This is a genomic window from Kitasatospora sp. NPDC085895, from assembly GCF_040702125.1.
Classification (GTDB): Bacteria; Actinomycetota; Actinomycetes; order Streptomycetales; family Streptomycetaceae; genus Kitasatospora; species Kitasatospora arboriphila.
Genome location: NZ_JBFBJY010000072.1, coordinates 1 through 43,633, shown reverse-complemented (window position 1 = coordinate 43,633; position 43,633 = coordinate 1). Strand labels below are relative to the sequence as shown.

Sequence of the window (43,633 nt, the reverse complement as noted above, 5' to 3'; positions counted from 1 at the left end):
GCCGGACAGTCGGTGACCGCGGGCGCCAACTTCTCCTACAGCGGCAGCAACGCGGCCCCCACCTCGTTCGCGCTGAACGGCGTCGCCTGCACCGGCACCGGCCCCACCCCGTCCGGCTCGGCCAGCGCCTCGGCCTCCGCGAGCGCCTCCGCCTCCACCTCCGCCTCCGCCTCCGCCTCCGCCTCCGCCAGCAGCTCGGCCTCGCCGAGCAGTTCCTCCTCGCCCACCGGCAGCACCGGCGCCCCGGCCCTGCACGTCTCGGGCACCTCCCTGGTGAACGAGTCCGGTACGGCCGTCACCCTGCACGGCGTCAACCGCTCGGGCACCGAGTTCATGTGCGTCCAGGGCTACGGCTTCTTCGACGGACCGGTCGACGCCGCGGCCATCGCCGCGATCAAGAGCTGGCACGCCAACGCCGTCCGCGTCCCGCTCAACGAGGACTGCTGGATCGGCACCGGCAACGTCAAGCCCGAGTACGCCGGCGCCAACTACCGCTCCGCGATCAAGGGTTGGGTGGACGCACTGCGCAACGCCGGCCTCACCCCGATCGTCGAGATGCACTGGAGCCGCGGCCAGTACACCGGCAACTCCTCCGGCTGCTCGGACGTCAACGCCACCTGCCAGAAGCCGATGCCCGGCGCCAACGCGGTGCCGTTCTGGAGCTCCGTCGCGGACACCTTCAAGGACACCGACCAGGTCGTCTTCGACCTGTTCAACGAGCCCTACCCGGACCGCTCGGAATCCTCGACCGCCCAGGGCTGGCTCTGCTGGCGCGACGGCGGCAGCGCCTGCCCCGGCATCCCCTACCAGGTCAGCGGCTTCCAGACCCTGGTGGACACCGTCCGGGCGACCGGCGCCAAGAACGTCATCATGCTCGGCGGCCTGGCCTACTCCAACGACCTCGGCCAGTGGCTCACCCACAGGCCGACCGACCCGACCGGCAACCTCGCCGCGGCCTGGCACGTGTACAACTTCAACACCTGCTCCAGCACGTCCTGCTTCGACTCCACCCTCGCCCCGGTGGCGGCCGAGGTCCCGCTGGTCGCCGGAGAGATCGGCGAGAACACCTGCAGCCACGGCTTCATCGACCAGGTGATGGCCTGGCTCGACGCCCGGGAGCTCGGCTACCTCGGCTGGACCTGGAACACCTGGGACTGCGGCTCCGGCCCCTCGCTGATCAGCAACTACGACGGCACCGCGACCGACTTCGGCGCGGGCCTGCGGGACCACTTCCGCGCGATCGGCTGACGCCGGGCACCGGGTACGCCCCCGGGGGCGTGGGGAAACCGGGCTCGCCCCGAACCACCGAGGCGATCACCCCCGGACTGCGCAGTTCTCCCCCGGCCTTCGGCCGGGAGGTGCCCCCACGCGCCCCTGGGCGGCCGGCCTCCCCGCGCACCTGAAGTCACCTCAGATTCCGTACAGGTGGCGGGCGTTGGTCGATCCCAGGGCCTCGGTGATCCGCAGGACGTCCGCCGGGGTGCAGTCGCCGGTGGTGTGCCAGCCGTCCAGGACCGTGGCGAGCGCCCGGCGGAACTGTGCTGCGCCGACGGGGTACAGCTCGGGCAGTCCGTAGGCGTCGGTGGAGGCCAGGACCTTGCCGAAGGGGGCCAGTTCGAGCACTTCGCCGAGTACGGCGGCGGCCCGCGGTCCAGTGTAGGAGAGGGTCAGTCCGACGTCGGCGTACACGTGCGGGTAGGCCTGGGCGAGCCAGGCGGCCTGCCGGTGGTAGGGGTAGCCGTGCAGCAGGACGAGCGGGACGCCGTCCGGCTCGACCGCGCGGACGAAGTCCACCAGCAGGGCCGGGTCGGCCCGGTGCAGCCGCAGGTCGGGGTCGCCGAAGCCGGTGTGCAGTTGGATCGGCAGTGCGAGGCCGACGGCCGTCCACAGCAGGTGGCGCAGCAGGACGGGGTCGGTGATCCGGCCGGGCGGCCGGGCCCCCGCGGCCCGGACGACCTCGGAGCGGGCGGGCGGCCCGCCCGGGATGTCCAGGCCGGTGCGGTAGGCGAGCACCGACTTCACCGCCACGGCCCCGGCGCAGGCTTCGGCCAGTGCCTCGGCGACGGCGTCCGGCCACTGCGCCGCGGGCGCCCGGACCTCGGCGGCCACCGCCTCCAGCCGCACCACTTCGTGCAGCCGGGCTCCGGCGAGTGCGGCGAGGTCGGCGGGCGGCAGCAGCGGGCGTCCGCCGGCTTCGGTGAGGCCGGTGTCGACCAGCAGATCGGCGAGGCCCGCGCCGGCGAGCATCCGGGCGGTGGCCCCGGCGGCGCCGGTCTCCCGGCGGGCCGCCAGGTAGTCGGCGGGTTCGGCGAGGGCCGGCAGTCCGAGCAGTGGCGGGCACCAGCGGCGGACGGCGAGCCCGATCGCGCTGTCGAAGGGGGAGGCGCCGGGGGCGGGCGGCCGGTCGGACTCGGTGATCAGGGCGCCGAGGGCGGCTTCGTCGAGGTCGTCGGCGACGACGCTGTGGCAGTGGTGGTCGACCAGCACGGTCAGTACCGCCAGCGGGTGGCGGCGACCAGGTGCTGTGCGTCGAGCCCGCCGTAGCGGGCGATCTCGGCCTCCCGGACGTCGAGCACGGCGCGGTAGAGCTCCTCCCCCAGGGCGGTGCGCAGCGGGGCGCAGGCGCGGAGGGCGGAGAGTGCGGCGGCGGGGCTGTGCGGCAGTCGTTCGACGCCGGGTTCGCGGGCGGGGTCGCCGGGCACCTCGGGCGGCAGCTTCAGGCCGGCGTCGAGTCCGGCGAGTCCGGCGGCGAGGGCGCCGCCGAGGGCGAGGTAGGGGTTGGCGGCCGCGTCGAAGCACTTCACTTCGGCGTTGGCCTGGTCGGGTGCGGAGCCGGTGATCAGTCGCAGGGCGGCCTCCCGGTTCTCCAGCCCCCAGCAGCGGTAGGGGCCGGACCAGCGGCCGGGCACCAGCCGCAGGTGGCTGGTCGGGCCCGGGGCGCCGAGGACCAGGAGGGCGGGGAGTTCCTCCAGGATTCCGGCGAGGAAGGCGGCGGCCTGCTCGGTGAGGCCGTGCGGGCCGGGGCCGCCGGCGTGCAGGTTGCGGCCGTCCTGCCAGAGGCTGAGGTGGAGGTGGCAGCCGTTGCCGACGCCGTCCGGTGCGACGACGGGGGCGAAGGAGGTGCGCAGTCCGTGCCGGGCGGAGACCGCGCGGACGGTCTGCCGGACGAGCAGGGAGGTGTCGGCGGCACGGACGGGGGTGTCGGCGGCGACGGAGACCTCGAACTGGCCGGGTGTGTACTCGGGGTGGATCTGCAGCACGGCGAGCTGCTGGGCCTCCAGGGCGCGGAGCACGTCGAGCAGGTAGTCGGAGCGTTCGACCAGCCGGTCCATGCCGTAGGCGGAGCCACCCTCCGGTGCGCCGTCCCGGTCGACGACCCATTCGATCTCGAAGCCGGCCCGCACGTCGAGTCCGCGGGCGGCGAGTGCCCGTTCGGTGCGGCGGGCGAACCAGCGCTGGCAGCCGGGGTGCGCCGCGCCGTCCTGGCGGCGGCGGTCGACGGGTGCCCAGGCCCAGCCGGGCTGGGCGGCGAGCGGCACCAGTGCGTCGAGGTCGGGGACGAGGCGGAGGTCGCCGACGGGGCCGCCGCCTGGGGCCATGGAGTCGTCGGCGAGGAAGGAGTCGAAGCAGGGGGAGGCGCCGACGCCGTACCGGACGGCGTGCGGCAGCCGGGCGACCGGCACCGCCTTGGTCCTGGTGATGCCGGCGTTGTCCACCCAGCCGAGGGCGAGGGCGTCGATCCCGGCCTCGGCGAGTTCCGCGGCGGCCTCCTCGGCCCGTTCCACCGTCTCGTCCCTCGTGTGCGCGCTGCCCATGCGCCCATGCTGCCGTCCGGAGCGGCCGGGGCGGGGGATCGCCCCGCGGTGGGGGCTGCCCGGGAGGGTGAAATCGGCCAACCCGGCAGGTGTGTCGCAGGTCACGCCGGGCGGGGAATTTCCGGGGACCGACTCCCCGTTTAACCCGGTGTCCGCACAAACGGGGAACGAGTCCCCGGAAGGGAAGGGAGTCCGATGACCACGGTCAGCGCCAAGCCGGCGGGCCAGCGGCTCCGTGCGGACGCCGAACGCAACCGGGCGAGGATCATCACCGCCGCCCGCGAGGCGATCGTGGAGCACGGCGCGGAGGCGCCGCTCGACGAGATCGCCCGTCGGGCCGGGGTCGGCAACGCCACGCTCTACCGCAACTTCTCCGACCGGCGCGAGCTGCTGCACCACGTCACCCTCTCGGTGCTGACCAGGGTGCTGGAGCACGCGGAGGCCGGACTCGCCGAGCCGGACCCCTTCGAGGGCCTGTCCCGGTTCACGCACGCCGCCGCGGACGAGCGCATCGGCGCGCTCTGTCCGATGGTCTCCGACCACATCGACCACGACGACCCCGAGCTGGAGCGGGCCCTGCTGCAGCTGAAGGCCGCCGCCGCCGAGCTCATCGCCCGCGCCCACGCGAGCGGGAAGCTGCGCGCCGACATCGGAGTCGGCGACTACTTCCTCGGCGTCACCCAGCTCACCCGCCCGCTCCCGGGCACCGGATGCCTCGACCTCGACCAGTTCGTCCATCGCCACCTGCAGGTCTTCCTGGACGGCCTGCGGGCACCGGCGACCTCCGTACTTCCCGGCCGCGCCGCGTCCTTCGAGGACCTCAAGCGCGCCGACTGACCGACCCGACCGCACGCAACGCACGTTAGTTAGTGGGTACCCCCATGTCCGAATCCGGCCTCCAGGCCGACCCGCGCCGCTGGAAGGCACTCGCCTTCATCGGCCTGGCCCAGCTGATGGTCGTCCTCGACGCGACCGTCGTGAACATCGCCCTGCCCTCCGCCCAGCACGACCTCGGCATCTCCGACGGCAACCGCCAGTGGGTGATCACCGCCTACGCGCTGGCCTTCGGCGGACTGCTGCTGTTCGGTGGCCGGATCGCCGACCTGTGGGGCCGCAAGCGGACCTTCACCATCGGTCTGACCGGCTTCGCGCTGGCGTCCGCGCTCGGCGGCGCCGCCGTCAACACCCCGATGCTGCTCGGTGCCCGCGCCCTCCAGGGCGTCTTCGGCGCCCTGCTCGCCCCGGCCGCGCTCTCGCTGCTCGCGGTGATGTTCACCGAGGCCAAGGAGCGCGCCAAGGCCTTCGGCATCTACGGCGCCATCGCCGGTGGTGGCGGTGCGATCGGCCTGATCCTCGGCGGTCTGCTCACCGAGTACCTGAACTGGCGCTGGACCTTCTACGTCAACATCCCGTTCGCCGTGGTCGCGATCCTCGGCGCGGTGATGGTGATCCGCGAGCCCGTCGGCAGCCGCAACCGCAACAAGCTGGACATCCCCGGCGTGCTGCTGGTCACCTCCGGCCTGGTCTCCCTGGTGTACGCCTTCACCCGCGCCGAGTCGGACGGCTGGAGCGCCGGCATCACCGTCGGCCTGTTCGTCGCCGCCGCCGTCCTGCTGGCCGCGTTCGCCGTGGTGGAGAGCAAGGTCTCCGCGCCGCTGCTGCCGCTGCGCGTCGTCACCGAGCGCAACCGCGGCGGTGTCTACCTGTCGCTCGGCCTCGCCGTGATCGGCATGTTCGGCCTGTTCCTCTTCCTGACCTACTACCTGCAGGTGGTCCTCGGCTACAGCCCGGTCACCAGCGGCCTGGCCTTCCTGCCGATGGTGGCGGGCATGATCACCGGCTCCACCCAGATCGGCGCCCGGCTGATGACCCGCGTCCCGCCGCGCTACCTGATGGTGCCCGGCTTCCTGGTCGCCTCGCTGGGCATGCTGATCCTCACCCAGATCGACGTGAACAGCTCCTACCCCGCGCTGATCCTGCCCGGTCTGATCCTGATGGGCCTCGGCATGGGCACCGCGTTCATGCCCGCGATGAGCCTGGCCACGCACGGCGTCGAGCCGCGCGACGCCGGTGTCGCCTCGGCGATGGTCAACACCTCCCAGCAGGTCGGCGGCGCCATCGGCACCGCGCTGCTGAACACCATCGCGGCCAGCGCCACCACCGCGTACCTGACCTCGCACGCCAAGGACGGCGCGCCGCAGCAGCTGCTCCAGCTGCAGGGCATGGTGCACGGCTTCTCGACCGCGATCTGGTGGTCCTTCGGCATCCTGGTGCTCGCCGCCACGGCCGCCGCCGTCCTGATCAACACCGGCCGCCCCGACGTCCACGCGACCGCCGAGGGCGCGGCCGCGGAGGACGCCGTCCCCGTGATGGCGCACTGACGCCGCCCCTCTCCGCAGCGGCCCGCCGGGTTCTCCCGGCGGGCCGCTGCGCGTTCCCCGCTCCTCCCCGACCCGCGCGGCACTCTTCCTACTGGGCGGTAACTCCGCTACAGTGACCGGCACGCACCAGCGCCGGGCCTCGGGAGCCGCACCGGCGTGGTCGGCGCCGCGGCATTCGCGCGGACGCCCCGGTGCGTGTCTCCGGCCCTCGCGGCCGTCTTCTCCCTGCAGCAGTTCAGCGCCGTCTGTCCTTCCTCTCAGCGCGCCTGAGCACCTCGGCACACCCGCGGCACGACCGGAGCGGACCGGTCCGTGCTCCGCGGGGCCGCCCCGTCTTCCCGCACACCCGCGTCGCCACACCCTCCTCCGGCGTGCCCCGGCCGCCGCTCGCCGTCGAGCGGCCGGCCGCGCCCGAGTGCTGCGCGGGCCCATGACAAGGAGTCAGGACAATGGAGCGTCCCTTCCCCACCGTCGCCGTGGTCGGCCTCGGCACCATGGGTGCCGGCGTCGCCGTGGCCGTCGCGAAGAGCGGCCGCCGGGTGCTCGGCATCGAGGCCGATGCCGACGCGGCGGCCCGGGCCCTCGCCCGGATCGAGGAGGCCACCGCGCACGCGGTGCAGCGCGAGCGGCTCACCGCCGAGGAGCGCACCGCGCTGCTCGCCCTGATCACCGTCGGCGACCGGCTGGACGTCGCCGCCGGGGCCGACCTGGTGATCGAGGAGCTGCCCGAGCAGCTGGAGCTGAAGCGCGAGGTCTTCGCCGAGCTGGACCGGATCTGCCCGCCGGAGACGGTGCTCGCGACCGGTACCACCGCGCTGTCGGTGACCCGGATCGCCGCCGCCACCGCCCGCCCGGAGCGGGTCCTCGGCCTGCACTTCTTCAACCCGGTGCACACCATGAAGCTGGTCGAGGTGGTGCGCACCGTGCTGACCTCCCCGCAGGCCGCCGAGGACGCCGCCGCCTTCGCCCGCGACCTGGGCAAGGAGCCGGTCGCGGCCGGCGACCGGGCCGGCTTCATCGTCAACGGCCTGCTCTTCGCCTATCTCAACCAGGCCGCCGCGATGTTCGAGTCGCGGTACGCCACCCGCGAGGACATCGACGCCGCGATGCGGCTCGGCTGCGGCCTGCCGATGGGCCCGCTGGCCCTGCTCGACCTGATCGGCATCGACACCGCCCGCACCGTGCTGGAGGCGATGTACGAGCAGTCCAAGGACCGGCTGCACGCCCCGGCGCCGATCCTCGGCCAGCTCGCCTCGGCGGGCCTGCTCGGCCGCAAGTCGGGCCGCGGCTTCTACACCTACGAGGCGCCCGGCTCCTCGAAGGCGGTCGCCGAGGCCGCCGCCGCGGCCGGCACCCGGGTCGCGGGCCGGACGGTCACGAGCATCGGCGTCTGCGGCTCGGGCACCATGGCCACCGGCATCGTCGAGGTGTTCGCCAAGGCCGGCCTGCCCGTGCTGCTGGCGGCCCGCAGCCAGGAGAAGGCGGACCGCGCCAAGGCGCAGCTGGCCAAGTCGCTGGAGCGCTCGGTCTCCCGCGGCCGGCTCGCCGCCGAGGCCCGCGACGCGGCGCTGGCGCTGGTCACCCCGACCGGCAGCTACGCCGACCTGGCCGGGGTGGACCTGGTCGTCGAGGCGGTCGCCGAGGACCTGGAGGTCAAGCGCGAGCTGTTCGCCGCCCTGGACAAGGTGGTCAAGCCGGGTGCGGTGCTGGCCACCACCACCTCCAGCCTGCCGGTGATCAGCTGCGCGACCGCGACCTCGCGGCCGCAGGACGTGATCGGCATGCACTTCTTCAACCCGGCGCCGGCCATGAAGCTGGTCGAGGTGGTCTCCACGGTGCTCACCGCGCCGGACGTCACCGCCACCGTGCTGGAGCTCTGCGCCGAGGTGAAGAAGCACGCGGTGGAGTGCGGCGACCGGGCCGGCTTCATCGTCAACGCACTGCTCTTCCCGTACCTGAACGACGCGGTGCGGATGCTGCAGGAGCACTACGCGACGGTGGACGACATCGACACCGCGATGAAGCTCGGCTGCGGCTACCCGATGGGCCCGTTCGAGCTGCTGGACGTGGTCGGCCTGGACGTCTCGCTGACCATCGAGCAGGTCCTGCACCAGGAGTTCCGCGAGCCCGGCCTGGCGGCCGCCCCGCTGCTGGAGCACCTGGTCGCGGCGGGCTGCCTGGGCCGCAAGACCGGCCGCGGCTTCCGCGACCACGCCCGGCGCTGACGCACCACGGGCCGCCCCCGCCCCGCCCGTCCCCGCGGCCCCACCCGCGGACGGGCGGGGTGCGGGGCGGCCCGCACGGCACATCCACGGACCGAACGGCCGCCTCGCAGCAAGGAGTCGACATGAACACCGAGCCCGGAGGCAGACTGCCTCGGAGCAACGTCGCGCCGGCCGGACGGCCGGCCTGGAACGAGGGTGCGCTGCCGCCCCGCTGGCCGCGGCCCGCCGTGCTGCCGCCGGCGCCCCCGGTCCGCCGGGCACGGCCGACCGGAGCGGCGCCCGGGACGTGTAGCGTTCCGGGCATGGATCGGGAACAGTCATCCGCGCAGCAGCAGCCGCCCCGCGAACCGGTGGACGGCGCCCGTCCCGAGGGCGGCACCGGCGGCCGGCGGGCCGCGGCCCAGCGCCGGCAGATGCGCCAGGAGCTGGCGTCGGCGGCGATGGACCTGTTCGCCAACCAGGGGTACGAGGAGACGACGGTCGATCAGATCGCCGCCGAGGCGGGCGTGGCGCGGCGGACCTTCTTCCGCTACTTCCGCTCGAAGGAGGAGGCGATCTTCCCGGACCACGACGACACCCTGGTCCGGGTGGCCGACCTGCTGGCCAGCGCCGAGCCGGAGGAGCACCCGCTGGACGTGGTGTGCCGCGGCATCAAGGAGGTGCTGCGGATGTACGCCTCCACCCCGGGCGTCTCGGTGGCGCGCTACCAGCTGATCCGGCAGGTCCCGGCGCTGCGCGAGCGGGAGATCGCGGTGGTGGCCCGGTACGAGCGGCTGTTCACCCGCTACCTGCTGGGGCGCTTCGACGCGGCCGAGCAGATCCCGCCGGGCTGGCAGCGCGGCGGGGACGACGACTCGATGCTGGCCGAGGTGTCGGCGGCGGCCGTGGTGGCGGCCCACAACCACGTGCTGCGGCGCTGGCTGCGGGCCGGCGGCCACGGCGACGTGGAGGCGCAGCTGGACCACTCCTTCGAGGTCATCCGGGGCACCTTCTGGGCGACCTCGCCGAGCGGCGTGCGACGCCGTGGCACTCTCGTGGCACCCGGTGCCAGTGGTGACACCGGGTCGGCCCTGGAGGGCGCGGCGGTGAGCGCCCTGAGTGCGAGCCCCGGCGGTGAGGTGCTCATCACAGTGGCCCGCACCGACGCCCCGCTGGACCTCGTGCTGGACTCGATCAAGTCCGCCCTGGGCGCCGCCAAGTCGGCCTGATTCCGGGCGTTTTTGCAGTTCAGAAGGCATTTCGAAGGCTCGTCCCGGACATCCGGGGCGGGCCTTCGCGCATACCGCACCGGGGCGCCTCGAACAGCGATCCACATCACTCGAACTGATGACACCCGGTGTCTTTACGAGTGGCACAGGGTGCCACTACCTTGTTACCCACCAGTCGCGGCGCCGCGGCTCCCCACCTCGGCGCGCCGCGTCCGGCGTCCCCGCACCACGGGGGCACGTACGACCTCGGCGACACCACATCCGTCGCAGACCGTCGACCCACCCACCAACAGACCCTCAGCGAAGCCGGTGTCCGCTCCCGGCTCCCCCAGACGCCCTGTGCCCTCACACAGGTACGCCTTCGGAGGCAGCCATGAACGAAATCCTCGACGCGATCCTCAGCTCCGACAGCACCCCGGCGGACTTCGCCGCGATCAAGCTGCCGGAGTCCTACCGGGCGGTGACGCTCCACAAGGACGAGGAGCAGATGTTCGCCGGCCTCGCCAGCCGCGACAAGGACCCCCGCAAGTCCCTCCACCTGGACGAGGTCCCCCTCCCCGAGCTCGGCCCGGGCGAGGCCCTGGTCGCCGTCATGGCGAGCTCCGTCAACTACAACACCGTGTGGAGCTCGATCTTCGAGCCGGTCTCCACCTTCGGTTTCCTGGAGCGCTACGGCCGCCTGTCGCCGCTGACCAAGCGCCACGACCTGCCGTACCACATCCTCGGTTCGGACCTCGCGGGCGTCGTCCTGCGCACCGGCGCCGGCGTCAACGCCTGGAAGCCCGGCGACGAGGTCGTCGCGCACTGCCTCTCGGTCGAGCTGGAGTCCCCGGACGGCCACAACGACACGATGATGGACCCGGAGCAGCGCATCTGGGGCTTCGAGACCAACTTCGGCGGCCTCGCCGAGATCGCCCTGGTCAAGACCAACCAGCTGCTGCCCAAGCCGAAGCACCTCACCTGGGAGGAGGCCGCCTCCCCGGGCCTGGTTAACTCCACCGCCTACCGCCAGCTGGTGTCGCAGAACGGCGCCGGCATGAAGCAGGGCGACAACGTGCTGATCTGGGGCGCCAGCGGCGGCCTCGGCTCCTACGCCACCCAGTACGCCCTGGCCGGCGGCGCCACCCCGATCTGCGTGGTCTCCAGCGAGTCCAAGGCCGAGATCTGCCGCGCCATGGGCGCCGAGGCGATCATCGACCGCTCCGCCGAGGGCTTCAAGTTCTGGAAGGACGAGCACACCCAGGACCCGCGCGAGTGGAAGCGCCTGGGCAGCAAGATCCGCGAGTTCACCGGCGGCGAGGACGTGGACATCGTCTTCGAGCACCCGGGCCGCGAGACCTTCGGCGCCTCGGTCTACGTCACCCGCAAGGGCGGCACCATCGTCACCTGCGCCTCGACCTCGGGCTACATGCACCAGTACGACAACCGCTACCTGTGGATGTCGCTGAAGCGCATCGTCGGCTCGCACTTCGCCAACTACCGCGAGGCGTTCGAGGCCAACCGCCTGATCGCCAAGGGCAAGATCCACCCCACCCTCTCCAAGGTGTACTCCCTGGACGAGACCGGCCAGGCCGCCCTCGACGTGCACCACAACAAGCACCAGGGCAAGGTCGGCGTGCTCTGCCTCGCCCCCGAGGAGGGCATGGGCGTCCGCGACCACGAGCTGCGTGCCAAGCACCTGCCGGCGATCAACCGCTTCCGGAACATCTGATGGCAGACCGTGAAGGCGTTCAGCGCGACCGTCCGTGGTTGATGCGGACCTACGCCGGACACTCCACCGCGAGCGACTCCAACGCGCTCTACCGGCGGAACCTGGCGAAGGGTCAGACGGGCCTGTCCGTCGCCTTCGACCTGCCCACGCAGACGGGCTACGACTCGGACCACGTCCTCGCCCGCGGCGAGGTCGGCCGGGTCGGCGTCCCGGTGGGCCACGTCGGCGACATGCGCACGCTGTTCGACGGCATCCCGCTCGAGCAGACGAACACCTCCATGACGATCAACGCCACCGCGATGTGGCTGCTGGCGCTCTACCAGGTGGTCGCCGAGGAGCAGGGCGCGGACATCGCCAAGCTCACCGGCACCACCCAGAACGACATCGTCAAGGAGTACCTGTCGCGGGGGACGCACGTCTTCCCGCCCGGGCCGTCCGTCCGGCTGATCACCGACATGATCGCCTACACGGTCGCCAACATCCCCAAGTGGAACCCGATCAACATCTGCAGCTACCACCTGCAGGAGGCCGGGGCGACCCCCGTCCAGGAGATCGCGTACTCGATGTGCACCGCGATCGCCGTCCTCGACGCCGTCCGCGACTCCGGCCAGGTGCCGGCCGAGCGGATGGGCGAGGTCGTCGGCCGGATCTCCTTCTTCGTGAACGCGGGCGTCCGCTTCGTCGAGGAGATGTGCAAGATGCGGGCCTTCTCCCGGCTCTGGGAGAAGGTCACCCGCGAGCGCTACGGCATCGAGGACGCCAAGCAGCGCCGGTTCCGCTACGGCGTGCAGGTGAACTCGCTGGGCCTCACCGAGGCCCAGCCGGAGAACAACGTCCAGCGCATCGTGCTGGAGATGCTCGCCGTCACCCTCTCCAAGGACGCCCGCGCCCGCGCCGTCCAGCTGCCCGCGTGGAACGAGGCCCTGGGCCTCCCCCGCCCGTGGGACCAGCAGTGGTCGCTGCGCATCCAGCAGGTGCTCGCCTACGAGTCCGACCTGCTGGAGTACGGCGACATCTTCAACGGCTCCACGGTGGTCGAGGCCAAGACCGACGAGCTGCTCGCCGGCGCCGAGGCCGAGATCGCCAAGGTGCTGGAGATGGGCGGCGTGATCCCGGCCGTCGAGTCCGGCTACCTCAAGTCCAACCTGGTCGCCTCGCACGCGGCCCGCCGCGCCCGGATCGAGGCCGGCGAGGACAAGATCGTCGGGGTGAACTGCTTCGACACCACCGAGGAGAGCCCGCTCACCGCGGACCTCGACACCGCGATCATGGTGGTGGACCCGGCCTCCGAGCGCTCCGTGCTCGCCGGCCTGGAGCAGTGGCGCGCCGGGCGCGACGAGGCGGCCGCGCAGACCGCCCTTGAGCAGCTCAAGGCCACCGCGGCGACCACCGACAACCTCATGCGGGCCACCCTCGCCTGCGCCCGCGCCGGCGTGACCACCGGCGAGTGGGCCTTCGCCCTGCGCGAGGTCTTCGGCGAGTACCGCGCGCCCACCGGCGTGGGCGGCGCCCCGGTCGCCGTGGCGGCCGAGCCCGGCGGCGAACTCGCCGCCGTCCGCGAGGCGGTCGCCGCGACGGCCGCCGAGCTCGGCACCGGCAAGCTCCGCCTGCTGGTCGGCAAGCCGGGCCTCGACGGTCACTCCAACGGCGCCGAGCAGATCGCCGTCCGGGCCCGCGACGCCGGCTTCGAGGTGGTCTACCAGGGCATCCGGCTCACCCCGGAGCAGATCGTCTCGGCGGCCGTCGCCGAGGACGTCCACTGCGTCGGCCTGTCCATCCTCTCGGGTGCCCACCCCGAGCTGGTGCCGGACGTCCTGCAGCGGCTGCGCCGCACCGGGGTGGAGGATGTGCCCGTGATCGTCGGTGGCATCATCCCCGCTGCGGACGCCGAGGCCCTCAAGGCCGCCGGTGTCGCCGCGGTCTTCACCCCGAAGGACTTCGGCATCACCACCATCATCGGCCGGATCGTGGACGAGATCCGGCTGGCCAACAGGCTCCAGCCGTGGGCCGCGGCGCCGCACTCGACCGCGACCAGCTGACCGGGAAGGAATCACCACCCCCATGACCACCGTCAACCGCCTCCGGCCGCGCCGCTCCTGCCTGGCCGTGCCCGGCAGCAACCCGCGCTTCCTGGAGAAGGCCCAGGGCCTCCCGGCCGACCAGGTCTTCCTCGACCTCGAGGACGCCTGCGCCCCGCTGGTCAAGGAGAGCGCCCGGCACAACATCGTCGACGCCCTCAACAACGGCGACTGGGGCAACAAGACCAAGGTCGTCCGGGTCAACGACTGGACGACGCACTGGACGTACCGCGACGTCATCACGGTCGTCGAGGGCGCCGGCCCGAACCTCGACTGCATCATGCTGCCGAAGGTCCAGGACGCCGAGCAGGTGAAGGCGCTCGACCTGCTGCTCACCCAGATCGAGAAGACCATGGGCTTCGAGGTCGGCAAGATCGGCATCGAGGCGCAGATCGAGAACGCCAAGGGCCTGATCAACGTCGACTCGATCGCGACCGCCTCGCCCCGGCTGGAGACCATCATCTTCGGCCCGGCCGACTTCATGGCCTCGATCAACATGAAGTCGCTGGTCGTCGGCGAGCAGCCGCCCGGCTACGACGCGGACGCGTACCACTACATCCTGATGCGCATCCTGATGGCCGCCCGCGCCAACGACCTGCAGGCCATCGACGGCCCCTACCTGCAGATCCGCAACGCCGACGGCTACAAGGCGGTCGCCCGCCGCGCCGCCGCCCTCGGCTTCGACGGCAAGTGGGTCCTCCACCCGGACCAGGTCGCCGCCGCGAACGAGATCTTCTCGCCCTCGCAGGAGGACTACGACCACGCCGAGCTGATCCTCGACGCCTACGACTGGTGCACCTCCGAGGCGGGCGGCGCCAAGGGCTCCGCGATGCTCGGCGACGAGATGATCGACGAGGCCAGCCGCAAGATGGCCCTGGTCATCGCCGGCAAGGGCCGCGCCGCCGGCATGGAGCGCACCAGCAAGTTCGAGCCCCCGCAGGCCTGACCCGCCCGCCCCCTCCCCAGGCCTCCTAAGGACACCCCCATGCAGTTCGGACGCACCTACGAAGAGTTCGAGGTCGGCGCGGTCTACAAGCACTGGCCCGGCAAGACGGTCACCGAGTACGACGACCACCTCTTCTGCCTGCTCACCATGAACCACCACCCGCTCCACATGGACGTCAACTATGCGGAGAACACGACGGACTTCGGCAAGAACGTCGTCGTGGGCAACTACATCTACTCCCTGCTGCTCGGCATGTCCGTCCCGGACGTCTCCGGCAAGGCGATCGCCAACCTGGAGATCGAGTCGCTGCGCCACGTCGCCCCGACCTTCCACGGCGACACGATCTACGGCGAGACGACCGTCCTCGACAAGTGGCCGTCCAAGTCCAAGGACGACCGCGGCATCGTGTACGTCGAGACCAAGGGCTACAAGCAGGACGGCACGGTCGTCTGCATCTTCCGCCGCAAGGTGATGGTGCCGACCGCGACGTACATCAAGGAGCGCGGCGGCGAGCAGCCCGGCCGCCCGACCCCCGCTTCCTGAGACCCCGGACGGGTGGGCCGCCGTCATCGGCCTCACCCGACCCGGCCCGGGGGCCCTGCTGCCGCAGCCACGCCGGCAGGGCCCCCGACAACGACTTCCGTGCTCCGGCACGAGCCCCTCTTCCCTCCCCCCACCCTCACGCCTTCAGATAGGGAGCCGCACGATGGGACGCCTCGCACAGACCGACGGCCTCACCGAGATCCAGCGGGACATCCTCGCCACCGTGCGGGACTTCGTCGACAAGGAGATCATTCCGGTCGCGACCGAGCTGGAGCACAAGGACGAGTACCCGACCGCGATCGTCGAGGGGATGAAGCAGCTCGGCCTGTTCGGCCTGACCATCCCCGAGGAGTTCGGCGGCCTGGGCGAGTCCCTGCTGACCTACGCCCTGGTGGTCGAGGAGATCGCCCGCGGCTGGATGTCCGTCTCCGGCATCGTCAACACCCACTTCATCGTGGCGCACATGATCAACGCGCACGGCACCCAGGAGCAGAAGGAGTACTTCCTGCCGCGGATGGCGGCCGGCGAGATCCGCGGTGCCTTCTCGATGTCCGAGCCGGGCCTCGGCTCCGACGTCGCGGCGATCTCCACCAAGGGCGTCAAGGACGGCGAGTTCTACGTCCTCAACGGCCAGAAGATGTGGCTGACCAACGGCGGCACCTCCACCCTGGTCGCGGTGCTCTGCAAGACCGACGAGGGCGGCTCCACCCCGTACAAGAACATGACCACCTTCCTGATCGAGAAGGAGCCCGGTTTCGGCCCGAACCCGAAGGTTCCCGGCCTGACCGTGCCCGGCAAGATCGAGAAGATGGGCTACAAGGGCGTCGACACCACCGAGCTGGTGCTGCAGGACGTCCGCATCCCGGCCGACCGCATCCTGGGCGGCGTCCCCGGCAAGGGCTTCTACCAGATGATGGACGGCGTCGAGGTCGGCCGCGTCAACGTCGCCGCCCGCGGCTGCGGCGTCGCCCGCCGCGCCTTCGAGCTGGGCATCTCCTACGCCCAGCAGCGCACCACCTTCGGCAAGAAGATCGCCGAGCACCAGGCGATCCAGTTCAAGCTCGCCGAGATGGCCACCAAGGTCGAGGCCGCGCACCAGATGATGGTGATGGCCGCCCGCAAGAAGGACAGCGGCGAGCGCAACGACCTCGAGGCCGGCATGGCCAAGTACCTCGCCTCCGAGTACTGCAAGGAGGTCGTCGAGGACGCCTTCCGCATCCACGGCGGCTACGGCTTCTCCAAGGAGTACGAGATCGAGCGCCTCTACCGCGAGGCCCCGATGCTGCTCATCGGTGAAGGTACTGCGGAGATCCAGAAGATGATCGTCGGTCGGCGGCTGCTCGAGGAGTACCGCCTGGCCGACTGATCAGGCCCGTCCCCGACTTTCCGCATGGTCGGGCACGGGCGTGCGGGCCCGTTCCCGGCCCCCTGCCGCACCGGTACGGCCTGGTCAGCCGTGGGGGGCGGTGCGGCGGGCCCGGAGGCGGCCGCAGGGCGCATACCAGCAGGTACGCGCCCTGCGGCCGCCTCTGCACACCGTGGCGGCGCCGGCGTCCCCCGGCGTGCCGACCCTCCGCGGAGGGCGCCCGGCGTGCGATGAGAGGTGGGTCACGCGCCACGCCCGAGCCCTTGGGGAACCACCCCGCCTCGGCTACGGTCGTATACATAGCAGGCACGGTTCGGCACCATGCCCGGCATATCCACGAACAGGCGGCTTGCCCACCTACCGCCTGGTCCCGATAGCATCCACCGGGACAGCGTCCCCATGTACCCGATCCCCGCGGTGGCCCCCGTCCAGCGGCCATGATCCCCCGCGACTAAGGTCTTCGATGCCCATCAGCCCGTCCCCTCACACCTCCGTCCCGGGCGGCGACCCCTTCGCCGCACCGACGGCCGGTCGGCGTCCGCGCGTGACGATCGCGCGCGGCGCGACCCCCTGGTTCGCCCCGACCCTGGCCACCGCCGCCGTGACGACCGCCCTCACCCGGCGCTCCGGCAAGTGGGCCCTGGCGGCTGTCCCGGCCTGCGCCCTCGGTGCGGGCATGCTGTGGTTCTTCCGCGACCCGGAGCGTGAGATCGGCACCGGCAGAGTCATCTCCCCCGCGGACGGCGTGGTGCAGTCGATCGACGCCTGGCCGGACGGCCGGACCCGGGTGGCCATCTTCATGAGCCCGCTCAACGTGCACGTCAACCGGGCCCCGCTGCCCGGCACCGTGACGTCCGTCGAGCACGTCGCCGGCGGCTTCGTCCCGGCGTTCAACAAGGACAGCGACCAGAACGAGCGGGTCGTCTGGCACTTCGACACCGAACTCGGCGACATCGAGATGGTCCAGATCGCGGGGGCCGTGGCCCGCCGCATCGTGCCGTACGTGAGCGCCGGCACCAAGGTCGAGCAGGGCGAGAGGATCGGTCTGATCCGCTTCGGCTCCCGCGTCGACACGTACCTGCCGGCAGGCGTCGAGGTCGGCGTCGAGGTCGGCCAGAAGACCACCGCCGGGGTGACGCGCCTTGACCGTGACTGATCCTGAGACTCTCGTCGGCCTCGGAGACGAGGAGGAGACGGAGCTGCGGCGCCGCCGCTGGGCGCGCGACCGCGAGCTGCGGGCGCCCCGTTCGCCGCAGCACCTGTCCACCGCCGACTTCCTGACCCTGGGGAACGCCGTCTGCGGCTTCCTGGCGATCTACTCGATCACCACCGGGGTCCTGATGCCGCACCTCACCGGTGAGACCACCGCGCCGAACCGCAACAGCGCCGCCACCGCGGTCACGCTGCTGCTGATCGGCTCGATGTGCGACCTGTTCGACGGCCTGGTGGCCCGCAAGCTGCGCTCCTCGGCGCTGGGCGCGGAGCTGGACAACCTGGCCGACCTGATCAGCTTCGGCATCGCCCCGGCGTACTTCGTGGCGGTCTGGGGCATCGTGTCGCCGGACAGCAACCAGCAGCTCTCGGCGTTCATCGCGCTGACGGTCCTGCTGGCGGTGGTGCTGCGGCTCGCCCGGTTCTCGGCCGTCAAGATGCGGCCGGGGATCTTCCAGGGCATGCCGTGCCCGATGGGCGCGATGACGGTGATCGCCATCGTGCTCCTCGACCCGCCGTTCGTGCCGGGCCTTCTGATGATCTTCGGTGTGGCGTACCTGATGGTCAGCCGCATCGAGTACCCGAAGCCGCAGGGCCTGCTCGCCACCGCGACGCTCTGCTGGATCGTGGTCTCGATCGGCTGCCTGGCGGCCTGGGCGGCCGGTCTGCCCGGCGGCGACCTGCTGATGCACATCGGTGCCGTCGCCCAGATCACGCTCGCCGCGATGGCGCCGCTGCTGGTGATCCGCCGCAAGGTCGGCCAGAAGGTGGGCGACGTCCGCGCCCGCCGCGCGGAGTCCCGCGGCTGCTGAGCCGGCGGGAGGCCCGCAGACCCGACGGGAGGGGCCCGCATCCGAACCGGATGCGGGCCCCTCTCGCGTGCCCGGGAGGCGGGTGCGGGCGTTACCGGCCGGCACCGCCGTCGTGGACGCTGAAGGCGGAGCGGCGGGCCGCCCGGGCCACCGACGGGTCCGGGTGCACGCCGGAGACGGCGGTCAGCACCGAGGCCGCCCGCGGGTGGCCGGACTGCCGGGCCCGGTTGAACAGCCGCACCGGCTCGCCCGCCGAGGCGCCCTCGACGTGCGGCACCAGCAGCGCCGTGTCGCCGTGGTCGAGGACGGCCGCGGCGGTGTCCACCCACAGCCAGGCGGCGTCCTCCGCGCCCAGCACGTCGGCCGGGGACACCGGGCCGTCGTCGGAGCGCTCGGCCAGCCAGAGCAGCGCGTACGGCCGCAGGACCTGCTCGTCCACGGCGGCCCGGACGGCCTGCTCGGCGGGGCCGCCGGCGACCCGCAGGGCCTCGAAGGCGAGGCCGCGCAGCAGGGCGTCCTCGCCGCGGGCGGCGTCCAGCAGCTCGGCGACCGCACGGTCGGCCGGCCGGGCGGCGACCCAGGCCCGGTACTCGGCGCGGGCCGGCCCCGGGGTGTAGTCGGCGCAGGCGGCGAGCAGCTCCAGCGCGTCCTGCTCGATGTGGCCGGCGGCGGTCTGCGCGACGGTGCAGATCTCCTCCAGCTTGGCGCGGACCGCCCAGTGCCCGAGCGGGGAGAGCTCGGCGGCGTCGTCGCGGCGCTCCAGGGCGCCGACGGCTGCCAGGCCGTCCAGCATCCAGTCGAGGACCGCGGCGACGTCGGCCGCGGAGGTCGGGGTGTCGATCTGCGGCTCCCGGCAGGTGCCGCGGACGGCGGACATCGCGGAGGCGGCGTGCGGCACCGGCGAGGGGCCGAACGAGCCGGTGCCGGCGCCGTGCCGGCGCTCGTCCAGGCCGCGGCGCAGCAGCTCCAGCAGCTCGTTGTCCGGGACGGGCCCGTCCACCAGGTGCAGGAAGGACAGCAGGTGCGGCGCCTGGTCGACGGCCTGGCCGGCCAGCAGGGCGAAGACGCCGCGCATGGCCGCGGGCGGCACGGGCGCGAGCAGCGTCCAGGCGTCGAACAGCGCGGACCAGCCGCGGACCACCGCCTCGTCGTCGTGCTCCCAGGCGTTCAGCCGCCAGCCGGGCCCGGCGCCGCCGTCGCGCAGCTCGACCAGGCCGACCAGCAGGGCCTGGCCCCAGGCCTTGGCGGCGGCACCGACGGTCATGGCGAGGGCGCGCCCGGCGGCCCGGGCGTCGTCGGGCAGCAACTCGCCGCGCTTGTCGACCTCGCCGAGCTCGCCGGCCCAGCGGGAGATGCGCACCGCGTCGGCGAGCATCCGGCGGGCGAGCGGGGCCAGCTCGGCGGGAGCGGGGAAGCCGTCCGGCACCGGCACCCGGCCGCGGCCCGGCTTGGGTGCGGGGGTGCGGCGGCGGACCGGCCCGCCCGGAGGCGTGCTCTCGGGCCGGCGGGCCGCTCCTGGCAGACGGGTGACCGTCGCTCCGGTGCGGATCGCGGGCTGGAGCGGGGCATCACGGTCGCGCGGGTTCCGAGACGTCACGCCGAGCAGTCTTCCCCGTGTACCGGCCTTCTGTCACATCGAGTTCTACGCGCGATCGTAGGTCCGGTCCGCGGACGGGGGATGAGATCGGGCAACAGCCACCAAACCGGGTCCTCCGAGCGGGAAACCTGGCATGAGCACACCCCTCGCGGGCGGGCCCGCCGGGCTCACAGCAACGGGGTGAGCCAGCGGCGCAGCGCCTCGCCGTAGCCGTCCGGGTCGGCGTTCCACAGGGCCGCGTGCGCGCCGTCCGGGACGGGGTGCAGGCTCACCAGGTCGTCGCGCCGCCGGGCGAGGCGCTCGGCCGCCGCGAAGGGCGCCACCGCGTCCACGGGGCTGTGCAGCAGCAGGGCCGGCACGTTCAGGTCGGTGCCGTCGGCCAGCCGGGCGAAGCCGGCCAGGTCGACCTTGGTACGGCCCTCGGCGGCCAGCGCGCCGAGCTCGGCGAGCGGAGCGGGCACCCCGGCCCGGGCGGCCTCCTGGCGGACGGTCGTCGGCCAGTCCAGCACCGGCGAGTCCAGCACCAGGCCGGCGATCGACTCCCGCCAGGCCGAGCGGGCCGCGGTGTGCAGCGCCATCGTCGCGCCGAGCGACCAGCCGAAGAGCACGATCCGGCCGGCACCGTTCGCCTGCGCGAGGCGGACGGCGGCGTCGACGTCCCGCCACTCGGTCTCGCCGAAGTGCCCCAGGCCGTCCGGCGAGGGCGGGGCGCCCGCGTCGCCGCGGTGGGTGACCACCAGCACGGGCATCCGCAGCGCGTGCAGCAGCGGCAGCACCGGGAGGGCCTGCTGCCGGTCGGCGCCCGGACCGTGCACCAGGACCGCCCACAGCCCGCGGATGCCCGGCAGGTACCAGGCCGGCATCGGGCCGAGCTCGCCCTCGACGTCGCTCGGGGTGAAGTCCAGGCCGAGCGCGGAGGCCGGGTCGCCGAGGTGCACGCGGGCGGTCACCCGGACCTCCGTCCCGCTGTACAGCGAGCCGGCGCCGGTGGCGAGCAGCCGGCGGGTGACGCTCTGCGGCCCGGTGGCCAGCACGTCGCCGACCACCGCGTGCCCGCCCCCGGCCCACTCCAGGGCGTAGCGGCCGGGGCGCTCGGTCTCCACGCTGCGGGTGAGCATGACGCGGTCCGCGGCCAGCTCCTGCACCCGGATGCCCGGTCCGCCCGCCTGCCCGGCGGCCGCGAAGGCTCCCGCGAACCCGGGCCGGACGGCCCGTTCGGACACCCGGCGGCCGATCAGCAGTGCCGCGGCACCCGTCCCGACGGCGGCGGCCGCGACGATCGCGGCGGTTCCCCAACGCATGGCGCTCCCGGTGTGGCGGCACGGACATGGCGATCCCAGTCCACGCCCCGGCCCGGGAGCGGGCCACCCGGGCGGGTCCGTCCGGGCGGCCCGGACCGGGCGGCTCAGACCGGCACGTCGGTGCCCCGGCGGGCCAGCAGCTCCCAGAACCGCTCCGCGAGCGGCCGGGCCGGCGGGCGGGCGGCGTCCGGCACCGACGAGCCCCAGTGCCCGGGGACGAGGTACTCGTCCTGCAAGTCGGCCAGCACCCCGCCCAGCAGGTCGTGCGGGACGGGCACGATCCGGCCCACCTCCCGCAGCTGCGCCTGCCAGCGGCCGTCCACCACCTGGCGCAGCCGTCGGTCCAGGTCGTCCTGACGCCCGGTCACCCGGACCAGCACCCGCAGCGGCAGCCCGAGCACGTGCGCCAGCGCCAGGCCCTGCTCACCGTCCGCGTCCCAGCGTCCGGTGGCCTCGGCCCTCGCGTAGGTCTCCGCACCCACCCCGATCCGGTGCGCGGCCTGCTCCCGGGTGAGCTCCCGGGCCAGCCGGAAGTCCCGCAGGGTCGCCGGCGCGACGCCCATCAGCTGGGCGGGCGGGCACCACAGCGCCCGGGAGAGCGCGATGAACTCCTCCTCCGACGGGAGGAACTCACCGGCCTCCCAGGCCGCCACGTGCGAGGGCAGCAGCCGGACACCGTGCGCGGCCATGGCCTCGGCGACCTGCTCCGGGCTCAGGCCGAGCCCGGCGCGGTGCGCCCGCGCGGCCGGCGGGGAGAACGGCACCGGAGGCGGTGCGGACGGTCTGCGTCGCATGCGACAAGAACGTACGGGCGCCCGCGCGGCACCACCCACACGCCGAACGCACGAACCCGGCCCCGGCGGAACCGCCCGGCGCTGGAGGATCGTACGGGGCGGGCGGTGACGGAATCCGGCGACGGAGTGTGACCAAGCCCTCCGGAGGCTTTGTTGACTGGCGGTCGGAGCGCGTGATGGGATCTCGGGGCCATACGGAGGCATGCAGAGGAAGCCGGTGCGAATCCGGCGCGGTCCCGCCACTGTCACCGGGGAGCACGCTCGACCTGCACGGTCACGGCGGTCCGCCACAGGGCCGCTGGAAGGCCCGAGCGCGCGCCGGACCCGGAAGCCAGGAGACTCTCGCCGCCGGTTCGTCGATCCAGGGCGCGGACCCTGAGTGAGGACACGCACGCCATGCAGGCTGCCCAGCGGTCACCGCTGCGCCCCGACCGGGGAGCCGGGCCGTGGCCCGGCTGAGCTCCGCCCCCTACCTGCTGGGCGCCGTGGCCGGCCACCTCGCCGACACCGCCCTCGCCGACCCCCGCCGCGGCCACCCGGTCGCCCTCTTCGGCAGCGCCGCCGGACGCCTGGAGCGCCTGCTCTGGCGCGACCACCGGGGCGCCGGCACCGCCTTCACCGCGCTGAGCGTGGGCGCCGTCGCAGCCGGGGCCGCCCTCGCCGACCACGCGCTGCGGCGCCGTCCCGCGGCCCGCGCCGCGCTCGCCGCGGCCGCCGCCTGGACGGTCCTCGGCGGCACCTCGCTCACCCGGGAGGCCCGCGCGATCGGCCGCTCCCTGGAGGCCGGCGACCTCGCCGCCGCCCGCGGGCGGCTCCCCCACCTGTGCGGGCGCGACCCGAGCGCCCTGGACGAGCAGCAGATCGCCCGCGCCGTCGTCGAGTCCGTCGCCGAGAACACCGCCGACGCGGTCGTCAACGCCCTCACCTGGGGCGCGCTGGCGGGCACCCCCGGACTGCTGGCCTTCCGGGCCGTCAACACCCTGGACGCGATGGTGGGCCACCGCTCGCCCCGCCACCTGCGCTTCGGCTGGGCCTCCGCCCGGCTCGACGACGTGGCGGGCTGGCCGGGCGCCCGGCTCACCGCGCTGCTGACCGTCGCCGCGGCGGAGCACCCGCGGGCCGCCTGGAAGGTCTGGCGGCGCGACGGGTCGTCGCACCCCAGCCCCAACGCCGGACAGGCCGAGTCGGCCTTCGCCGGCGGCCTCGGCGTCCGCCTCGGCGGCACCCTGCAGTACGGCGAGCGTGTCGAGCACCGCCCCGTCCTCGGCGCCGAACTCCGCCCGGTCGCCGTCGCGGACATCGAACGCGCCTGCCGCCTCTCCCGCCGCGTCGGCGTCCTGGCCCTGGCCGTCACCACGGCCGCCCGCGGCCTCACCGGCCTGGCACGGGGACGTCAGGGGGCGGGATGCCCGCGAGCCGGGAGGGAAGCGATGACGGCGCCGCACCTTCCGTTCCGCGCAGCTCTGCCCACCGTCGCGGCCGGGACGGCCGTCCTCACCGCCGGCGCCACACGTAAGCAAGGGAGTGTCACGTGACGAAGGCTCTGCTGGTGGCAGGGACGACCTCGGACGCGGGCAAGAGCGTGGTCACGGCGGGGATCTGCCGGTGGCTGGCCCGGCAGGGGGTGCGGGTGGCGCCGTTCAAGGCGCAGAACATGTCGCTGAACTCCTTCGTCACCGCGGACGGCGCCGAGATCGGCCGCGCCCAGGCGATGCAGGCGCAGGCCGCCATGGTGGCGCCGGAGGCGGCGATGAACCCGGTGCTGCTGAAGCCGGGGGCGGACGGCCGCAGCCAGGTGGTGCTGCTCGGCCGGCCGGTCGCCGAGGTCGGGGCGCTGGACTACCGCGAGCGCAAGCCCGTCCTGCTGGAGCGGGCGCTGGAGTGCCTGGCGGACCTGCGCGGCCGGTACGAGGTGGTGGTCTGCGAGGGCGCCGGCTCGCCCGCGGAGATCAACCTGCGGGACCGGGACATCGCCAACATGGGCCTGGCCACGGCGGCGAACCTGCCGGTGGTGGTGGTCGGCGACATCGACCGCGGCGGGGTATTCGCGGCGATGTACGGCACCCTGGCGCTGCTGTCCGCGCAGGACCAGGCGCTGGTGGCGGGCTGGTTCGTGAACAAGTTCCGCGGGGACGCCCGGCTGCTGGCGCCGGGTCTGGAGATGTTGCGGGAGCTGACGGGCCGTCCGGTGCTGGGCACGCTGCCGATGCTGTCCGGTCTGTGGCTGGACGCCGAGGACTCGCTGGACCTGTCGACGGCGGTGGAGAACCGTCCGACCGCGGCCCCGCACGGCGCGGAGGTGCTGCGGGTGGCCGTGGTGCGGCTGCCGCGCCTGTCGAACTTCACCGACGTGGACGCGCTGGCCCAGGAGCCGGGCGTGCTGGTCCGCTGGGCGACCCGGCCGGAGGAGCTGGCCGACGCCGACCTGGTGGTGCTGCCCGGAACCCGGGCGACCGTGGCCGACCTGGACTGGCTGCGCGGCCGCGGACTGGACACCGCCCTGCAGGCGCGGGCGGCGGCCGGGCTGCCCGTCCTCGGCGTGTGCGGCGGCTACCAGATGCTCTCCCGGGAGATCGTCGACGCGGTGGAGTCGAAGGCGGGCGCCGTCGAGGGCCTCGGGCTGCTGCCGACCCGGGTGGAGTTCGGTGTGGAGAAGGTGCTCGGCCGGCCGGTCGGCGAGGCGTACGGGGAGCGGGTCGAGGGGTACGAGATCCACCACGGCGTGGTGGCCGTCGAGGGCGGGGAAGCCTTCTTGGACGGCTGCCGGGTCGGCGCGGTGTGGGGGACGACCTGGCACGGCGCGCTGGAGAACGACGGCTTCCGCCGGGCGCTGCTGCGCGAGGTGGCGTCGGCGGCCGGGCGGGCCTTCGTCCCGGCGCCGGACACCTCGTTCGCCGCGGCGCGCGAGGAGCGGCTGGACCGGCTGGGCGACCTGATCGAGGAGCATGCGGACACCGACGCGCTGTGGAAGCTGATCGAGGGCGGGGCACCGCAGGGGCTGCCGTTCGTGCCGCCGGGTGCGCCGTGAGCGGGGCCGTGAACATGGGAGAGCAGATGAGTGACGCCCGTTATCCGTTCACCGCGGTCGTCGGCATGGCCGACCTGCGGCTCGGGCTGCTGTTGAACGCGGTCTCGCCGGCCGTCGGCGGTGTGCTGGTGCGCGGCGAGAAGGGCACCGCCAAGTCGACCATGGTGCGCGCCCTGGCGGGGCTGCTGCCGTCGATCGGCACGGTCGCCGACTGCCGGTTCGCCTGCGACCCGGCGGCACCGGACCCGCAGTGCCCGGACGGCGCGCACGGCGGCGCGGGTTCGCTGGAGCGGCCCGCGCACCTGGTGGAGCTGCCGGTCGGCGTCTCCGAGGACCGGATCGTCGGCTCGTTGGACCTGGAGCGGGCGCTCGCCGAGGGCGTCAAGGCGTACGAGCCGGGCCTGCTGGCCAGGGCGCACCGCGGCGTGCTGTACATCGACGAGGTCAACCTGCTGCAGGACCACCTGGTCGACCTGCTGCTGGACGCGGCGGCGATGGGCCGCTCGTACGTGGAGCGGGAGGGCGTGTCGGTGCGGCACGCCGCGCGCTTCCTGCTGGTGGGCACGATGAACCCGGAGGAGGGCGAGCTGCGGCCGCAGCTGCTCGACCGGTTCGGCCTGACGGTGGAGATCGCGGCGACCCGGGACCCGCAGGAACGGGCCGAGGTGGTGCGCCGCCGGCTGGCCTACGACGCCGACCCGGCCGGCTTCGCCGCGCGGTTCGCCGAGGACGAGCGGGCGCTCGCGATGCGGATCGCCGCCGCCCGGGAGCTGCTGCCGGAGGTGGAGCTGACGGACACGGCGCTCCGTCAGATCACCGCGGTCTGCGCGGCCTTCGAGGTGGACGGCCTGCGGGCGGACATCGTGATGGCCCGCACGGCCGTGGCGCTGGCGGCCTGGGCGGGGCGCACCGAGGTGCTGGAGGAGGACGTCCGCAAGGCCGCGCAGCTGGCGCTGCCGCACCGGCGGCGCCGCAACCCCTTCGACGCGCCCGGCCTGGACGAGGAGCAGCTGGACCGCACGCTGGAGGAGCACGCGGGCGCCGAGGAGGACGGCCCGGACGACACCGACCCGGACACCGACCCCGACGGCGGCGGCCCGGACGGCCCCGGCGGCGGCCCGCAGGACGAGGGCCCGGACGGCGGCCCGGACGGCTCGGCGGCCGCCGACCCCGCCCCGGATCCGGCCGGCGCCCCCGAGCAGGCCCCGCCGCCGCCCCGCCCCGCACCCGGCGCCGGCCGCGAGAAGGCGCCGGTCGCCAGCGCCGACCCGTACCGCACCCGGCTGTTCAAGGTGCCGGGCACCGGCCGGGGCGCCCGGGGACGGCGCTCGGCCGCGGAGACCGACGGCGGGCACACCGTGCGGGCGCGCCGCCCGCAGGGCCGCCTGGCCCGGCTGCACCTGACCGCGACGCTGCAGGCCGCCGCCCCGCACCAGGCCGCCCGCGGGCGGTCCGGGCGGGCGCTGGTGCTGGCCAGGGACGATCTGCGGGAGCAGGTGCGCCGCGGCCGGGAGTCCAATCTGGTGCTGTTCGTGGTGGACGCCTCCGGTTCGATGGCGGCCCGGCAGCGGATGGGCGCCGTCAAGGGCGCGGTGCTGTCGTTGCTGACGGACGCCTACCAGCGGCGCGACAAGATCGGCATGATCACCTTCCGCGGCACCGGCGCCGAGCTGGCCCTGCCGCCGACCTCCTCGGTGGAGGTCGGGGCGGCCCGGCTGGAGCAGCTGCCGACCGGCGGCCGGACGCCGCTGGCCGCCGGACTGCTGCGCGCCCACGAGGTGCTGCGGGTCGAGCGGATGCGCGACCCGGACCGCCGTCCGCTGCTGGTCGTCGTCACCGACGGCCGGGCCACCGGCGGCCGGGACGCCCTGGCGCAGGCCGAGCGGGCCGCGGGCCTGCTGGCCGGGCAGGGCGTGGCGAGCGTGGTGCTGGACTGCGAGTCCGGCCACGTCCGCCTCGGTCTGGCCCGCACCCTGGCGGCCCGCCTCGGCGGCCCCGCCGTCACCCTGGACGAGCTGCGCGCCGAGGGCGTGGCGGCGCTCGTCCGCGACCACCGTTCCGTCTCCACCCAGCGAAAGGCGGCCTGAGCCGTGCCCAAGGGAGTGCCCGAGAGTGTCCCCGCCGACGGACTGACGACCCGTCAGCGCCGTACCCTGCCGATCACCGCGGTGCACACCGGCCCGGGCAAGGGCAAGTCGACCGCCGCGTTCGGCATGGCGCTGCGCGCCTGGAACCAGGGCTGGCCGATCGGGGTGTTCCAGTTCGTCAAGTCCGCCAAGTGGAAGGTCGGCGAGGAGAACGCGCTGCGCGTGCTCGGCGCCTCCGGCGAGGGCGGCACGGTGGCCTGGCACAAGATGGGCGAGGGCTGGTCCTGGGTGCAGCGCGGCATGGAGTCCAGCGAGGAGGCGGCCAAGGAGGGCTGGGAGCAGGTCAAGCGCGACCTCGCCGCCGAGACCTACCGCTTCTACGTGCTGGACGAGTTCACCTACCCGATGCACTGGGGCTGGGTGGACGTGGACGAGGTGGTGTCGGTGCTGAAGGACCGCCCGGGCAGCCAGCACGTGGTGATCACCGGCCGGTACGCCAAGGATCCGCTGACCGACTTCGCCGACCTGGTCACCGAGATGACCAAGGTCAAGCACCCCATGGACGCCGGCCGCAAGGGCCAGCGCGGTATCGAGTGGTAGTCCGTTGAACATCCCCCGTCTCGTCGTCGCCGCGCCCTCCTCGGGCGCGGGCAAGACCACCGTCGCCACCGGGCTGATCGCCGCGCTCGCCGCGCGGGGCCTCGCGGTCTCCCCGCACAAGGTCGGCCCGGACTACATCGACCCGGGCTACCACGCGCTGGCCGCCGGCCGCCCGGGCCGCAACCTGGACGCGTTCATGTGCGGGGAGGACCGGGTCGCGCCGCTCTTCCTGCACGGCGCGGCCGGGGCCGACGTCGCGGTGGTCGAGGGCGTGATGGGGCTGTTCGACGGGGCGGCGGGCCGCGGCGAGCTGGCCTCCACCGCACAGGTCGCCAAGCTGCTGAAGGCGCCGGTGGTGCTGGTGGTGGACGCCTCCTCGCAGTCCCGTTCGGTGGCGGCGCTGGTGCACGGCTTCGCCTCCTGGGACCCGCAGGTGCGCCTGGCCGGGGTGATCCTCAACCGGGTCGCCTCCGACCGGCACGAGCAGCTGCTGCGCGAGGCCCTGGAGGAGGGCTCCGGGGTGCCGGTGCTCGGCTGCGTGCGGCGCACCGCCTCGGTGGCGACGCCCTCGCGCCACCTGGGCCTGGTGCCGGCCGTGGAACGCTCCGCGGACGCCCTGTGGGCGGTGCGGGACATGGGCGAGCTGGTCGCCGCCTCGGTGGACCTGGACGCGCTGCTGGCGCTGGCCCGCAGCGCCCCGCCGCTGGACGCCGGGCCGTGGTCCGCCGCCGCGGAGGTCTCCCCCGTCGCGGGCCGGCCGCGGGTCGCGCTGGCGGGCGGGGCGGCGTTCTCCTTCTCGTACGCGGAGAACGCCGAACTGCTGGCCGCGGCGGGCGCCGAGGTCGTGCCGTTCGACCCGCTGCGGGACGAGCGCCTGCCCGCCGGCACCCGCGCGCTGGTGGTCGGCGGCGGCTTCCCGGAGATGTACGTGGGTGAGCTGAGCGCCAACGCGGCGCTCCGGGCGGAGATCGCCGCGCTGGCCGCGGGCGGCGCGCCGATCGCCGCGGAGTGCGCCGGTCTGCTCTACCTGGGGCGGGAGTTGGACGGCAAGGAGATGTGCGGGGTGCTGCCGCACACGGCCCGGATGACCGAGCGGCTCACGCTGGGCTACCGGGAGGCGGTCGCGCTGACGGACGGTCCGCTGGCGGTGGCGGGCACCCGGGTGCGCGGGCACGAGTTCCACCGCACGGTCTGCGAGCCGGGCGCCGGGGAGCAGCCCGCCTGGGGCTGGCGCGGCCCGGCCGGGCCGGCCGTCGAGGGGTTCGTGCAGGGCGCGGTGCACGGCTCGTACCTGCACCTGCACTGGGCGGGGGCGCCGCAGCTCGCGGAGCGCCTCGTCCGCGCGGCGCTCTGACGCCGGGGCCGCGCCGCCGTCAGTTCGGGGCGAGCCGGAAGACCGGGTAGCCGGGGGCGATCCGCAGCAGCTCGGCGTCGGAGGCGTCCGCGTCGACGCCGTCGAAGAAGACGCCGACTTCGAACTTCCAGCGCTTGAGGTAGGCGCGGAGCACCGCGGGCTTCTCGGCGTCGGGGAGTTCGACGGCGCGGAAGGCCTCGGCGCGGCGGCCGAGCCGGAGTTCGCCGGTGCCGGCGGCGCGCAGGTTGCGCACCCACTGGGTGTGGCCGCGCGGCGCGACCAGGTAGCGCTGCCCGTCGTGGGTGAGCAGGTTGACCGGGGTGGTGCGCCACTCGCCGCTCTTGCGGCCGCGCACGGCGAGGACGCGGGAGCCCCAGAGGCTGAGGCCGGCGCGGGTGAGGGCGGCGACGGTGCGGTTGGACAGGCCCAGCAGGGCGGCGCTGATCCGGCCGGTGGGCATCACGTAGCGGCTGGCGGTGTCGGACACGGGAACTCCCGGGGCAGTGAGCGGCGGACCCTTCCGAGAGCAGTGCTCTCGTTCCTGGGCACGACTCTGCCACCGCCCCGGACCACGGTCAAGAGCAGTGCTCTCGTTTCTGTGCGGCGCTCCCGCATATGGCAGGCTGTTCCCATGACCGCCGTCAGGACCGCCCGCGAACGGGCCCGCGAGGAGCTCACCCGCGAGATCAAGCAGGAGGCCCGCAGGCAGCTCGCCTCCGAGGGCGCCCAGCGCCTGTCGCTGCGCGCCGTCGCCCGCGAGCTCGGCATGGCCTCGTCCGCGATCTACCGGTACTTCCCGAGCCGCGACGAGCTGCTCACCGCGCTGATCGTCGACGCCTACACCGACCTCGCCGACACCGCCGACGCGGCCCTGGCCGCCGCGCCGGCCGCCCCCCGCGCCCGCTGGCGGGCCCTGTGCGGCGCCGTACGGGACTGGGCGCTCGCCCACCCGCACGAGTACGCGCTGGTCTACGGCACGCCCGTGCCCGGCTACCGCGCCCCGCAGGAGACGATCGAGCCGGCCGCCCGGCTCCCGATCGCGCTGATCACGGTGGTCCGGGAGGGCCGCCCGGACGCGCCCGCACCGACCGGACCGGCCGTGCCCGCGGGGCCGCTCGGCGAGCAGCTCGCCCGGCTCCGCGCGGCGATCGCCCCCGGCCTGCCGGAAGCCGTGCTGGCCCGGGCCGCGATCGCCTGGACCCAGCTCTTCGGCATGATCGGGTTCGAGCTCTTCGGGCACCTGGTCGGATCCTTCGACCCCGCGGACGCCTTCTTCGCGCACGCCGTCGAGGAGATGGCCGACCTGGTCGGCCTGCCCGCCGAGGGCTGACGCCCCGCCGGCCGCGCCCGGCGCCGGGTCAGACCCGGGCCGGGGCGGCGCCGGCCGCCGACGGACGGCCGGGGCCGCGCAGATCGGCGACCGGGGCCGGGCTCTCCGTCCGCACGCCGCCGGGCGCGCCCCCGCCGTCGCGCTTGCCGTCGCCGGTCGCCAGGCCCAGCGCGGCCCGGACGGCTGCCGGGCGCTCGAAGCCCAGCAGCCCCTCGGCCGCGTCGAGTTCGCGCTCCAGCACCTTCGGGTCGGTGGCCGCCCCGGCCGCCTGCAGGTGCGGCAGCGCCTGCTTCAGCTCGTCCTTGAGCGCGCCGACCGGAGCGGCGGCCAGCCCGCCCCAGCTGCGCCGGCCCAGGTCGTCGACCTCCCCGCCGACCGCGGTGGAGAGCTTCTTCGCCCACTCCCGGTAGGCGGCCGGGTCGGCGGCGGGCTTCGCCTGCGGCTGCTCGTCGTACGCCCGGTCGACCCGGTGCTCGGCGCGGAGGTAGGCCATCTGCTCGTCGTTCAGCGCGTTGCGGTCCTGGCGCACCGTGCCCGTGGCCGCCGAGCTGCCGTCGGTCAGGAAGCAGGTGGCGTAGTGGTCGTCGTCGAGCGCCCAGGTCGCCGCGTCCGGGTAGAAGAAGTGGATCTCCATGTCCTCCGGGACGGCCCAGCTGTCCGGCGCGTAGTCGAAGAGCGTCTCGGCGCAGCCCTTCTTGGCGTCGGCGACGACGCCGTCCTTGCCCGGGTAGGCGGCGGCGGTGAAGCGCGGGGTGGCGTACACCTCGCCGTAGTGCGGCTCGGAGCAGTCCACCGTCTCGACGTCCGTGAGGTCCTCGCCCTTGCCGCTGCCGAGCTTGACGAAGCACTCCCCGGCGGTGAGGTCGAAGACCCCGGTGGTGGCCGTCCGGTCGGGGCCGTTCTCGTCCCGGAAGGGTGCGGTGCCCAGCGGGCCGCGGTCGTCGAGGACCACGCCCAGCACCATCAGCACGGCCAGCACGACGGCCCAGAAGCCGCCGAGCACGACACCGGCGATCGCCAGCCCGCGGCCGCGCTCGTTGCGCGCCCTGACGGTGCGCAGGGCGGCCACGCCGAAGGCGATCGCGCCGACCCACATGCAGCAGGCGATGCCGAGGACGCCCAGCACGAACGAGGTGATCGCGTAGCCGTTCCAGGCGGTCGGCGGGCCGAGCGGCGGCTGCTGCCAGCCGTACGGGCCCGCGCCGGCCCCCCAGGCGCCGCCGCCCCACGGGGCCGCGGGCGGCACGGCACCGGGCGGCACCGCGCCGGGCGGGACGGCACCGATCGGGAGGTCGCCGGGCGGCGGGGTCTGCGGCGGCGGGGCGAACGCCCGCGCCAGTGCCTCGTCCTGGGCCGGCGCGGCGTACGGGTTCGGCACGGGCGCACCGTAGGGCGGCGGCGGGGTCCGCTGCGGGTCCTGCCGGTGGTCCTTCGGCGGGGCGAAGGCCCGGGCGAAGGCGTCGTCCCGGGCCGCCCGGTCGTCCGGCTGAGGGCTGTACGGGTCGGACGGCATGCGGGCTCCCTGTGCGCTGGTGCGCGCCGGACACTGGTCGTTCGACGGCGGCGCGAATATAGCGGATCACCAGAACGCCCGTCCGACCGTATGCGGCCCCGGACGGGCCGGCCCGTGAACTCCACCTCCGCCGCCGGGCCGTCCGCCCGGCGCCGCGGCTCAGCCCAGGTCGCGGCGGTCCAGCGCGGCCAGGCCGACGGCGGCCGGCACTGCGGCGAGCGCGGTCAGCCAGAGCAGCGGGACGGCGGTGAAGGCGCCGCCCGGCAGGTGCGGGGTGTGGGTGAACGGGGAGAGGTCCAGGGCCCACTGCGGCAGGCGCAGCACGGGGCCGAGCCAGCCGATCAGCAGGAAGAACGCCAACGCGCCCCACGCCGCCGTGCTCCACCGGGGCGCCAGCCCGACCACGGCGAGCGCGACCGCCGCGACCAGCCACACCGCGGGCAGTTGGGCGAGCGCGGCGGGCACCAGCCGGGCGACGGCCCGCCCGGTGCCGCCCATCGCGGCGCCCTGGCCGAGACCGGTGAAGGCCCCGGCGACGGCCAGCAGCACGGCGCTGCCGGCCAGCGGGAAGAGCAGGTGCCCGCCGGCCCAGCGGAGCCGGGAGACGGCGGTCGCGAGGACGGGCTCGGCCCGGCCGGAGGTCTCCTCGGCGCGCAGCCGCAGCACCGCCTGCACCGCGTAGCCGGCGACGACCATGCCGAAGAGGTTGGTCATGGTGCCGAAGTAGGCGTCCAGGACGCCCTGGCGGCCGCCCAGCCGGGCGATCACGTCGGCGACCCGGGCGTTGTCGCCGACCAGGTCGACGACGCCGCGGGAGACCCCGCCGAAGACCAGTCCGGCCGCGGCGAGGCCGCCCGCCCAGCCGATCAGGGTGCCGCGGTGCAGCCGGACGGCGAGCGCGGCGGCGGTGCGCAGCCCGGGGGCGCCGGCTGCGGGGCCGGGGCGCTGCGGCAGCAGGCCGGCGCCGAGGTCGCGCCGGGCGACCAGGGCGTAGGCGGCCGCGACGGCGAGCGCGGTGCCCGCGGCCGGGAGCAGCAGTGCCCACCAGCGGTCCCCGGCGAACGGGCGGACCTGCTCGGCCCAGCCGATCGGCGAGAGCCAGCCCACCCAGGCCGGGCCCGCGTCGCCGACGGCGCGCAGCACGAAGGCCGTGCCGAGCAGGGCGCCGGCCAGGCCGTTGGCGGCACGGGCGGTGCCGGCGACCTGGGCGGTGACGGCGGCGGTGCCGGCGAAGAGCATCCCGCAGCCGCCGAGGGCGAGTCCGAAGGCGAGCGAGCCGGCGGGGGCCTCGCCGGTGGCGGCGAGGCAGCCGGCGACGAGCGCGGCGAGCACCAGGTTGGCGGTGACGGCGGCGAGCAGTGCGGCGGTGAGCGGGGCGCGGCGGCCGACCGCGCCTGCGCCGACGAGTTCGAGCCGGCCGTCCTCCTCCTCGGCCCGGGTGTGCCGGACGACCAGCAGGGTGCTCATCAGGCCGGCCAGGACGGCGCCGAAGACGCCCATCCGCCAGGCCGTCAGCCCGCCGATGGTGGACGCGTCGTGCAGGGGGCCGTACAGGGCGCGCAGCGAGGTGTTGGCGGCGATGCCGGCGGCGAAGCGGAGCCGGGCGTCCTCGGTGTCGTACAGCGAGCGGAAGGACACGGCGGTGGAGACGACCGAGGCGGCGAGCACGTACACCCAGGCGGGCAGCACGATGCGGTCGCGGCGCAGGGCGAGGCGCAGCAGGACGGGGGTGCCGGCGAGGGTGTTCACCGGGTCACCGCCGGGTCGGGCGACCGGTCGCCGCCGTCCGGGATGCCGGGCTGTTCGTAGTGGCGCAGGAACAGCTCCTCCAGCGTGGGCGGCCGGCTGGTGAGGCTGCGCACGCCGACGGCGGTGAGGGCGCGCAGCACCTCGTCGAGCCGGTCCGCGTCGACCTGGCAGCGCACCCGCCGGCCGTCGGTGACGAGGTCGTGCACACCCGTCAGCTCGGGCGGCGGGCCGGCGAGTTCGGCGTCGATCGCGGTGCGGGTGAGGTGCCGCAGCTCGGCCAGGGTGCCGGTCTCCACGGTGCGGCCGGCGCGGATGATGCTGACGCGGTCGCAGAGCGCCTCGACCTCGGACAGGATGTGGCTGGAGAGCAGCACGGTGCGGCCGCGGTCGCGCTCCTCGGCGACGCAGGTGCGGAAGACCTCCTCCATGAGCGGGTCGAGGCCGGAGGTGGGCTCGTCCAGGACGAGCAGTTCGGCGTCGGAGGCGAGGGCGGCGACCAGGGCGACCTTCTGGCGGTTGCCCTTGGAGTAGGTGCGGCCCTTCTTGGTGGGGTCGAGTTCGAAGCGTTCCAGCAGGTCGGCGCGGCGGGCGGGGTCGAGGCCGCCGCGGAGCCGGCCGAGCAGGTCGATGGCCTCGCCGCCGGAGAGGTTCCGCCAGAGGGTGACGTCGCCGGGCACGTAGGCGAGGCGGCGGTGCAGGTCGACGGCGTCCCGCCAGGGGTCGCCGTCCAGCAGCCGGACGGTGCCGGCGTCGGCGCGCAGCAGGCCGAGCAGGACGCGGATCGTCGTCGACTTGCCGGAGCCGTTCGGGCCGAGGAAGCCGTGCACCTCGCCGCGTGCGACGGTGAGGTCCAACCCGTCCAGGGCGCGCGTCCGGCCGAAGTCCTTGACCAGGCCGGTCACCGAGATGGCGGTCGTCATGGCTCGACGGTACTCTCGATTCACAGATTCGTGAAGTTCATGAATTCAGTGGATTTCCGCAAGGGCCGACCGGTCCCCGATGATGGTCCGGACGGTCGTGGCACGGGGCGGGAGGCGTGGTGGAACGGGACGGCGCGGCGGTCGGGGCCTTCGTGGAGCGCTTCGCCGCGGTGATGGCCGACGCCGGCTTCCCGCGGATGCCCGCCCGGGTCTTCACCGCCCTGCTCGCCAGCGACTCCGGCCGGCTGACGGCCGCCGAACTCGCCGACACCCTGCGGATCAGCCCGGCCGCGGTGTCCGGCGCGGTGCGCTTCCTCGGCCAGGTCAACCTGGTCACCCGGGAACGCGAGGCGGGCTCCCGCCGGGACCACTACCGGGTGCACGACGACGCCTGGTACGAGGCCTCCGTCCACCGCGACCGGGAGCTCGTCCGCTGGGAGTCGAGCCTGCGCGAGGGCATCGAGGCGCTCGGCCCCGACACCCCGGCCGGGGCCCGGCTGGCCGAATCGCTGGCCTTCTTCGGCTTCATGCGCGAGGAGCTGCCCGCCCTGCTCGGCCGCTGGCACGACCGGCGCGAGCAACTGCGCACGGAACCGACGCGGCCTCAGGACGCCGGCACCCGCTGACGCGGGCTCAGGACGCCAGCAGCGCGTCCAGGTAGCGGGCGGCCTCGGCCCTCAGCTCCTGCGGCCCCGGCACGCCGAGGGCGCGGCCCGCACCGGCCGCGGTGTGGAAGACGACGCCCTCGCACCAGCGGACCAGCCGCCGGGCGTCCCCCGCCGGGTCGCGCGAGCCGGCGGCGGCCAGCACGGCAGCGGCGGTCTCCGCGAAGCCCGCGCCCAGGCGGTCGTAGACGGCCCGCAGTTCGGGGCGACGGGTGGCCTCCAGGGCGAGTTCCAGCCGGGCCAGGGTGAGCGGCAGGCCGACGGTCAGCGCGGCGTGCACCCCGAGGGCGACCCCGTCGAGCAGCAGCTCGCGCGGCGGCCGCCTCGGGTCGGCGGTCGCCGATCCGTACCCCGCGGCCTCCAGGTCGGCGATCCGGGTGAGGGCGAGCGCCAGCAGGGCCGCGCGGGTGCGGGCGTGGTTGGAGGTGGAGCCGGCCGGCAGTCCGGCCGCCTCGTCGACGGCGCGGTGGGTGAGGCCGCGCAGCCCGCGTTCGGCGATCAGGGCGATGGCGGTGTCGGCGATCAGGGCGGCGCGCGGCGTACTCATGGCACCGATCATCCCGCGTCCGACCGGAACTACAGATGTAGTGAGGAGTGGAGTACGGTGACACTACAGACGTAGTAACCCCGGGAGGTCCGCCGTGCAGCAGAAGGCCGTCGTCATCGGTGCGGGCATCGGAGGGCTGGCCACGGCGCTCGCCCTGCACCTCCGCGGCTGGCAGGTCACGGTGCACGAGCGCGCCGCCTCGCTCGACCCCGTGGGCTCCGGCCTCGGCATCGCCCCGAACGCCCTGCGCGCCCTCGACGTGCTCGGCGCCGGCGACGAGGTCCGCGCCCTGGCCGAGCTGCACGGCGAGGCCGCCCTGCGCCGCCCCTCCGGCCGCCGGCTCGCCGCCGCCGGCCAGGAGGCGATCGCCCGCGCCTACGGCGACCCCGTGGTCGCCGTGCACCGCGCCGACCTCGTCGCCGCCCTGCACCGGCGGCTTCCGCCCGGCACCGTCCGCACCGGCTCCCCCGCCTCGCTCGCCGACCCCGGCGACGCCCGCCGGCCCGCCCGGGTCACGGCCGGCGGCACCGAGGGCGAGGCCGACCTGGTGGTGGCCGCCGACGGGCTGCGCTCCGCCGCCCGCGCGCTGCTGCTGCCCGGACACCCCGGCCCGCGCTACTCCGGCTTCACCACCTGGCGCACCGTCGTCCCCGACCCCGGCCGTCCGGTGCCGGCCGGCGAGACCTGGGGCCGCGGCGCGCTCACCGGCGTCATCCCGCTCACCGGCGGCCGGGTCTACCTCTACGCCGCCGCGCTCACCCCGCCCGGCGGCCGGGCCGCGGACGGCGACGAACGCGCCGAACTGCTGCGCCGGTACGGCGGTTGGCACCGGGGGCTGGTCGACCTGCTGCACTCCGCCGACCCGGCCGCCGTGCTGCGGCACGACGTGTGGGAGCTCGCCGACCCGCTGCCCGCCCTGCACGGCGGCCGGGTCGCCCTGCTCGGCGACGCCGCCCACGCCATGACGCCCTTCCAGGGGCAGGGCGCCTGCCAGGCGCTGGAGGACGCCGTCGTCCTCGCGCACGCACTCGCCGGGGCGGACGTCACCGGCGCCCTCGCCGCCTACACCGCGGCCCGGCTGCCCCGCACCACCGCCGTCACCGCCGGCTCACGCCGGGTCGGCCGGCTGGTCGGGCTGCGGGCCGCCCCCGCGGTCGCCCTGCGGGACACCCTCCTCGCGGCGGCCGGCCGGCTGCCCGAACGGACGGCCGTCCGGGCCGCGGCGTCGCTGCTGGACTGGCGGCCGCCGGCGGAGCGGACGGCCCGCCCGGCGGCCGGTCAGCCGAGGTAGGCCGGGGCCACCGCGGAGCGGGTGAGGACGGCCGGGCTGCCGGAGCCGTCGGCCGGGACGGTCCAGAGGTCGGCCCCGTAGTCCCCGGCCAGGGCGTACACCAGGGTGCGGCCGTCGGCCCACAGCGCCTGGTCGTCGATGTTGCGCTGCTCGGCGGTGGCGGTCTCGGTCATGGTGGCGAGGTCGAGCACGTACAGCCGCCACGGCGCGTCCGGGGAGGCGCCGGCCACCCGCTTCTTGTAGGCGACCCGGGTGCCGTCCGGCGAGAGCGAGGGGCACTCGACGTTCTGGTGCAGGGTGGTGAGCGTCCGGGCGCCGAGGTCGCCGCGCACGAGGTAGGTCCTCCCGCCGGTGGCGACGGTGGCGTAGAAGCCGTTGTCGTCGGCGAAGGTGACGCCCCAGACGTTGGTGTCGGGAGACTTCAGCGGCTTGCCGCCGTCCAGGACGGTGAAGGTCTCCAGGTTGTCGTGGAGGGTCCAGCCGCGGGTGTCGACGATCGAGGTCCGGGTGGAGAAGTCGGTGCCCGCGTACGAGTCGCCGCTGACGAAGACCGTCCAGGCGGCCAGGTGTCCGGAGGGCGACACCCGGGAGCGGGTGGGGATGCCCGCCGCCGGGTACCGCTTGAGCTCGTGCAGGCCCGCGTCGAGGACGACCGCCCAGTAGCGGTCGCCCAGTCCTTCCTGCTCGCCCTGCAGGCAGATGCCGGTGCCCGCGGCGGCGTGGAAGCGCAGGCACCTGAGGCCGGAGGCGGTCCGCGGGCCGTCCGGCCGGTCCGCGGGCACCGCGGTGATCTCGTCGCGGTGCGGCCCCCAGGCGGTGGAGCGGAACAGCAGCCGGCGGGGCCCGTCCGGGGCGAGCGGGACGGGGCCGGGGGTGATCACGGGACCGCCCGCCTGCTCCTGGTCCTTGCGGCCGGAGCGGTCGGCGGCGTGCAGCACCGCCACCGTGCCGACCGCCCCGAGCAGGAGGACGGCGGCCAGCAGGGTCAGCAGGCGGGCGGTGCGCGTCATGCAGGGTGCTCCTCGGTGGTGCGGGTGTCGGCTGGTGAGTCGGGGGTGCGGATCAGCAGGAAGGCGGCACCGGCGGCCACGGCCAGCCCCGCGGCGGCGACCGCCAGCACCGGCTGCCCGCCCCAGAGGGTCCAGCCGGCGCCGAACGCCAGCGAGCAGCCGAAGCGGGCCAGCGCCTGCCCGGTGCCCACCAGGGCGAGCCCGGCGCCCTGCTGCTCGGCGGGCACGGTCGCGGAGGCGGCCGCGGCCAGCACGCCGTCGGTCGCCGCGTAGAACGAACCGTGCAGCAGCAACACGACCGGCGCCGCCCACCAGGCGTGCAACGGGGCGAGCAGCAGCCCGTACCCGGCGAGCAGCACCAGGTGGCCGAGCAGGAAGAGCCGGCGGCGGCCGATCCGGTCCGCGGCCGCGCCGAAGGGCACGGCCAGCAGCAGGAAGGCGGCCGCGGTGCCGAGCGGCAGCAGCGGGAAGAGGTGCGCCGGCAGGTCGAGCCGGCGCTGCAGCAGCAGGTACAGGAAGGAGTCGCTGACGGTGGTCAGACCGAGCAGGACGGCGGCCAGGGTGAGCCGCCGCAGCGCGGGCAGCCGCAGCAGGGCCAGCGAGTCGCGCAGGGCGGGGCGCGGCCCGTCGGCGGGGGCGGCGGTGGCGGTGCGGCCGGGGACGAAGAGCAGCAGCACCAGCACGCCGAGCGCGGCGACGCACGCGGAGACGGCGAAGACCGCGTCGTAGCCGTCGGCGGCGAACCGGAGCAGGGCGAAGGCGACCAGCGGGCCGAGCAGCGCGCCGGTGGTGTCCATGGCGCGGTGCACGCCGAACGCCCGCCCGCGGTGCTCGGGCGCGGTGGACAGTGAGATCAGGGCGTCGCGCGGGGCGGTGCGCAGTCCCTTGCCGGTGCGGTCGACCGCCAGCACCGCGCTGATCAGCGGCAGGGTGTGGGCGAGCAGCAGCAGCGGCTTGCAGACCGCGGACAGGCCGTAGCCGATCGCGGCGACGGCCTTGTGCCTGCCCCGGCCGCCGTCCGCGGCGTGCCCGCCGACCAGCCGGACGAGGGCGCCGACACCGTTGTTGATGCCGTCGAGCAGGCCGAAGCCGAGCGGGGAGAGCCCGAGTCCGGCGACCACGTACAGCGGCAGCACCGCGCTGACCATCTCCGAGGAGACGTCGGTGATCAGGCTGACCGCGCCGAGGGCCAGGACGGTGCCGGGCACCGCGGCGGCGCGCCGCCCCGGGCGGATGCCCGGGACGGCGGCCGGATCGGTGCTGCTCGCGGCGCTGTCGGCGTCGCCGCTGCCGGCCGCGGTGCGGCCGGCCCCGGTGGCGGTGGCCTTGGTGCTGCGGGAGTCCGCGAGGTACACGGGCGTCAGTTCCAGATGCCGGTGATGTCGGAGGCGGTCGCGGCGTTGCCCGCGTGGCTGGTCAGGCCGGCCAGGTCCTCCAGGGTGCGCAGCGTGTTGTAGTGGTTGTAGGTGGTGGCGGTGGAGCTGCCCGCGGCGACGTGCTCGCCGTAGAGGATCGTCGGGATGCGGTTGCCGGAGAGCTTGTTGTCCTCGTCGAAGGTCACCACGAGCATGCTGTTGTGGGTCTTCGCCCAGGTCGCGTAGGCGCCCAGGTTGTTCTGGATCCAGGTGTCGCCGGTGGAGACCGAGCAGTCGTGCATGTCGTTGCACAGGTTCGGGACCACGAACGACACCTTGGGCAGGGTGGTGTAGTCGGTCGGGAACTGGGTCATCGTCTTCGCCGTCGAGGTCGGCACGTTGGAGAAGCCGAACCACGGGTTGTGCTTCTGGGCGTACTTGCCCGAGCTGCTGGAGCAGACGGTCGAACCCTGGCTGGGCAGGCCCTCGTTGTAGCTCGCCCAGGTCTTGCCTGCGGCGATCAGCTCGGAGGCGAGGTTCGGCGCCGAGATCGAGCCGACGGTGACGCAGCTGTCGTCGGTGCGGCCCTGGTTGGAGCCGGAGAACAGCTGGTAGTAGTTGGGCTCGCTGGGGTGGGTGAGGCCGTAGGACTGGGTCAGGTTGGCCCCGCCCGCCTTCAGCGTGTTGTTCAGGTACGGCGCGCTGGAGCTGCCGATGACCTGCGAGTAGGCGTGGTTCTCCATCACCACGACCACGACGTGGTCGGGGGTCGGGAGGGTGGCGGCCTGGGCGGTGGCGCCGGTGGCGGCCCAGATGCCGAGCGATCCGGCGGCCATCGCGACGGCTCCGGCGAGGGCGGTGAAGGTGCGCCGGTTGCGCTTCGGGGTCCGAGCGGCGGTCATGCTGTCCTCCGTACGAGGGGCGGCAGTTGAGGGTGGTGCGAGGCAGTGCTGGCTGCGACCGGTCGAGCGGCCAAACCCTAGGCGGGGGCCGGTGGCCGGGGCCGCGCCGCGGAAGTGAAGAACGGAAGAACAGCACCCGACGCCGGTACGTTCCATCTCACACCCGCCACGATTGACCCGCCCGTCGCGCCCGTGGTGGGATTTCCGGCAGGTCACGGGGGTTGCGGAGGCACGGTGGTGGAGCTGCACGGCCCGCTGGTCGCCGGTGTCGGCGCCCGCCCCGGCACCCCCGCGGACGAGGTCCTGCGCCTGCTCGACGAAGCACTGGCCACCGCGGGCCTCGACCGCACGGAGCTCGTGCTGCTCACCACCGTCGACGCGAGGGCCGCCGAACCCGGCCTGCGCGGAGCCGCCCGGATCCTCGGCGTCCCGCTGACCGCACACCCGGCGGCCGTGCTCGCCGCGGTGCCCGTGCCGAACCCCTCCGCGGCCGTCCGCGCCGCCCTCGGCACCCCCGGCGTCGCCGAGGCCGCCGCCCTGGCAGAGGCTCCCGGCGGGCGCCTGGTGGTGCCCAAGACGGCCTCCCGGACGGCCACGGTCGCGATCGCCCGCCGCGCCCCCGCCCCGGACGAGCCGCTGCGCCCGGGCAGCCCCTACCGCCCCGCGACCCCTCGGGAGACCACCGCGATGAGCACCGACTTCGACCTCCGGCACCACGGCGACGCGGAGGTCCGCGCCGCCGGCCTGGTCGACCTCGCCGTCAACGTCCGCACCGGCACCCCGCCCGGCTGGCTGCGCGACCGGCTCGCCGCCACCCTCGGCGACCTCGCCGCCTACCCGGACCAGGCCGCCGCCCGCGCCGCCGTCGCCGCCCGGCACGGCCGGCCGGCCGGCGAGGTGCTGCTCACCGCCGGCGCCGCCGAGGCCTTCGTGCTGCTCGCCCGGGTCGTGGCGGCCCGTCACGTCTGCGTGGTGCACCCGCAGTTCACCGAACCGGAGGCCGCGCTGCGGGACGCCGGGCACACCGTGCACCGGGCGGTGCTGCGCGCCGAGGACGGCTTCCGGCTGACGCCCGGCGCGGTGCCCGAGGAGGCCGACCTGGTGGTGATCGGCAACCCCACCAACCCGACCTCCGTGCTGCACCCCGCCGCGGACGTCGCCGCGCTCGCCCGCCCCGGCCGCACCCTGGTGGTCGACGAAGCCTTCATGGACACCGTCCCGGGCGAGAGCGCCGCCCTCGCCGACGTGCGCGGCCTGCCGGGCCGGGTGGTCGTGCTGCGCAGCCTCACCAAGACCTGGGGCCTGGCCGGGCTGCGGATCGGCTACGTGCTCGGCCCGGCGGAGCTGATCGCCGAACTCGCCGCCGCCCAGCCGCTCTGGCCGGTCTCCACCCCGGCGCTGGCGGCCGCCGAGGTCTGCTCGGCACCGGCCGCACTCGCCGAGGCCGAGGAGGCCGCCCACGAGCTGGCCGCGCACCGGGCGCACCTGCTGGCGGGCCTGCGCGGCGTTCCCGGCGTGCGGGTGCACGGCACCCCCGCGTCCTCGTTCCTGCTGGTGGAGCTGGACGGTGCGGCCGCGGTGCGGGAGCGGCTGCGGGAGGCCGGGTTCGCGGTGCGGCGCGGCGACACCTTCCCCGGCCTGGGGCCGGACTGGCTGCGGATCGCCGTCCGCGACCCGGCCACCGGCGACCGTTTCCTCGCCGCGCTGGCCGCCGCCGTCGGCGCCCCGCCCGCCCGCCCGGTCACCGCAGGCTGACGGCGTCCCCGCGGCGGACGGTGCCACCCGCCAGCACCCGCGCGTACACCCCGGCGCAGGGCATCGGGCCCGTGCCGGGCAGCGGCTCCACCCGGTTGAGCCGGGCGGCCGCGCGCAGCGCCCCGAGGTCGCGCGGCAGCGCGCCGTGCGCCAGGGTCGGGACGGCGCAGCGCGGGGTCGCCGCCAGCACCTCCAGCCGGACGCCGTCGCCGATCCGCAGCTCGCGGCCGACCCAGCCGTTCTCCGGGAAACCGCTCCGCCCCGGGGTGTCGACCACCAGGTTGGGCCGGTAGCGGGCCGCCGCGACCGGCCCGCCGGTCCCGGCGCCTTCACCGAGGGCCGCCAGGGCCGCGGTGCTGACCAGGTGGACGGGCGCGAAGTCGAAGAACGTCCCGGGCGGCGCCGCACTGCCGAGGGCGTGGACGGTGGACGGCACCTCGGCGTCCGCGCCGCGGTCGAGCACCTCCTCGGGGACGCTGCGCTCCAGCTCGGCGCCGGGCGGCGGCACGTCGACCGCCCGTACCTCCCGGCCGAGCAGTGCGGTGAGCCCCGCCTCGTCCAACTCCCGTCCGTCGGCGGCGAGCAGGCGGATCCCGTGCGGGGTGGTGCGGGCGGTGACGGTCAGCAGGGCGCGCCACAGCCGCGGGTTCTTGGCACTGACCACGCGGCCGGTGGCGGTGTCGAGCAGGGCGCGGACCCGGTCGCCGTCGAGGCCGCGCCAGGTGATCCGCGCGTGGGCGATCTCCTCGCCGAGCGCGGACTTCAGGGGGTGGCGGTGCAGGCTGCGCACCGTCCCGGCGGTCACCGGCCGGCCGCCGGGAGCTGCTCGGCCCAGTGGGCGAGGGCCGCGAAGTCCGCGGCCCGCAGGCCGTGCCGGTGGTCGATCAGCAGGGTCAGCGCCGGGGCGGGGTGGTGGGCGGCGATCCAGGCGGTGTCCTGCGGTTCGATCTCGTCGTCCACCCAGGCGAACGGCCGTCCGGCGGCCCACTCGGTCAGGTACCGGGTCTTCCAGTGCAGTCCGTCGGGGTCGCCGTGGTGCATCCGCGGCCAGCGGACGAAGGGCAGCCGGGGCAGGCCGATCGGCGGCCCGATCCACTCGTTGGCCTCGTCCTGCCAGGTGGTGCACCAGACGAGCCGGTACGGCAGGGCGAGCAGGGCCGGTCCGTGCCCGGGGTGCAGCCACAACCGCAGCGGCTTCACCCGGGCCGGCGGTGTGTCGCGGTGCCGTTCCAGCCAGGAGGCGGGCTTCACCCGGTGGGTGAGGTAGCCCTCGGGCCGTCGTTGCGGCTTCGCCCGGTACGGGTTGAGCGGCCCGTCCACGTCCAGCAGCAGCAACGACCGCCCGTCGTCGTCCGGTCGCTCCACGACCCCTCCCCCCGTACCGCGGTGTCCGCCGCATTGTCGTCGGGGGCGGTGCCGCCGGGCCACCGGGTTTCGGCGGGCACGCCGCGGGGCGCGGACAAGACCAGGAGGTAGAGCTTCGCCCACACCCGCGCGGCGGTCCACTCCGCGAACCGGCGGTGCGCGGTCGGCCCGGA

Annotated in this window: 36 protein-coding genes and 1 riboswitch; of the genes, 21 read left to right on the top strand and 15 right to left on the bottom strand. The window is 74.9% G+C overall.

Going from position 1 to position 43,633, the window contains the following annotated elements:
* Positions 1-1,248 (top strand): cellulase family glycosylhydrolase (locus tag AB0442_RS32445; RefSeq protein ID WP_366167182.1); only part of this gene is annotated, 1,248 nt, incomplete at its 5' end.
* A 162-nt stretch (positions 1,249-1,410) separates the two neighbouring features.
* Here the strand turns inward: AB0442_RS32445 and AB0442_RS32440 are convergent.
* Complete coding sequence (locus tag AB0442_RS32440) at positions 1,411-2,487, bottom strand: amidohydrolase family protein (protein ID WP_366167181.1); 1,077 nt, start codon at positions 2,485-2,487, stop codon at positions 1,411-1,413.
* 2 nt (positions 2,488-2,489) lie between these two features.
* The gene (locus tag AB0442_RS32435) at positions 2,490-3,815 is read right to left on the bottom strand and encodes a glutamine synthetase family protein (RefSeq protein ID WP_366167180.1); all 1,326 of its coding nucleotides are present in this window, start codon (positions 3,813-3,815) and stop codon (positions 2,490-2,492) included.
* Between the two features lie 195 nt (positions 3,816-4,010).
* Between AB0442_RS32435 and AB0442_RS32430 the strand changes: the two genes are divergently transcribed.
* The 11 genes from AB0442_RS32430 (at position 4,011) to AB0442_RS32380 (ending at position 18,297) form a co-directional block, all read left to right on the top strand.
* On the top strand, positions 4,011-4,652 hold the full coding sequence (locus AB0442_RS32430) for a helix-turn-helix domain-containing protein (protein WP_366167179.1): 642 nt from the start codon (positions 4,011-4,013) through the stop codon (positions 4,650-4,652).
* Positions 4,653-4,696: 44 nt separating this feature from the next.
* Entirely contained in the window at positions 4,697-6,196 is a 1,500-nt protein-coding gene (locus AB0442_RS32425; protein ID WP_366167178.1) for an MFS transporter, read from the top strand.
* A 449-nt stretch (positions 6,197-6,645) separates the two neighbouring features.
* The gene (locus tag AB0442_RS32420; RefSeq protein ID WP_366167177.1) at positions 6,646-8,421 is read left to right on the top strand and encodes a 3-hydroxybutyryl-CoA dehydrogenase; all 1,776 of its coding nucleotides are present in this window, start codon (positions 6,646-6,648) and stop codon (positions 8,419-8,421) included.
* A gap of 302 nt (positions 8,422-8,723) precedes the next feature.
* On the top strand, positions 8,724-9,629 hold the full coding sequence (locus tag AB0442_RS32415) for a TetR family transcriptional regulator (protein WP_344621948.1): 906 nt from the start codon (positions 8,724-8,726) through the stop codon (positions 9,627-9,629).
* Positions 9,630-10,002: 373 nt separating this feature from the next.
* Positions 10,003-11,340: a crotonyl-CoA carboxylase/reductase gene (gene ccrA, locus AB0442_RS32410; protein ID WP_363541983.1), complete on the top strand. Its 1,338-nt coding sequence runs from the start codon at positions 10,003-10,005 to the stop codon at positions 11,338-11,340.
* A complete protein-coding gene (locus AB0442_RS32405; protein WP_366167176.1) occupies positions 11,340-13,379 on the top strand; it encodes a protein meaA in 2,040 nt (679 codons plus the stop codon). Before ccrA ends, AB0442_RS32405 begins: the two co-directional genes overlap by 1 nt.
* Positions 13,380-13,389: 10 nt before the next feature.
* A complete protein-coding gene (locus AB0442_RS32400; RefSeq protein WP_344622039.1) occupies positions 13,390-14,364 on the top strand; it encodes a CoA ester lyase in 975 nt (324 codons plus the stop codon).
* A gap of 39 nt (positions 14,365-14,403) precedes the next feature.
* Positions 14,404-14,907, top strand: a complete 504-nt coding sequence (locus tag AB0442_RS32395; RefSeq protein ID WP_363541986.1) for a MaoC family dehydratase — start codon at positions 14,404-14,406, stop codon at positions 14,905-14,907.
* Positions 14,908-15,070: 163 nt separating this feature from the next.
* Entirely contained in the window at positions 15,071-16,273 is a 1,203-nt protein-coding gene (locus tag AB0442_RS32390; RefSeq protein ID WP_030266688.1) for an acyl-CoA dehydrogenase family protein, read from the top strand.
* Positions 16,274-16,736: 463 nt separating this feature from the next.
* Positions 16,737-17,429 (top strand): phosphatidylserine decarboxylase, encoded by a 693-nt coding sequence (locus AB0442_RS32385; protein WP_344621952.1) that lies wholly within the window; start codon positions 16,737-16,739, stop codon positions 17,427-17,429.
* 43 nt (positions 17,430-17,472) lie between these two features.
* Positions 17,473-18,297, top strand: coding sequence for a CDP-alcohol phosphatidyltransferase family protein (locus AB0442_RS32380; protein WP_363542106.1), 825 nt, complete (start codon positions 17,473-17,475; stop codon positions 18,295-18,297).
* Positions 18,298-18,388: 91 nt separating this feature from the next.
* On the opposite strand, the gene AB0442_RS32375 is transcribed toward AB0442_RS32380, so the two are convergent.
* The 3 genes from AB0442_RS32375 to AB0442_RS32365 form a co-directional block, all read right to left on the bottom strand.
* Entirely contained in the window at positions 18,389-19,894 is a 1,506-nt protein-coding gene (locus tag AB0442_RS32375; RefSeq protein WP_363541989.1) for a hypothetical protein, read from the bottom strand.
* A gap of 167 nt (positions 19,895-20,061) precedes the next feature.
* Positions 20,062-21,195: an alpha/beta fold hydrolase gene (locus AB0442_RS32370; protein ID WP_363541990.1), complete on the bottom strand. Its 1,134-nt coding sequence runs from the start codon at positions 21,193-21,195 to the stop codon at positions 20,062-20,064.
* 104 nt (positions 21,196-21,299) lie between these two features.
* Entirely contained in the window at positions 21,300-21,989 is a 690-nt protein-coding gene (locus AB0442_RS32365; RefSeq protein WP_366167175.1) for a transcriptional regulator, read from the bottom strand.
* 206 nt (positions 21,990-22,195) lie between these two features.
* A riboswitch (cobalamin riboswitch) is annotated at positions 22,196-22,331 on the top strand.
* 113 nt (positions 22,332-22,444) lie between these two features.
* Between AB0442_RS32365 and AB0442_RS32360 the strand changes: the two genes are divergently transcribed.
* Genes AB0442_RS32360 through AB0442_RS32340 form a run of 5 tightly spaced genes read left to right on the top strand, consistent with a single transcriptional unit; the run spans position 22,445 to position 29,058 of the window.
* Positions 22,445-23,524, top strand: a complete 1,080-nt coding sequence (locus AB0442_RS32360; RefSeq protein WP_366167186.1) for a cobalamin biosynthesis protein — start codon at positions 22,445-22,447, stop codon at positions 23,522-23,524.
* Positions 23,521-25,017 (top strand): cobyric acid synthase, encoded by a 1,497-nt coding sequence (locus tag AB0442_RS32355; RefSeq protein ID WP_366167174.1) that lies wholly within the window; start codon positions 23,521-23,523, stop codon positions 25,015-25,017. Before AB0442_RS32360 ends, AB0442_RS32355 begins: the two co-directional genes overlap by 4 nt.
* A 26-nt stretch (positions 25,018-25,043) precedes the next feature.
* Positions 25,044-27,104 (top strand): putative cobaltochelatase, encoded by a 2,061-nt coding sequence (locus AB0442_RS32350; protein ID WP_366167173.1) that lies wholly within the window; start codon positions 25,044-25,046, stop codon positions 27,102-27,104.
* A gap of 3 nt (positions 27,105-27,107) precedes the next feature.
* Positions 27,108-27,704 (top strand): cob(I)yrinic acid a,c-diamide adenosyltransferase, encoded by a 597-nt coding sequence (gene cobO, locus AB0442_RS32345; RefSeq protein ID WP_366167172.1) that lies wholly within the window; start codon positions 27,108-27,110, stop codon positions 27,702-27,704.
* A gap of 4 nt (positions 27,705-27,708) precedes the next feature.
* Positions 27,709-29,058, top strand: a complete 1,350-nt coding sequence (locus AB0442_RS32340; RefSeq protein WP_366167171.1) for a cobyrinate a,c-diamide synthase — start codon at positions 27,709-27,711, stop codon at positions 29,056-29,058.
* A gap of 19 nt (positions 29,059-29,077) precedes the next feature.
* Here AB0442_RS32340 and AB0442_RS32335 read toward each other — a convergent pair whose 3' ends face one another.
* Entirely contained in the window at positions 29,078-29,518 is a 441-nt protein-coding gene (locus tag AB0442_RS32335; protein ID WP_366167185.1) for a nitroreductase family deazaflavin-dependent oxidoreductase, read from the bottom strand.
* 171 nt (positions 29,519-29,689) lie between these two features.
* On the opposite strand from AB0442_RS32335, the gene AB0442_RS32330 reads away from it, so the two are divergent.
* Complete coding sequence (locus tag AB0442_RS32330) at positions 29,690-30,388, top strand: TetR/AcrR family transcriptional regulator (RefSeq protein WP_366167170.1); 699 nt, start codon at positions 29,690-29,692, stop codon at positions 30,386-30,388.
* 28 nt (positions 30,389-30,416) lie between these two features.
* On the opposite strand, the gene AB0442_RS32325 is transcribed toward AB0442_RS32330, so the two are convergent.
* The 3 genes from AB0442_RS32325 to AB0442_RS32315 form a co-directional block, all read right to left on the bottom strand.
* Positions 30,417-31,901, bottom strand: a complete 1,485-nt coding sequence (locus AB0442_RS32325) for a DUF4190 domain-containing protein (RefSeq protein ID WP_366167169.1) — start codon at positions 31,899-31,901, stop codon at positions 30,417-30,419.
* 159 nt (positions 31,902-32,060) lie between these two features.
* Positions 32,061-33,650: an ABC transporter permease gene (locus AB0442_RS32320; RefSeq protein ID WP_366167168.1), complete on the bottom strand. Its 1,590-nt coding sequence runs from the start codon at positions 33,648-33,650 to the stop codon at positions 32,061-32,063.
* A complete protein-coding gene (locus AB0442_RS32315; protein WP_366167167.1) occupies positions 33,647-34,570 on the bottom strand; it encodes an ABC transporter ATP-binding protein in 924 nt (307 codons plus the stop codon). The genes AB0442_RS32320 and AB0442_RS32315 overlap by 4 nt, the downstream gene beginning before the upstream one ends.
* A 173-nt stretch (positions 34,571-34,743) precedes the next feature.
* Here AB0442_RS32315 and AB0442_RS32310 point away from each other — a divergent pair, with 173 nt between their 5' ends.
* On the top strand, positions 34,744-35,196 hold the full coding sequence (locus AB0442_RS32310) for a MarR family transcriptional regulator (RefSeq protein WP_366167184.1): 453 nt from the start codon (positions 34,744-34,746) through the stop codon (positions 35,194-35,196).
* A gap of 7 nt (positions 35,197-35,203) precedes the next feature.
* Here the strand turns inward: AB0442_RS32310 and AB0442_RS32305 are convergent, their stop codons facing one another.
* Positions 35,204-35,782 (bottom strand): TetR/AcrR family transcriptional regulator, encoded by a 579-nt coding sequence (locus AB0442_RS32305; protein WP_366167166.1) that lies wholly within the window; start codon positions 35,780-35,782, stop codon positions 35,204-35,206.
* A 94-nt stretch (positions 35,783-35,876) separates the two neighbouring features.
* Between AB0442_RS32305 and AB0442_RS32300 the strand changes: the two genes are divergently transcribed.
* On the top strand, positions 35,877-37,073 hold the full coding sequence (locus tag AB0442_RS32300; RefSeq protein WP_366167165.1) for an FAD-dependent monooxygenase: 1,197 nt from the start codon (positions 35,877-35,879) through the stop codon (positions 37,071-37,073).
* Here AB0442_RS32300 and AB0442_RS32295 read toward each other — a convergent pair.
* The 3 genes from AB0442_RS32295 to AB0442_RS32285 all read right to left on the bottom strand — a co-directional run bounded on the left by AB0442_RS32295 (position 37,061) and on the right by AB0442_RS32285 (position 40,340).
* Complete coding sequence (locus AB0442_RS32295) at positions 37,061-38,083, bottom strand: TolB-like translocation protein (protein WP_366167164.1); 1,023 nt, start codon at positions 38,081-38,083, stop codon at positions 37,061-37,063. The genes AB0442_RS32300 and AB0442_RS32295 overlap by 13 nt on opposite strands.
* A complete protein-coding gene (locus AB0442_RS32290) occupies positions 38,080-39,318 on the bottom strand; it encodes an MFS transporter (protein ID WP_366167183.1) in 1,239 nt (412 codons plus the stop codon). The genes AB0442_RS32295 and AB0442_RS32290 overlap by 4 nt, the downstream gene beginning before the upstream one ends.
* A 125-nt stretch (positions 39,319-39,443) precedes the next feature.
* Positions 39,444-40,340, bottom strand: a complete 897-nt coding sequence (locus AB0442_RS32285; RefSeq protein WP_366167163.1) for an alkaline phosphatase family protein — start codon at positions 40,338-40,340, stop codon at positions 39,444-39,446.
* A 234-nt stretch (positions 40,341-40,574) separates the two neighbouring features.
* On the opposite strand from AB0442_RS32285, the gene cobC reads away from it, so the two are divergent.
* On the top strand, positions 40,575-42,095 hold the full coding sequence (gene cobC, locus AB0442_RS32280; RefSeq protein ID WP_366167162.1) for an Rv2231c family pyridoxal phosphate-dependent protein CobC: 1,521 nt from the start codon (positions 40,575-40,577) through the stop codon (positions 42,093-42,095).
* On the opposite strand, the gene AB0442_RS32275 is transcribed toward cobC, so the two are convergent.
* Positions 42,082-42,885, bottom strand: a complete 804-nt coding sequence (locus tag AB0442_RS32275) for an MOSC domain-containing protein (protein ID WP_366167161.1) — start codon at positions 42,883-42,885, stop codon at positions 42,082-42,084. The genes cobC and AB0442_RS32275 overlap by 14 nt on opposite strands.
* Positions 42,886-42,896: 11 nt before the next feature.
* Positions 42,897-43,460, bottom strand: coding sequence for a hypothetical protein (locus AB0442_RS32270; RefSeq protein ID WP_366167160.1), 564 nt, complete (start codon positions 43,458-43,460; stop codon positions 42,897-42,899).
* Positions 43,461-43,633 lie beyond the last annotated feature (173 nt).

What these genes read in the sequence shown, in the direction of transcription:
- AB0442_RS32435 (WP_366167180.1), bottom strand. Translation starts at nt 3,815, where the DNA reads ATGGGCAGCGCGCACACGAGGGACGAGACGGTGGAACGGGCCGAGGAG.
- AB0442_RS32430 (WP_366167179.1), top strand. Translation starts at nt 4,011, where the DNA reads ATGACCACGGTCAGCGCCAAGCCGGCGGGCCAGCGGCTCCGTGCGGAC.
- AB0442_RS32425 (WP_366167178.1), top strand. Translation starts at nt 4,697, where the DNA reads ATGTCCGAATCCGGCCTCCAGGCCGACCCGCGCCGCTGGAAGGCACTC.
- AB0442_RS32420 (WP_366167177.1), top strand. Translation starts at nt 6,646, where the DNA reads ATGGAGCGTCCCTTCCCCACCGTCGCCGTGGTCGGCCTCGGCACCATG.
- AB0442_RS32415 (WP_344621948.1), top strand. Translation starts at nt 8,724, where the DNA reads ATGGATCGGGAACAGTCATCCGCGCAGCAGCAGCCGCCCCGCGAACCG.
- ccrA (WP_363541983.1), top strand. Translation starts at nt 10,003, where the DNA reads ATGAACGAAATCCTCGACGCGATCCTCAGCTCCGACAGCACCCCGGCG.
- AB0442_RS32405 (WP_366167176.1), top strand. Translation starts at nt 11,340, where the DNA reads ATGGCAGACCGTGAAGGCGTTCAGCGCGACCGTCCGTGGTTGATGCGG.
- AB0442_RS32395 (WP_363541986.1), top strand. Translation starts at nt 14,404, where the DNA reads ATGCAGTTCGGACGCACCTACGAAGAGTTCGAGGTCGGCGCGGTCTAC.
- AB0442_RS32390 (WP_030266688.1), top strand. Translation starts at nt 15,071, where the DNA reads ATGGGACGCCTCGCACAGACCGACGGCCTCACCGAGATCCAGCGGGAC.
- AB0442_RS32385 (WP_344621952.1), top strand. Translation starts at nt 16,737, where the DNA reads ATGCCCATCAGCCCGTCCCCTCACACCTCCGTCCCGGGCGGCGACCCC.
- AB0442_RS32370 (WP_363541990.1), bottom strand. Translation starts at nt 21,195, where the DNA reads ATGCGTTGGGGAACCGCCGCGATCGTCGCGGCCGCCGCCGTCGGGACG.
- AB0442_RS32365 (WP_366167175.1), bottom strand. Translation starts at nt 21,989, where the DNA reads ATGCGACGCAGACCGTCCGCACCGCCTCCGGTGCCGTTCTCCCCGCCG.
- AB0442_RS32350 (WP_366167173.1), top strand. Translation starts at nt 25,044, where the DNA reads ATGAGTGACGCCCGTTATCCGTTCACCGCGGTCGTCGGCATGGCCGAC.
- AB0442_RS32335 (WP_366167185.1), bottom strand. Translation starts at nt 29,518, where the DNA reads ATGCCCACCGGCCGGATCAGCGCCGCCCTGCTGGGCCTGTCCAACCGC.
- AB0442_RS32330 (WP_366167170.1), top strand. Translation starts at nt 29,690, where the DNA reads ATGACCGCCGTCAGGACCGCCCGCGAACGGGCCCGCGAGGAGCTCACC.
- AB0442_RS32325 (WP_366167169.1), bottom strand. Translation starts at nt 31,901, where the DNA reads ATGCCGTCCGACCCGTACAGCCCTCAGCCGGACGACCGGGCGGCCCGG.
- AB0442_RS32315 (WP_366167167.1), bottom strand. Translation starts at nt 34,570, where the DNA reads ATGACGACCGCCATCTCGGTGACCGGCCTGGTCAAGGACTTCGGCCGG.
- AB0442_RS32310 (WP_366167184.1), top strand. Translation starts at nt 34,744, where the DNA reads ATGGCCGACGCCGGCTTCCCGCGGATGCCCGCCCGGGTCTTCACCGCC.
- AB0442_RS32305 (WP_366167166.1), bottom strand. Translation starts at nt 35,782, where the DNA reads ATGAGTACGCCGCGCGCCGCCCTGATCGCCGACACCGCCATCGCCCTG.
- AB0442_RS32295 (WP_366167164.1), bottom strand. Translation starts at nt 38,083, where the DNA reads ATGACGCGCACCGCCCGCCTGCTGACCCTGCTGGCCGCCGTCCTCCTG.
- AB0442_RS32285 (WP_366167163.1), bottom strand. Translation starts at nt 40,340, where the DNA reads ATGACCGCCGCTCGGACCCCGAAGCGCAACCGGCGCACCTTCACCGCC.